Consider the following 48239-nt stretch of genomic DNA (forward strand, 5'->3'; position numbering starts at 1 on the left):
CCCCGACCGCGACGGCATGGCATGGCTCTCCCTCTACCTCCCCGGGGACACCGCATCAGCGATCTGGAACCGCACAACCGCCACCGCCCGCGGCCTCCAAAACCCCACCGAGCCCCGCACCCTCACCCAACTCCGCCCCGACATCGCCGCCAGCCTGCTCCTGGGCGAGGGAAGCACCGCTCAACCCGGGAAGGTCCCCACCCTGCGCGCGGACGTGCTGGTCACGGTTCCGGTGTTCGCCCTGCTCGGCCTCACCGACGAACCCGCCGAACTGGACGGCTACGGCCCCATCCCCGCATCCCTGGCCCGGAAACTCGTCGCGGACGGCGCGGACTCGTTCCACCGGGTGCTGGTCGACCCCCGCGACGGGGCACCTTTGGAGATCGGCCGCACCCGCTACCGGCTCACCGGGACCATCAAACAATGGCTCAGGATCCGCGACCGCAAATGCACCTTCCCCGGCTGCAGCAACCACACCCCGGACAACGACACCGACCACCTCACCGCCTGGCACCACGGCGGCACGACAGACGTCAGCAACCTGGCACAGCTCTGCCCCAAGCACCATCGGCTCAAACACCACAGCCACTGGACCCCGGATCCGGCAACTCCGGACGAGCCCCCGGGCTGGACCTCACCCACCGGCCGCCACTACACCCCCGAACACCCCACCCCCAAACCAACCCACTGGCCACCAAGCATCCTCCCGGCGAATAGTGCTGCGCCGCCCGCGTGCTTCCACGGCGAACAAGTCAGCCCCGAAGACCTCCCACCCTGGGAACCGGACGACGACACCCCCATCGACCCCGACCACCTCCCACCAGACGACCCCCTCTGGACAGAGTTCCTCACACACGCCCTATCACCCACGAAGCCCTTCGCCCTCTCACCATGACTGCCGCGGCCCCATAACCGGCTGTGGTCAGACGGGCCTGCCCAGGCAGCCCTTGTCAGATAGGGCGGGGCGCTCCGGCGAGGCGGCGGCGAAGCGACACGCGCTGCACCCGCTCCCGCCCAGCCAGGGCGCGCAGCCGTGGAACAACTCCAAGGGCGAGTGGTTGGCCATGGCCGGGCGCGATCAACCTGGGGCCCAGTTCGGCCAGCCGTGATACAGAGTCCATGGACTGCTTCCAGTTCCACGTGGTGTACCGGGGTGGCCCGGAGAGGTCGGGCGCTGCCATCAGGATTCCGCTGACCGAATTCAGGTTCACCGTGACCACTGCATCACCCGTGATCAGGACACCGTCCCGGGAACGCCAGTAGGCAACGTGTCCGGGAGTGTGGCCGGGGGTGGCGATGACCGCCCACCCCGGAAGACCGGGCACCTCTCCTGATTTGGGCAGGCTATGGACGACGTCCGTGATATCCCCGGCCACTTCAATCTTCCGGCGCGCCCGGCCCGGCAGGGACCACAGGAGCGGGGCGATGATCCAGCGGTCCAGCGGCATCGAAAAGCCGGGTACGTAGCGCCCGGCCGCCATAGGCATCTCGGCATGGTGAACGTATACGGGCACCTTCCACTCCCGCGCCAAGGCTCCGGCAGCGCCCGAGTGGTCCGGATGGATATGCGTCAGCAGGATGGCGTCAGGTGACTTTCCGGGCCCGAGGACTTCCGCGGCTGCCCGCCGGACGGGTTCCGCGCTGCCGGCCCAGCCGCAGTCAACCATCACCCACGCGGGGCCCGAGTGGACTAGGTAGAGGTTTGAGGCCATGGGTCCCCTGCCGGTGGTGATGAGCACCACGCCGTCGGCAATTTCCCGTGGTTCGGTGACATGCATGGTCATGCCCTCACACCACGGGGTGGCGAATCAACGTGCGCAGCTTTTCAGGCGCGCTCCGCCGGGGATCACCCAGGTATATCTCGTGATGCCTGCCGCGGACCTGCAGCCCTGCTGCCGTAATTGCCGAGTCAAGCAGGGCAATTGTTGGACCTTCGTCAGCGTAGGGCCCAACGTGGAGCGTCTGCGCGCACCGGCCCTCTTCCCACCCCTCGAACCGCAGGAGGTCCAATGATGGGAGTCCCTTCCCCCGGGATTGCTCCGTGGCCCGCTCGAGCACTCCTTCATCGATGGGGGCGGGCTGCACCATCATGGCCTGCCACTGCCAGGACTCCCTGTCGATTCCTGAAAGGCCGCTGAATCCAGCGGCCACGCCCTCCGAGCCCTGCGGCTGTCCGGGTGCATCGAACCACCATAGGGCTTCCAGCGGCATGACTTTGGTGATCTCGCCCGTCTGCTTCTTGAGCCCGAAATGCGCGGCATAGCTCACGGTAAAAAGAGCCTGGAGCGCCGCGGCGAAGTCCGGCCCCTCCGGGTCGCCTTGGCCGCGGACCACTGCAAAGAGCAAGGACGGAACGTCGACGAAATCCACCGACCCCTTCCGCCCCTGGTAGAAAACCGAAATGTCCTCGCGAAGATCGCTCACCTGGAATGCACTCCCCTGGACCCCTCCACGGACCCAGTCTTCCGCTGCCCAACCTCACCCAGTAGGGGCTAACGGCCCCTCTACCCGTCGGCCCCTGGCAGGCACACTTCCACAACTTCCCCGGTCACGCGCGTCTGGAAGACCGGCTGCCTGGACGTAGCGGGCCCGGCCTTCACTTCGCCGGTGCGGAGGGAGAAAGTGCTTCGATGCCAGGGGCAGACGACACATGCCTCCCCGCCTTTGTCCTTGATCTTGCCCTCGTTCAGCGGGCCGGAAAGGTGGCTGCAGACATTGGACAGCACATTGACGGTGTTGCCCTGGCGGTGAACCAGCAGGGGGATCCCGGCGACCTCGCGTTTGTGCAGCCCGCCCTCCGGCAGCTCAACCAGCGGCGCAAGACGGTGCCAGCCGGACGGGAAGCGGTGTGGGATTTCCTCGCTGTGATTGACGCCTGCGGCCTGCCGGTACGACAGGTGGCCGCCCAGGAACCCGCCGGCACTGACTGTCGCGAGACCCAGGTAGGCCAGGACCTTGCCGCTGCCCTGGCTGCCCCGGGCCCGCTGCACCAGCGACGCGAGGTAAAGGCCGGTGGCGGTGATGTTGGCCGCCGCGTGTACCAGGCCCACCCTCTGCTGCTGCGGGTGGAGTTGGGACCAGTCCGTGAATCCCGCGAGCGCGGGCGGCAGCACGCTGGTTGTACCCACCCCGATCAGCAGCCGCGCAGCCTTCTCGGCTCCTGGAACGGCATCGAGGACACCGGCCGAAAGCCAGGCCCCGATCGGAACCTGGACCGCGAGGGGGTGCACGGGGTGGCCAATCGGTACGCCGTGCAGGACGTCGCGGGCCCACTGAGGTTTGATGACCTTCTTAACGGCTTTGCGGACGCTCTTGGCCAGCGGGTCAAGCCATTCGGCATCCTCGAGACGGGTTACAAGCTCAAGTGCGGGCAAGGGTTTCATGTGTCCTCCCTTACCCCGATCGCCGCAATCCACGCACGGCAAGGGCTTCTTAAAGGACCGGCCCTGCCTGCGGGCAATCCGCGCCTCTGGCGTCAGCGCAGCGGTGACCCCACCACCGCGAACCGGTGCCCGCCCATGTCCCCGGAAAGCAGCGGCATGGCCTCGGCGATCGCCGCACGGGTGCTTTCCAGCTGCAGCGAGGCCCGGTGCGCCTCGGCAGATTCCCATAGTTCGGAAACGAACACCGTGTCCGGCATGTCATCGTTGATCCCGACTTCATAGAGGAGGCAACCGGCTTCCTTCATCCCGGGCTTGGGCCGGACGAGTATGGCCACCAGGGCGTCCCGCTGGCCGGGCTTGGTTCCGAGCAGTCCAACATTGGCAAACGTCATAGGGACAGTGTGCAGCACACCCGGACAACAGCGCTGAACGTACCAGGTACGGCCTGCTCAGCGCGCGGCGTCAACAACTGCCGTTCCCTGCTGGGACAGGGCGGCCGCACCCGGGGCCGGGCCGCCGTCGGGCTCGACGGCCGCCACGGGCTGCGGCGCCGGAGTCGTGGCGGCCCCCTCCGCAGCAAAGGCGTCGAGCATCGCCTGGCGATCAAACTGGCCTTCCCATTTGGCCACCACAAAGGTGGCAACGCAGTTCCCCAGCAGATTGACCACAACCCGCATGGAGTCCATCAGCCGGTCGGCCCCGAGAAGCAGTGCAACACCGGCGACCGGGAAGATCCCCAAGGCGCCTGCCGTGGCAGACAGGGCGAGGAAGGCCGATCCCGGAACGCCGGCCATGCCCTTGGACGTCAGCATCAGGATTCCAAGGGCGGCGAGCTGCTGGCCCAGGTCCAGGCTGTAGCCGAATGCCTGCGCCAGGAAGAGCAGCGAAATGGACAGGTAGATTGCGGCGCCGTCGAGATTGAACGAGTAGCCAGTGGGAACCACCAGGCCGGTGGTGGCGCGGGAGCAGCCGGCGTTAGTCAGCTTTGTCATGATCCGCGGCAGGACAGACTCGGTGGATGCAGTGCCCAGGGCCAGGAGGAACTCCTCCCTGGTGTACTTCAGGAACTGCCACAGCGGGACGCGGGGGTACGCCCATGCAACGACAAACAGGAGCCCGATGAACACCACGGCGGCCCCGTAGCAGGCGGCGATCAGCACGGCGTACGTGCTGAGGGAATCAAGCCCATACTGGCCGATGATGAAGGCCATGGCCCCGAACGCCCCGACCGGCGCCAAGCGCATCACCCAGCCCATGATCCTGAAGAACAGTTCCAGCACGGTTTCCATCAAGGTGATGACCGGCAGGCACCTTTCACGTCCGACGACAACGATCGCTGCTCCAAAGAACACGGAGAAACACAGAACCTGCAGGAGGTTGTTGCCGGCAAATGCCCCTACAACACTGGTGGGGATGATGCCCAGCAGGAAAGCGCCGGCGTCCTTGGGCGGGGCCGCACTGGTCTTGGCGTTGAGAGCGTCCTGGGACAGCGATGCGGGGTCGATGTTCAGGCCCGCCCCGGGCTGCACCAGGTTGGCCACCACCAGCCCAAAGACCAAGGCAAAGAGCGTGGCGACGGTGAAATAGGCCAAGGCCTTAACACCAACCCGGCCAACCGCCTTGACGTCGCTGACTGCAGCGATGCCGGTGACGATCACCAGGAATATCAGTGGAGCAATGATCATCTTGATGAGCTGGATGAATCCGTCGCCGAGCGGGCGCAGCCCTGCCCCGAGGTCCGGCCACGAATGGCCGACCAGGATGCCTGCCACCACCGCGACCAGGATCTGGACGAACAGTGATTTGTAGACGGGCTTCCTGCGTCCGTGGGTTGCCGCTGGCTGTGGCGCCGCAGTTGCGGTGGTCTTCATGCTCAGGCCTGTTCCTTTGGAGGGATGCCGCTTGAATGCGGGTCCCTGTGGGCAGGGCGGCACCATGGGCGCCGCCGGATCACCACAAAGGTACGAAACGCATGTTTCCGGAAAGATAAATCCATAATGCGGAACTATTAAGCTTCCAGCCGGCGGCGCTTCATTCGGCGGCACCCAGGCTTCCAGCGTGAACGACGGCGCCACTCGCCGTCGTGTCTTCGTTCAGCATCCAGCCCACCCGCTTGACCGTCCGCAGCATCACCGCGCTTTCCACGATCTCGATGCCGGGCACCTTCTGCTGCAGCGCGAGCTCGGCGGACATGACGTCGGCCAGCGTGTGGAGCCACATGATGATCACGAAGTTGGTTGGCCCGGTGGTGGAGGCACTGAGCCGCACATTGCTGATGGTGCGGATCTCGGCGGCTGCAGCTTCGTGCTGTCCGGCCGGAACGTTGACGAACCATTGGCAGGTGACGGGGAAGGACGAGTACCGCTGGGCGATTTCGCAGCGGAACGACAGGATGCCGCTGGCCAGCACCCGGTTCAGCTGGCGCTGGACGGTGGCCGGGTGCCGGCCCAGGGAACGGGCAATGCCTGCCGCCGTGGCCCGGCCGTCCCGGGCGAGGAAGGGCAGCAGGTCCAGGTGGCTCTGCGGCAGTTGGGCTGCCTGCAGGGATTCCGGAACCGCCGGGGAGGCGAGGGTCCGGAGCAGTGCCAGCTGGGAACGGCTCAGGACGTTGAGGCGCCAGTCGTCGCCGCTGCTGTGCAGCCGGGTGCAGAGGGCCACCTGGTACTTCGTCAGCCCCTCTACGGATTTGAGCCGGGAGATGATCTTCTCGCTGAACTCCTCCAGGGAGCGCGTAATGACCGTCAGCATCAGGTCACGGTTGCTGGCCGCCTCCTCCACGGTGACGATCTCGGGGACAGCGGCCAGCTCCGCCGTCACACTGTCCCGGCGGTTCATCTCGCAGTCCACCGCCACGTAGGCCAGCAGCATCTGCTTGGGGTCGCCGGCCAGGTGCGCCGTGGCCCATGCCGAGCCGCTTGACGTGAGGCGTTCCCACCGCGCCGCCAGCGTAGTGGCATGCATGCCCAGCACCTTGGCTGCGTCCGCCCAGCCAATCCGGGGAGCGGCCTGCAGGACCTGGATCAGGGCCAGGTCTTCCTCGCTGAGCTCCACTGAGGCGTCTTCCTGCATGAATCCTGCTCCAATTGCCACTTTTCAGAATAATTCCTGCGGTTTTGCAGCATGTGAACTGCGCCACTTCAGAATAGTCCACAAGCCCCGCCGCCGACTTACAAGGAGTAGCACGTGCCCATCACCGACGACGCCAAAGACCTGCAGGACGACCTGGCCCGGCTTCGCCACGACCTCCACCGGCAACCGGAAATCGGACTCCACCTTCCCCGCACCCAGGAGAAGGTCCTCCAGGCCCTGGACGGACTTCCGTACGAGATCACGCTGGGCAAGGACACGACGTCGGTCACCGCGGTCCTGCGCGGAGGAGGGGCCGCCGCCGGGAACGGCGCAGGCGACACCAGCGCGCAGCCTTCCGCCGCACGCCCCGCCGTCCTGCTCCGCGCCGATATGGACGGACTCCCCGTCCAGGAAAAGACCGGCGTGGATTACACGTCCCGTGCCGACGGCGCCATGCACGCCTGCGGCCACGACCTGCACACGTCCATGCTCGCCGGCGCCGCCACCCTGCTGGCCGGGAAGAGGCACCTGCTCCAGGGCGACGTCGTCCTCATGTTCCAGCCCGGCGAGGAAGGCTTCGACGGTGCCAGCTACATGCTCCGCGAAGGCGTCCTGGACGCCGCCGGTCCCCGCGTCCAGGCAGCCTACGGCATGCACGTCTTCTCCTCCCTGGAGCCGCACGGCACCTTCTGCACCAAGCCCGGCGTCATGCTCAGCGCCTCGGACGGGCTGGAAGTCACGGTCCTCGGCGCCGGCGGCCATGGATCGGCCCCGCACTCGGCAAAGGACCCCGTCACGGTGGCCGCGGAAATGGTCACCGCACTGCAGGTGATGGTCACCCGGCAGTTCAACATGTTCGATCCCGTTGTCCTCTCCGTCGGGGTGCTCCATGCCGGCACCAAGCGGAACGTCATCCCCGAAACGGCCCGCATCGAGGCCACCATCCGGACGTTCTCCGAGGCGTCGCGCCTGAAGATGATGGACGCCGTTCCACGCCTGCTCAAGGGCATCGCGGCCGCACACGGGGTGGAGGTCGCCGTCGACTACCTCCAGGAGTACCCCCTCACCATCACCAGCGAGGACGAAACCCACACCGCCGAAAAGGTCATCACCGAACTCTTCGGCGAGCGCCGCCTCTCGCGCTGGGCCACTCCGCTGAGCGGGTCCGAGGACTTCTCCAGGGTGCTCGCCGAGGTGCCCGGGACCTTCGTGGGACTCAGTGCCGTGGCCCCCGGCGGCGATCCCGCCACCTCGCCGTTCAACCACTCACCGTACGCAACGTTCGACGACGGCGTGCTGGCTGACGGGGCAGCCCTCTACGCGGAACTCGCCATATCGCGCCTGGCCGCGCTGTCCCGGGCCGCCTAAGCCCCCCTTCCGTCACCGGCAGCAGCGCCGCTGCCACCCCCTCCACCCACCCAGCAGGAAGAAGACCATGCCCGTTGCAGTTAGCAAGCCCCACACTGGACGCATGTCCACCGCGAAAACCATTGTCGGCACCGGCATCGGTAACGCCGTTGAATGGTACGACTGGGCAATCTACGCCACCTTCACGCCGTTCATCGCCAGCCAGCTCTTCAGCAAGGCGGACCCGGCGTCGGCGGTGCTGTCCACCCTGGCGATCTTCGCCGTCGGCTTCGTGGCACGGCCTTTCGGCGGCTTCCTGTTCGGCTGGATCGGTGACAGGGTGGGCCGGAAAGCCTCCATGACCATGGCCGTCGGCCTCGCGTCACTGGGCAGCCTGCTGATCGGCATCGCCCCCACCTTTGCCACCGTCGGCGCCTTCGCCTCCTTGCTGCTCCTGGTGGCCCGGCTGGTGCAGGGCCTGGCGCACGGCGGCGAGCTGCCGTCGTCGCAAACGTATCTCTCAGAGATGGCACCCAGGGAGCACCGCGGCTTCTGGGCCACCCTGATCTACACGTCCGGCACCGTAGGCATCCTGTTCGGCACCCTGCTGGGCGCGGTCCTCAACATGGCCCTCAGCACCGAGGCCATGAACGCGTGGGGCTGGCGGATCCCGTTCCTGATCGGCGCCGCGATGGGCCTCTACGCACTGATCATGCGCTCGCGCCTGCATGAGACCGAAGCCTTCGAAGGCGAAGCCACTTCCCAGCGGCGCGCCCCGATCTGGCCCCAGATCGTCCGGTACCGCAAGCAGGCGCTGCAGGTCATCGGCCTGACCGTTGGCTTGACGGTGATCTACTACATCTGGGGCGTCGTGGCGCCCAGCTACGCCACCACTGCCCTGAAGATCGACCGCGGCGAGGCACTGTGGGCCGGCGTCATCGCCAACATCGTCTTCATCGCCGCGCTGCCGGTGTGGGGCAAGCTCTCGGACCGGATCGGCCGCAAGAAGGTCCTGTGGGCCGGTGCGATCGGCTCCGCGGCGTTCCACTTCCCCATGACCTGGCTGCTGAAGGACTCCGCCTGGCAGCTGGCGGTCAGCATGTCCGTGATGCTCGTGTTCATCGCCGCGAGCGCCGCCATCGTCCCCGCCGTGTACGCCGAGCTGTTCCCGACGTCCATCCGCACCGTCGGGGTCGGCGTGCCCTACTCCATCTGCGTGGCCCTCTTCGGCGGCACCGCGCCTTACCTGCAGCAGTGGCTGGGATCCTCGCTGGGCGCGCCGCAGGTGTTCAACATCTACGCCGTACTGCTGCTGGTCATCAGTGCCGCGTTCGTGTTCACCATTCCCGAAACCAAGGGCAAGGACCTGACGCACTAGCTTGCCCCTCCGCAGGAGGTCCCCGGCGCCATCGAGCGCGCAGGGGACCTTTTGCGTTTCCTGCTGCATCCGGCGCCAACAATATTCTTCCAATCAGGCGGCGACCGGCAGCACCAGGAGATACCCGGCAGGCAGGCTGCTGCTCCAGCGGCGCGGCTCCCGCACCACGAACTGGGTTGCCAGTTCCTCCGGAGTCAGCAGGCTGTTGGGAACCGGCGATGGCCCCCACTGCCCGCTGCCGTACGGGTACAGGGGATCCAGGACATGGATGCCGGTTACCGAGAAGTCGGCGGACTGCCGCGGGTCGCCAAGGGATTCGAAGCCGCTCATCACCCAGGCATGGCGCCCGCTCCACATCACCAGGCCCACCGGCCTGCCCGTCTCCGCGATGGCACGCGCCGCCGTCCGGACTGCCTCGCCATAGTCGGCAATGCTCACCATCCGGTACGGCCCCATCCCGGATTCCGTCAGGACCTGGGCCCAGCCGAACGGATTGGCCCCATTGAAGGAGTCTGAGGAGCGGGCGCGGGCCATCTCCCACAATTGGCCCTGCTGCGCCGAGTCCGCCCACGTGCCGCCGCCCGTGTCATCGATGAGGTTGTGGGCCATCTGGATGCTTGCCGCCACGCACCAGTCGAAGGTGTACTGCGGAACAAAGTCACCCTCCCGGTACAGGTTGAGGGCAAACGGCTGCGGCACCGGAGCGGGGGCCGGTGTTTGGGCTGGTGCGGGCGCTGGAACCGGAACAGCTGCCGGTGCGGGCACCTCCGTCTGAATGGCAGCCTCCGGCCGGGCGGGGGCGGCGCCGGGCGCTCCCTGCTGCGGGCCGACCCCGCCGTCCGCGGTGGCCATGGCGGTGGCCGCCGCGGACGGCGGAGCGCCGGCGGACTGGTCCGCTGGCGTTCCCTGCGTGCAGGCGGAAAGGAATCCGGCCAGGGCCAGGAGCCAGGCCACAAGGCGCAGACGGCTGCCGGTCACAATCACTCCCAACTGTTCCTGCCACGCGGGTTGTTCCCTACCAGTCTCCTGCCCGCGCCTCCCCTTGACTACCCCACCCCACCTTCCCTACACTTTTCATAAAGCAGAATCTAAATTCCACAAAGCGGAAACCGGTGACGAAGCCGGCAGCAAGGGAAGATAGATCAAAGCCCTCCCCGGAAGGACCTACGATGACGTACACAGTGAACTGCTCCATCCTCCTCACGGAGCTTCCCCTGCTCGAACGCCCCGCCGCCGCCAAGGCAGCAGGCTTCGACGCCGTCGAGTTCTGGTGGCCCTTCGAAAGCTCGGTCCCGGCGGACAGCGAGATCACCACGTTCGAGAACGCCATCACGGACGCCGGGGTCCAGCTCACCGGCCTGAACTTCAACGCCGGCAACATGCCTGGCGGCGACCGCGGCCTGGTTTCCTGGAAGGGACGCTGCTCCGAGTTCAAGGACAACATCGACGTCGTGGCCGGCATCGGCGAGCGCCTGGGCTGCAAGGCCTTCAACGCCCTCTACGGCAACCGGCAGGACAACTTCACCCCCGAAGAGCAGGACGAGCTCGCCGTCAAGAACCTGGCCGCGGCAGCTGAAGGCGTCGCCCGGATCGGCGGCACCGTCCTCCTCGAACCGGTCAGCGGCGCGCCCAGGTACCCGCTCCTCACCGCCAACGACGCACTCAAGGTCATCGCCCGCGTTAAGGACGAAACCGGCGCCGCCAACATCAAGCTCCTCGCCGACTTCTACCACCTGGCAGTCAATGGCGACGACGTCCCGGCCGTGATCGAGAACCACGCCAAGGACTTCGGCCACATCCAGATCGCCGACAACCCCGGCCGCGGCGCCCCCGGCACCGGAACCCTGCCCCTCGGCGAATGGATCGCCCGCAGCCGCGAACTCGGGTACGGGGGCTACATCGGCCTCGAGTACAAGGAACCGCAGGAGACGGCCTTCAGCTGGGCCATCCGCGAGCGCGTCGCAGGCTGACTCCAGCAGCACACCGGCACCACCAACAGACTTTCAGAAAGAGAACCAACATGAGCAACGTTGCAGTCATCGGCCTCGGAATCATGGGCCTGCCCATGGCCATCAACCTGGTGAAGGCCGGCCACACCGTCACGGGTTTCAACCGCAGCCAGGACAAGATCGACAAGCTGGTCTCCGAGGGCGGCAAGGGCGCCTCGAGCATCGCTGACGCGGTCAAGGACGCCGACGTCGTCATCACCATGGTGCCGGACTCCCCCGACGTCGAGGGTGTGGTGAGCGGCAAGGACGGCGTGTTCGCCAACGCCAAGCATGGTGCCCTGTGGATCGACGCTTCCAGCATCCGCCCGGACGTGGCAGTCCGCCTCGCGGCAGACGCCAAGGAGGCCGGCATCCGCCCCCTCGACGCACCGGTCTCCGGCGGCGAACAGGGCGCCATCGACGCCGTCCTCTCCATCATGGTCGGCGGCGACAAAGCCGACTTCGATGACGCCCAGGACGTCCTGAACGCCGTCGGCAAGACCATCGTCCACGTCGGCCCCTCCGGCTCCGGTCAGACCGTCAAGGCAGCCAACCAGCTCATTGTCGCCGTCAACATCGAGGTCCTCGGCGAAGCCATCGCCTTCCTCGAGGCCTACGGCGTGGACACCGACGCCGCCCTCAAGGTCCTCGGCGGCGGCCTGGCCGGCTCCAAGGTCCTGGACCAGAAGGGCCAGAAGATGCTGGACCGCAACTTCGACCCCGGCTTCCGCCTGGCCCTGCACCACAAGGACCTTGGCATCGTCACCTCCGCCGCCCGCGAGGCCAACGTGGCCATCCCGCTCGGCGCCGTCGTCGCCCAGCTCGTCGCCGCCACCGTCAACCAGGGCGACGGCGCACTGGACCACTCCGGACTCTTCAAGCAGGTCCTCCAGCTCAGCGGCAGGAAATAACCAAGGCCCCGAAGGGCACCAGGCAACACAAGCAGGGAACCCGCCGTCGTACACGAAACGACGGCGGTCCCTCCAGCACACCCAAAAACAGACTTTCAAGCTTTCAAGGAGCACCCCATGAGCAAGATGCGTACCGTTGATGCAGCGGTGGCCATCCTGGAAAAGGAAGGCGCCATCGAGGCGTTCGGCCTGCCAGGCGCCGCCATCAACCCTTTCTATTCCGCAATGCGCGCCCACGGCGGCATCCGGCACACGCTGGCCCGCCACGTTGAAGGCGCCAGCCACATGGCCGACGGCTTCAGCCGCGCCAAGGACGGCAACATCGGCATCTGCATCGGCACCTCCGGCCCCGCCGGCACCGACATGGTCACCGGCCTCTACGCCGCCTGGGCCGATTCGATCCCGATGCTCTGCATCACCGGCCAGGCCCCGGTAGCCAAGCTGCACAAGGAAGACTTCCAGGCTGTGGACATCGAGTCCATCGCCAAGCCGGTCACCAAGATGGCCATGACCATCCTGGAGCCCGGCCAGGTTCCCGGCGCCTTCCAGAAGGCCTTCCAGCTGATGCGCTCCGGCCGCCCCGGCCCGGTGCTGCTGGACCTGCCCATCGACGTGCAGATGGCGGAAATCGAATTCGACATCGACACCTACGAGCCCCTCCCCGTTGAGAAGCCCAAGGCCTCCCGCAAGCAGCTGGAAAAAGCCCTGGACATGCTGCTCGCCGCCAAGCACCCGCTGATCGTGGCCGGCGGCGGCATCATCAACGCCGGCGCCTCCGCGCTGCTGGTGGAACTGGCCGAGACCCTCAACGTTCCGGTCATCCCCACCTTGATGGGCTGGGGCACCATCCCGGACGACCACCAGCTGATGGCCGGCATGGTGGGCCTGCAGACCTCGCACCGCTACGGCAACGAGAACTACCTGCAGAGCGACTTCGTGATCGGCATCGGCAACCGCTGGGCCAACCGCCACACCGGCGGCCTGGAAACCTACACCGCCGGCCGGAAGTTCGTGCACATCGACATCGAGCCCACGCAGATCGGCCGGGTGTTCTCGCCGGACCTGGGCATCGCGTCCGACGCAGGCGCGGCGCTGGCAGGGCTGGTTGAGCTCGCCAAGGAACGGGCTGCGGCAGGTTCCCTGCCGGACTACAGCGCCTGGGTTGCCGAATGCCAGGACCGCAAGGCCTCCCTGCACCGCAAGACGCACTTCGAGAACATCCCCATCAAGCCGCAGCGCGTGTACGAGGAGATGAACAAGTCCTTCGGCCGCGACACCACCTATGTGTCCACCATCGGCCTGTCCCAGATCGCCGGCGCCCAGATGCTGCACGTCTTCGGTCCGCGCAAGTGGATCAACGCCGGCCAGGCAGGCCCGCTGGGCTGGACCGCCCCGGCCGCCCTCGGCGTCGCCCGTTCCAACCCGGACCAGACCGTGGTGGCCCTCTCCGGCGACTACGACTTCCAGTTCATGATCGAGGAACTGGCCGTGGGCGCGCAGTTCAACCTCCCCTACATCCACGTGGTGGTGAACAACTCCTACCTGGGCCTGATCCGGCAGTCGCAGCGCGGCTTCAACATGGAACAGAATGTGTCCCTGGCGTTCGAGAACATCAACAGCGCACACCTGTCCGAGGACACCCGCGGCTACGGCGTGGACCACCTGAAGGTGGCCGAAGGCCTGGGCTGCAAGGCCGTCCGTGTGGAGGACCCCAGCGACCTGGCTGCCGCGTTCGACAAGGCCAAGGCCCTGGTGGGCGAGTTCCGGGTACCCGTGGTGGTGGAAGTGATCCTGGAAAAGGTCACCAACATCTCCATGGGCGTGGAGATCAACGCCGTGAACGAGTTCGAGGAACTGGCCGAAACCGCCGCGGACGCCCCCACCGCCATCCTGGCACTGCAGGCGTAACCCATGCGCGTGGTCATTGCCCCGGACAAATTCAAGGGTTCGCTGTCCGCCCCGGAGGTGTGCAGCCACCTGGAAAAGGGCCTGCAGCGCGGGGCGGGCGGCAACCTTGACGTAGTCCGGATTCCGGTGGCCGACGGCGGCGAGGGCACCCTCGACGCCGCCGTCGGCTCCGGCTTCACCCGCCGGACGGCAACGGTCACCGGTCCCGCCGGGCAGCCGGTGGAGGCCGACTTCGCGGTCCGCGGGCACGAGGCCGTGATCGAAATGGCCACCGCTTCCGGGCTCGCCCTGATGCCCCGGACTGGCAAGGGACGCCCGGATTCGGCGGCCGCCGCCACGGCCACCAGCCTGGGCACAGGCCAGCTGATCCGCGCCGCCCTGGATGCAGGCTGCCGGCGGATTGTCCTGGGCGTCGGCGGCAGCGCCAACACCGACGGCGGCGCCGGGGTCCTGCAGGGGCTCGGCGCCCGGTTCCTGGACAACAGGAACAACGAACTTCCCCCGGGCGGGGCGGCACTGGCCAACCTGCACAGTATCGACTTCACCGATTTCGAACCCCGCCTGGTGGACACACGGTTTGTGCTGGCATCCGACGTCGACAACCCGCTGCTGGGCGCCCAGGGCGCCGCAGCGGTTTTCGGCCCGCAAAAAGGTGCCACACCACAAGACGTCGGCATGCTCGACGCCGCCCTGGCCAGGTTTGTCGAAGTCCTGGCCAGGGAAATCGGATTCCGCGCGGTGAAGGCCGCCGAGGCTCCCGGAGCCGGAGCAGCCGGCGGCGTGGGCTACGCCGCCATCGCCGTCCTGGCCGCGACGCGGCGGCCGGGCATCGACGTCGTCCTGGAATTCACCGGGCTGGCGGACCGGCTGGCCGGCGCCGACCTGGTGATCACGGGCGAAGGCAGCCTGGACGAGCAAAGCCTGCTGGGCAAGACGCCCATGGGCGTTGCCCGTGCCGCCGCCGCCCAGGGGGTTCCCGCCGTCGCCGTCTGCGGCCGGACCACCCTGGACCACGCGCAGGCCGCTGCCGCCGGGTTCGCGGAAATCCACGCTTTGACGGCGCTCGAAACCGATGTAGACAGGTGCATAGCAGAGGCAGGGCAGCTGCTGGAGCAGCTGGGCACCCAGATCAGTGCGGGGCTGGCGGCCAACAGGCCCGTCACCGCCGATACCAAGGAGGACCTCCGTGTCTGAAGAACGTTTTGACCTCGTCATCCGGGGCCGGCGCATCCTGACCACCGCCGGCATCGCCCCGCGTGAAGTCGGCGTGCGCAACGGCAAGATCGTGGCAATCGAGCCGCTGGGCAACGGCCTGGCCGGCGCCGAAGTGATCGAGCTCGCCGACGACGAAACCCTGCTGCCCGGCCTGGTGGACACCCACGTCCACGTCAACGAGCCCGGCCGCACCGAGTGGGAAGGCTTTGCCTCCGCCACCCGCGCCGCCGCAGCCGGCGGCGTGACCACCATTATCGACATGCCGCTGAACTCCGTCCCGCCCACCACCACCGTGGAAAACCTCAAGCTCAAGCGCGAGGTGGCCGAGGACCAGGCATTCATCGACGTCGGATTCTGGGGCGGCGCCATCCCCGGCAACAAGGCGGACCTTCGCCCCCTGCACGACGAGGGCGTCTTCGGCTTCAAGTGCTTCCTCCTGCACTCCGGCGTGGACGAGTTCCCGCACCTGGACGCGGACGAGATGGAAGAGGACATGGCGGAGCTGAAGTCCTTCGACTCGCTCATGATCGTCCACGCCGAGGACTCGCACGCCATCGACCGTGCCCCGCACCCCGGCGGCGACCACTACTCCACCTTCCTGGCCTCCCGCCCGCGCGGCGCCGAGAACAAGGCCATCGCCGAGGTCATCGAACGGGCCCGCTGGACCGGGGCCCGGGCGCACATCCTGCACCTGTCGTCGTCGGACGCGCTGCCCATGATCGCCAGCGCCAAGCGCGACGGCGTCAAGCTCACCGTGGAGACGTGCCCCCACTACCTGACGCTGATGGCGGAGGAAATCCCGGACGGCGCCACCGCCTACAAGTGCTGCCCGCCCATCCGGGAAGCGTCCAACCGTGAACTGCTCTGGCAGGGCCTGATGGACGGCACCATCGACTGCATCGTCTCGGACCACTCCCCCTCCACCCTGGACCTCAAGGACCTGGAAAACGGCGACTTCGCCGTGGCCTGGGGCGGCGTCTCATCCCTGCAGCTGGGCCTGTCCCTGATCTGGACCGAGGCACGGCACCGGGGCATCCCGCTGGAACAGGTGGTGTCCTGGATGGCGGAGAAGCCCGCCAACCTGGCGCGCCTGACCAACAAGGGCCAGCTGGCGCTGGGCTACGACGCCGACTTCGCTGTCTTCGCCCCTGACGAGGCGTTCGTGGTGGACGTGTCCAAGCTCAAGCACAAGAACCCCATCACGCCCTACGACGGCAAGGCCCTGTCCGGCGTGGTGCGCAGGACCTACCTCCGCGGCGCCGCAGTGGACGGCCAGACCCCCACGGGCAGGCTGATCCGCCGCGGCGGCGTCTAGGGAGACGCCATGGCAGTGGAAGCGCACTATCCGGGGGCGGGGGCCCGGCCGGGATTTGTTTCCCGCAAAGCCGCCGCCCGCGGCCTGGCCGTGTGGGTGGTCCCGGCGGACGGAACCAGCCCCGAGCTCCTGCGCCACGCCGCCCACATGGTCCTTGCCAGGGCCCTCGAAACTGCTCCGGAGGCGGAAGTCCACTGGCCTGCCGCCGGAGCCCCCACGTCCGCCGCGGAAGGAGCCGCAGCTGACTCCTCTCCGTCCCCTTCCGCGGCGGAGGCACCCGGCCCGGCACGGGCGAAGTACGACGGCGGCACCCGCCTGCCGCCGTCGGCCGGCCCCGTCAGCCGGGTCGCCGTGGACCTCGCCGCCGACACCGTCCTGCTGGACGGCAGGCCCGTGGCCCTGACCGGCGTCGAATACAAAGTGCTGCGCTACCTGGTGACCCACCTGTCACGGACGGTGGGCCGCGAGGAACTGCAGGAGTTCCTGGAGTCCCTCGATTTCCCCGGCGCCACGGCCCGCTCCATCGATGTGTACGTGGGCAGGATCCGCAAAAAACTGGGCAATGCGCGCCATGCCGTGGCCACTGTCCGCGGCGGCGGCTACCAGTTTGTTCCGGGTCCGCACGCCGCTGTCCGGGGACCCGCGGAATACTGCATATGACGCGCTGGTTTGTATCACTAAGCGCCAACCCGCTTCACTTGATGTTTGGCCATCACTGACCGAGTCTTACAAAGGAACGCCATGAGCCCCACCCTGACCACCAAGCTTCAGCCCGGCACCCCGGCTCCTGAATTCACCCTCCGGGACGCCCAGGGCCGGGAGACCTCCTTGGCCGACTACCGCGGCAAGAACGTCATCGTGTACTTCTACCCGAAGGCCGCCACCCCCGGCTGCACCACCGAGGCCTGCGACTTCCGCGACAGCCTGGCCTCCCTGCAGGGCAAAGGCTACGAAGTTGTCGGCGTCTCCCCCGACGCCCAGGAAGCCCTGGCCGGATTCAGCGGCGACTTCTCCCTGACCTTCCCCCTGCTCTCCGACCCCGACCACGCGGTTGCCCTGGCCTACGGCGCCTGGGGCGAGAAACTGGTCAACGGCGAAATCCACGAAGGCATCGTCCGCTCCACCGTGGTGGTGGACCCCGAAGGGAACGTCGCCCTGGCCCAGTACCAGGTGCAGGCAGACGGCCACGTTGCGCAGCTGAAGGAAGCCCTGGGACTCTGATTCCCCACTGCTCCATGACTGGACGCCTCCGCATCCTTTGCGGGGGCGTCCTGGCCTTTAACCGGCCGGCGCCTCCTCCTCCGCAGCCGCCTGTGCATAGGAGGCCGAGACCCTGCGGTAGACCGGCGTGAGGAACGCCAGCAGCGCTGCGGCAATCATCGCGATTCCGGCAACGAGGAACACCAGCGCAATGCCGCGGGAGGTGCCTTCGCCCAGCAGCGGCGCGAGGAAAGCGGCCCCGTCCGCGGACCGTGCGTAAGGAATGATCCAGAATTGCGCGGCCGGGGCGATAAGGAACGCCGTGACGGGTGCCGCCGCGGACTCAAACGCCATGGCGAAGCCAAAAACCCGGCCTTGCCGCTCCAGCGGCACCACCCGCTGGATGACTGTCTGCTCCGCCGCCTCGGCGAAGGGGACCAGCAGCAGGTACAGCCAGATCCCCAGGATGTAGAGCCACGCCCACTCGCGCAGCGTGAACACCGCGCCGAGCACGCCCATGGCCGCCACGGTGGCCAGCAGGGTGCGCAACGGGTTGGCGCCGAGCCCGAATTTTCCGATCAGGGCACCTCCGATGATGAAGCCGGTGGATCCGATGGCAAAGACGGCGCCCCACATCTCCACGGAGAACATTTCCAGCCCGTACGGATCCATCAGGGCCATATAGACCCCGCCGATGAAGTTGTTGAACGTGGAAAAGACAATCAGGGCGAACAGCCCCGAAATGGCGAGCACCGCGGCCAGGGAACCGCGAAGGTCAAAACCGCCGCTGGCATCGCTTGCCGCAACCCGCACCTCCTCGGGCATCCGGAGGGTCAGCAGGTGCGCTGCCGCGAGCGCCGTGAGCAGCAGGGCGACGGCGATGGTCCAGCCCATGCCCAGCAACCCGACGGACAGTCCGGACAGCAGGGACGTGACGATGAACATCAGCCCCTGCACCATTCCCACCAGCCCGTTCGCATTTGCCCGGCGCTCCGGCTCGATGAGGATGGTCACCGTGGTGGACAGCGCAATGTTCCGCAGGTTTTCCACCACGGCGCCGACCAGGATGACCAGGGTGAAAATCCAGAACCAGGGCCGCGCCAGGTTTAGCAGGGCCTCTTCGGGGGTGAGGAGGAACATCACGCCGGCCAGTGTGAACATCACCAGGGTAAAGCCGGCCGCGAAGCGCATCACCGCCAGCTTCCGGCAGCGGTCCACAAACGTGCCGAAGCTGATGCTGGAGAGGGCGATCAACAGCATGTACGCGCCGCCCACCACGCCGGTGGCGATCACGTTGCGGGTTTCCAGGTACAGCCAGAACGTCAGCGCAAACCAGAGGTAACTGGTGGTGATGTTGGCCAGTGCGGTGTTGACCAGGATCCCGGTGAAGGTCCGGGAACGTTCTGCCGGGCCGCGAAGGGAGGTGCCGACAGCATCGGGAGCCGCAGCGGCCTTGCCCGCTTCCTGCCCGGTCATGGTTTTCAGTGTAGTTCTGGGCACCCGGGGCGAACAGGGGGAAACTGGGCTGACAGGAATCCGGCGTGTCACAGGAATCCGGCGTGTCACGGGACAGGAAGGGACGGACATGGCCAAGGACGTGGAGAGGGAAGATCCGGACGACGGGACGGATCCGCGCCTGGCGCTGCTGCTGTCCTCCGTCTTCGGGACCGGCCCCGACGCAACCATGGAACTCACGGTGGTGATTGACGGGACGGTGGTTTCCGGATCGGTGGTGTCCGAACAGGCGTGGACGCAGCGGCAGAACGACCAGGTCCGGATCGGCAGCTGGGCCATCGCCGGGGTCCTGGAATCCGGGGCACCCGGGGACGCGGCTGACCGGGACCGTGCACCGACTGCGGGGGATGGCCGGTACATCCATTTCCTGGCTCCCGTGCTGCTGTCAGGGGACATCAGGGTGCCGCTGCAGGCCACCCGCGTTGATGCCCGCAGGATCGCGGCATGGAGCATCGGCCGGATCCCCGAAAACTAGGAACACGCCATGGTGATTGAGGTGCGGCCGGCAACGGTCTTCGCCGACGTGAAGGCACTGGTCGGGCCCCGGCGCCCGGATGCCACCGTCTGCTGGTGCCTGAGCTACCGGATCCCGGCCAAGCAGAACGTGGCGTTGCGGGGCCTCGAACGCGGGGAATTGGCCCGGCAGCTGGTGGGCGAGGATCCCCCGCCCGGCGTGTTGGCGTACGACGGCGGTGAACCGGTTGGGTGGGCAGCGGTCCACCCGCGCGCGGACACGAGCTTCGCCCGTAACCGCAGGATCCCGCACGTGGACACCCAGGACGTGTGGTCGGTGTGGTGCTTCCGGGTCCGCCCGGGCCACCGCGGCACCGGGATTGCGCATCATCTCCTGGCCGGTGCTGTCGACATGGCCCGCTCCTGTGGGGCGCCCGCCGTCGAGGGCTATCCGGTGGACAACGGCGGCAGCAAGGTGGATCTCACCATGGCTTATGTGGGAACCCGCAAGCTCTTCGAAGACGCGGGTTTCGCCAAGGCGGCAGACACAACGTCGGTGCTCAACGGCTTTCCCCGGGTGCTGATGCGCCTGCAGCTGCGGTAGGACCGGAACCAGTGCCTGCCAGCGCAGCGGGCTACTTCCGGCGCCAGTACTTGCCCCAGTCGACTTCCATGGCCCACAGCGCCAACAGCAGCGCGTCCATGGTCATCAGTCCGGCCAAAAGGTATGCCCATCCTGCCAACAAGCCCACCGCAATCTCCTGACTATCCCCAGCCAATCGATTGCTGCTAAGTGTGGCACTTAAAGGGCCGGTACGGAACGCCTTCCGCCCGCAGCCCTGAAGAGGGCTGCCAGCCGGTGGTGGGCCTCGGTTTCGAGTTTCAGCCGGTGGGTCAGCTTTTCCACGTGGCGTGACATGTCGGCGCCCACCTGGAGCCGGTCGCCCGGCCAGCTGGACACCTCCCGGGATTCCGCCAGTGCCTGTTCCAGCTCCCTGGCGGCGGCACGCACCTTTCGTGAGTGGAAGTAGAGGCGAAGCAGCGCCCTGGCCTTGTCCGCTCCCCTCTTCGTGACCTGTTCCATGTTGCTTCCCCGCTTTCCGCAAACCTTGCAGCGCGCGGGCCGGCCCGTCGTCGGGCCTTTCCGCCTGCACGCTCCTGCGTTGCTTCGAGTGTGGTCCGCGTTCCTCAACGTCCCGGCAAGTGCACGCCAAGATTTCCGCAAGATCTGCCGCGTGGAGTGGCCGTCCGCACTCCGGAATGGGGAGGCGACAGTCCTGTCAGCGACGTCACCGAAAACTGTGAAGCCCACGACATGCCCTGTGCGGGTTAATACGGTTAAGTAGAGTCATGGTCTCTCCCCCCGAAACCCGCCGCGCCGTGGTCATCGAAGATGATCCGGATATCCGCGGCCTGCTGGTCCGCGTCCTGGCGAAGCAGGGCTTCGACGTCACCCACGCAGGCGCCGGCCTTCCGGGCGTGGAGGAGGTCCGCCGCCGCAAGCCTGACCTGGTGACCCTTGACCTGAACCTGCCGGACCTTGACGGGCTGGAGGTGTGCAAGCTCCTGCGGGAGTTCTCGGATGCCTTCATCGTGATGCTCACAGCCCGCGCCGACGAACTCGACAAGCTGACCGGCCTGGACAACGGCGCCGATGAGTACATCAGCAAGCCATTCAGCCCCCGCGAACTGCAGTCCCGCATCAATGCCCTGTTCCGGCGCAGGCCTTCAGCCGCTGCGGAATCCGCTGCACGGGGCGAGCTGGAACGCGCCACGGAAGTCCAGCAAAGCCTCCTTCCCAAGGAGGACATCCGGGTGGACGGCTACGACGTGGCCGGCCTCTTCCGCCCGTCCCGCAGCGTAGGCGGCGACTTCTACGACTGGTACCAGACGCCCGACGGGCTCCACCTGACCTTCGCCGACGCCATGGGGAAAGGCATGGGCGCGGCGCTGATCGCGGCAACGGTCCGCGCCGTGATGCGCTCCACCGGACTCCGCCAGGACCTCGATGCCGGGTTCGCGTCCGCCAGCAAGGCCATCGCCGCAGACCTCGACTCCTCCAATTCCTTCGTGACGCTGTTCCACGCCCGGCTGGACGCGGCGTCCGGCAAGGTCAGCTATGTCGACGCCGGACATGGCCTGGCGCTGCACGTCCAGCCCGTGGGCCCGGCGGACCGCCTTCCGTCCGGAGGACCGCCCGTGGGCGCCTGGCCCGGCACGCAGTGGCCACAGGCCGGCCTGGAACTGGCTCCGGGCGATTCCCTGGTGGTGGTCAGCGACGGCGTCCTGGACGTGTTCGGATCCGTGGAGGACTTCACGGACGCGGTACAGCACGCAACCCAGGCGGCCGGCTCGGCACATGAAGCCAGCACGTCCATCATGGCCCTGGCCCCTGCCGAAACCGCCGACGACGACGTCACGGTGGTCGTGGTGCGCCGCCTGCCCCTGGAGCAGGCGGCATGACCCGCTTCTGGACCCGGCTGGTGGTGGTACTCACCGTCCTCACCGGACTGAACTACATCGCGTGGCGCTGGGCGGCTTCCCTCAACTGGGACGCCTGGTGGATCGCCCTGCCGCTGGTGGCGGCCGAAACCTACAGCCTCATCGACGTCATGCTCTTCGGCATGACCGTGTGGAAACTGAAGATCCGCAAGGGCGCCCCGCCGCCGCCCCATGACGCCACCGTTGACGTCTTCATCACCACGTACAACGAGGACCTGGACATGGTGCTCACCACGGCGCTGGCTGCCCAGAAGATCCGGCACCCCCACAGCACCTGGATCCTCGACGACGGCGCGCGGCCCGAGCTCAAGGCGCTCGCCGAACAACACGGCCTGGGGTATGTGACCCGCAGCGACGACTGGACCAAGGACCTTCCCCGACACGCCAAAGCGGGCAACCTCAACAACGCCCTCATGGTCACCCACGGCGAGTTCCTGCTGATCCTGGACGCGGACCAGCTCCCCGAGCCGGACATCCTGGAAAAGACTCTTGGCTACTTCAACAACCGCCGGGTGGCCCTGGTCCAGACCCCGCAGTACTTCAGCAACGTCCCTGACAGCGATCCCCTGGGCAGCCAGGCACCCCTGTTCTACGGACCCATCCAGCAGGGCAAGGACGGCTGGAACGCCGCCTTCTTCTGCGGCTCCAACGCCATCCTCCGCCGCGAGGCCCTGATGCAGCTGGGCCTGGTGGGATACGTGAAGGAGACCGAAAAGAGCATCCGCCGCGCCCTGGCCGCCTCCCGGGCAGCCATCAAGCAGGCCCGTAAGTCGGCGGATGTGGAGTCACCCCTGGTGGCGGAGGTCCTCGACGAGGTGGAGGCAGCCACCCGCGAGGCGCAGCAGGAAGTGGATGCCGGCCGGCCCCTCAGCGAGGTGACTTACCGGGTCCGCCGCCGGGTGGATGCCGCCGTCCAGACCCTGGTCCAGGCGGACGTCGCAGCACTGCAGGCGGACCTTGAGGAAATCGCCGCCATGGAACTGGCCCACGTGGGCGAGTCCGGCGTGCCGGTGGTGGCGGACGACGCCGTCCAGCGGATGTCCGCGCGCGACTGGTCGCCGCTGGGCGCGCTGGAATCCGTGCAGGCAGTCCTGGATGCGCTCACCGTGGAAAGAACCAACGAGGCACAGCCCGTGATGCCGCTGGCCACCATCTCCGTCACCGAGGACATGGCCACGGCCATGCGCATGCACGCCATGGGCTGGGAGAGCGTCTACCATCACGAGATCCTGGCCTACGGCCTGGCGCCGGAGGACCTGAAGACCATGCTCACCCAGCGCCTCCGCTGGGCGCAGGGCACCATCCAGGTGCTGCTGCGCGAAAACCCGCTGGTGCAGAAGGGACTCAAGCTGGGCCAGCGCCTGATGTACTTCGCCACCATGTGGACCTACCTGAGCGGGTTCGCCGCGGTTATCTACTTCGCGGCCCCCATCATCTACCTGCTGCTGGGCATCCTGCCGGTCAGCAGCCTGAGCTGGGACTTCTTCATCCGCTTCATTCCATTCATGGTGGTCAACCAGCTGCTGTTCGCGGTGGCCGGCCGCGGCATCCCCACCTGGCGCGGCCAGCAGTACAGCCTGGCGCTGTTCCCCACCTGGATCAAAGCGTGCACGACGGCGGCCCGCAACGTCTGGTTCGGCCGTCCCCTCGGGTTTGCCGTCACCCCCAAGGCCCGCCAGAGCGGCGGACCCAGCTGGAGCCTCATCCGGCCCCAGATCGTGGTGTCCGTGCTGCTGGCGCTGGCCGCCGTCGTCGGCATCATCCGCCTGGCGACGGGCCTGGCGGAGCCGCTGGGCACCCTGGTCAACGTCGTGTGGGTGGTCTTTGACCTGGTGGTCATGAGCATCCTGGTCCGTGCCGTGCTCTACAAGGGGTACGAACCGTCCGCAGAACCTGCAAACAGAGAGGAATCCTGATGGAGTTCAGTTACGAGGTCAAAGACTCGTACGCCGAGGTCAAGGCGGACGGGAGGCTCAACATGGTGTCCGCGCCCAAGCTGCGTGAATTCGTCACCGACGTGATCGCGGGCGGTTCCAGCCGGATCGTGGTGAACCTGGAGAAGACAGCCTTCATGGACTCCTCGGGCCTCGGCGCCCTGATCGGCTGCCTCAAGGCCGCGCGCCAGGCCGGGGGCGACCTTCGGATCGCGGCCGTGCAGCCGCAGGTGAACATGGTGCTGAAACTGACGAGCATGGACAAGGTGCTGACCGCCTACCCCACGGCCGAGGCAGCGTTCAGCAATGACTGAGGTCCTGGCCTCGCGCAGCTTCCGGGGACCGGCTGCCGAGGACGCCATTGAAGCCGTCCACAACGATCTCGACAGCCTCTGGCTTGATGTCCCGTTCGTGGACGTCATGGACCAGATGACGTTCACGACTGCGGTCATCGAATCGGCGTCGAACATCGTCCAGCACGCTGAGCCGGCCGGTGAGCAGGAGGTGGAGCTCGGGGTGGAAACCACCGTGCAGCCGGCGCTGCTGCAGGCCCGGGTCAGCGCCTACTACGCCAAGCCGCCGTTCGGGCCCATGGACGCCTCCATCCCGGAGGACGACGCGGAATCGGGACGCGGCCTGGCCCTGATCGAGGCTTTGGTGACCACCGTGACCTTCGAGCGGCAGGACGGGACCAACACCTGGGTGTTGTCCAGGACGTCCTCGCAGGGGTAGGCGCCGCCAGTCACATCGCAGCCCCTGCATCCTTGCTTGACAGCACGCCGGAGCTGCTCTTGAATATTACGTATGCTGAAATAACAGTTCCATGATGCGGAAGCCTGTTGGGTGATCCCTGCAGGCGCCGGACTGTCCGGCAACCGCATAGCCGTCACCGTGGATGCCAGCATGACCTTCAAGGATTACGACCAGCATGAAGCTTGCCGAATTCAACAGCGCGGACCCGGCCGCCGCCCACGCCACCCTCCGGCCCTGCATCGACGTGGCCCGCTGGGTCGAGGAAGTGGCGGCGGCCAGGCCGTTCGCCGGTCGCGGGGAACTCCTGGAGTTCGCCGCCCAGGCCGCCAACCCGTTCACGCCCGCCGAGGTGGAGGCGGCCATGGCCCACCACCCAAGGATCGGCGAACGCCCGACGGCGGCCAGCACCGAGGCGTCCATGTCCCGTTCCGAGCAGGCCGGGGTGGACCCGGCCGATGCGGAGGCCGCCTGGGCCCTCGCCCGTGGAAACCGGGAATACGAGGAGAAGTTCGGCCGTGTCTTCCTCATCCGGGCAGCCGGACGCACGGCACCGGAAATACTGCAGGCCCTGAACCAGCGGCTGGCCAACTCCCCCGAAGAAGAAGACAGCATCGTGGCCCAGCAGCTGCGTGAAATTGCCCTCCTGCGGCTCGAAGGACTGATCAGCGAATGAGCGTCTCCCACGTCACCACCCACATCCTCGACACCGGCGCCGGACGCCCGGCGGCCGGGGTCGCCGTCGTCCTCCTGAAGAACGACCGCGGCACCTGGCGTGAGCTGGCAACGTCCAGCACCGACGCCGACGGCCGGGCGAAGGACCTGGGGCCGGAGCAGCTGGAACCCGGGCACTACAAGCTGAACTTCGCCACCGGCACGTACTACGCCGGTCTGCAGACGGCCACCTTCTTCCCGGAAGTGGACCTGGTCTTCGAAGTCACCGGACCCGAGCATTACCACGTGCCCCTGCTCCTGAGCCCGTTCGCATACTCCACGTACCGCGGCAGCTAGCGCGGCCCGGGGGCCCGTGGATGTCAAGCGCGTTACCCGAATGTCACTGCCGTCACAGTTTCCGGCATAGGATCAGGAAGTATGGCTTCGAATAGAGACCCTGAATCCGATACCGATGCCGAAGGCGGCCAGTCCGGCGGCGTGCAGTCCGTGGAGCGCGCCCTGACAGTCCTGGAGATCCTCGCCCGGGAAGGACATGCGGGCGTGAGCGAAATAGCCGAGGAAATGGGGATCCACAAATCCACCGTCTCCCGGCTGATGGGATCGCTGGTGACCCGCGAGATGGTCCACCAGAACAGCGAACGGGGCAAGTACCAGCTCGGCTTCGGGATCCTGCGCCTGGCCAGCTCCATTCCCGGCCGGCTGAGCCTGGTCCATGAGGCACGGCCGGTCCTGGAAAGCCTGGCCGACGAGTTCAAGGAAACCGTCAACCTCGCCGTCATGCGCTCCAACTACGCCGTCAACGTGGACCAGGCCATGGGCCCGTCCACCCTGGCCACCTACGACTGGGTGGGCAGCCTGACCCCGCTGCATGCAACCTCAAGCGGAAAAGTCCTCCTGGCTGCCCTCGAGGCCGACGAGCGGGACCGCATCCTGAAGGAAACGGGCCTTGCCGCCCGCACTGCCCGCACCATCACCAGCCGCAAGGAGCTGGACGCACAGCTGCTCGACGTCGCCGCCAAGGGGTACGCCGTGGTGCGCGAGGAGTTCGAGATCGGCCTGAATGCCGTGGCAGTGCCGGTCTACAACCACCAAGGCACGGTGATCGGTGCCGTCAGCATCTCAGGCCCGGCCTTCCGGTTCGACCCTGAAAAGATTCCGGGGCTGCTGGAAACCCTCAAGGAAGCCGGCCTCAAGGTCAGCGCCAACATGGGATACACCCAGCGCTAAGCGCCGGTGACCCCCGGGCCCGGCCCGGGGGTCATCTGCGTCAATCGGCAGCAGACCGCCGCCGCTGGCCCAGGGCGTCGAGGCCATCCCGGGCCGGAACCGTTGGCAGGCGCCGAAATCCTGCCTGTTCACCCGATGGAACAGCCCTTGGTCCGCCGGTCCGCCCTGGACACCCACTTGTCGACATCAGTTGAGCAGGTGAGCGCAGGGATCATATTCTGGCCGACCACTTCAACGGACAAGAGTCCTCCTCAAAAAATCCCTGTGCCAGCGACTGATACGGCTGGCCTGCCCTTTCCCAGCTATGCGCAACAACAGGCGCAATATGCAACAGGTTGACGGATGCTATCAGCAGTGTCAAGGAGCACCCAGGGACGTGGCTGCCAACTCCGTAACTTCCCGATTTCAAGAAAGAACTCTTGACAATGGGAGTGGCGTAAATCACTCTGTTGCGTAGGACGAAGTGCGTTGCTGCTAACACAACTCGCTTCGTCAGCCCAAACGCAAAAGTCGATCGCAGCCTGGCTGCCCTACCCCCCGCTTTGACTACGTGCTGCAAGCACAATTCGAAACGTTTCCCGACATTGGGCCCTTGAGCCACAGCGATTCCCTCTGTGCCGGCGCCCGGCAAAGTTTCCACCCCACCCAGGCATGCGGTTCCAGCCTCCCCCCAAGCAGGAGTACAGCCATGAATAACCCCGCCATATCAGTTCGCGACCTTTGGAAGGTCTTCGGACCAGGGGGAGAGAAGATCCCAGGAAACCGCGAATTATCTGCCCTTAGCTCTGCAGAATTGCTTGAGCGCACCAGTTGCGTTGCCGCGGTCCGCAACCTGAGCTTTGACGTCGCAAAAGGTGAAGTCTTTGTGGTCATGGGATTGTCCGGGTCCGGTAAGTCCACCCTGATCCGCTGCCTGACCAGGCTCATCGAGCCGACGTCCGGACAGGTCCTGGTGGACGGCAACGATGTCCTGCAGGCAGGCGTGGCTGAACTTCGGGAGCTCCGCCGGCGGAAAGTGTCGATGGTCTTCCAGCACTTCGGGCTGCTGCCGCACCGTACTGTCCTGGACAACGTTTCCTATGGCCTGCAGATTCGCGGAACAGCGAAGAACGAACGGCACACCAAGGCCCGGGAAATCATCGAACTGGTTGGGCTCAAAGGCTATGAACAGCACTACCCGGACCAACTGTCCGGCGGCATGCAGCAGCGGGTTGGCTTGGGCCGGGCATTGGCCGGAGACCCGGACACCATCCTCTTCGATGAGCCCTTTTCAGCTTTGGATCCGCTCATCCGGCGTGACATGCAGGCAGAAGTCATCCGGCTCCACAAGGAGATGGGCAAGACCATGGTGTTCGTGACCCACGACCTCGCGGAGGCGCTGAAACTCGGAGACCGCATCCTGATCATGCGCAACGGAGAGCCAGTCCAGTGCGGCACCGGCGACGACCTTGTAGGATCTCCGGCGGACAAATACATCGAGGACTTCGTCTCTGAAGTCCCCCGCGCCGACGTCTTGACCCTCAAGTGGATCACTCGACCGCTTGCCGACACCACGCCCCGGGATGCAGCAGTGCTCAACTGGAGGATGATTATCCGCGACGCCATCCCGGCTGTCATGCACTCCTCCTGCCCGGTCCTTGTCGAAGAGGGCGGCAGGATTACTGGCCAGATCGATCGCGACAGCATTCTTTCGGTGCTGCAACCGGCAGAAGCGGCGGCCTGATGTCTGCTCTCCTCGAACAACAGCAAACGGTCCAGCCTGCCCCCGTTCTCCCTGAAGCGCGCCGCAGGCCCAGCCAAAGGACAGTCCTCCTGCTTGCCGCCGCTGCACTCTGGATCCTGGGATTCCTGCTGCTCAACGGCACGGCAACCCTGGCGTTGCCAGCCTCAGAACTGACGGACCTGCACCGCTCGCTGAACCAATTCAATGCCTGGGTCGCGGCAAACCGGGCCGACAACCCGGTTTTCCTCTACTTCTTCACACCACTTCGGACCGCCGTCGATGCGGTGGCGAACATGTTCACCACCACTTTCGCAGCAACCCCCACAGGCCTTCGTCTTCCGGAAATCGGCTGGCTGGGAACGGTGGGCCTGCTCACCTCGATCGCGTTGGCGGTCGGCAATGTACGGGTAGCCCTGTTGACGGCTGCGGTCTTTGTCTTCTTCGGTTTTCAAGGCCTGTTCGTAGAAGCGACGTATACGTTCGCCCTGGTTCTGACTTCCGTGCTGCTGACGCTGCTGGTGGGCATCCCGCTCGGCGTCCTGTCCGGGATCTACGGGAGGGTAGCCGGGGTCATCACCCCCGTGCTGGACTTCATGCAGACCCTGCCCACTTTCGTCTACCTTGCCCCGCTTGCCCTGGTCTTCCTGATCGGGCCGGCGTCGGCAGTGATCGCCACGGTGATCTACGCTGCCCCACCGGTTATCCGCCTGACCGCGCATGGTATTCGCCGCATTCCGGAGAACACCCGTGAAGCATCCGATTCGCTCGGCACCACAGGCCTGCAACGGCTGCTGACATTGCAGCTCCCGATGGCGCGCCGGACGATCGTGATGGGTATCAACCAGGGGACCATGGCCGCCCTGTCCATGGTGACCATCGCCGCCCTGATCGCTGCTCCCGGCCTCGGCCAGACGGTGGTCCGGGCACTGCAGTCCCTGGACGTCGGTACCGCAGTCAATGCCGGCCTCTCCATCGTCCTGCTGGCCATCGTGCTGGACCGGGTGACCACAGCGGCCAGCCGCCGGGCGGAGCCAGGCGCAGCCCGCAAACGCCGTTTGGGCCGCAAGACCCGCGCCGGACTCCTCGGGGTCGCGCTGGCCGTGGTCCTGGTCATGGTGCAGTTGTCCAGGACCATGCTGTGGGCAGCAGCTTTTCCCCAGGACCTTAACGTTGGACCGGTAATCGTTCAGGCCGTGAACACCGCCAGCCACTGGCTGCAATCGAATGTCTCGCTCTTCACGGTTTCCCTGCGTGAAGGTGTTACCGGTACCATCCTCAACCCCTTCCAGTCGTTGCTTACCGACACGCCCTTCTTCATCCTCGTCGCAGTGGTCGCCATCGTGGCCTACGCACTGGGCGGCTGGAAGCTCGCTGCCGTAACCACCGCCTGCATGGGGGTCATCATCTACCTCGGGCTCTGGAGTGACGCCATGGTCACCCTCGCCGGAACCCTCGTTGCCACCGCCGTAGTGATGGTTTTGGGCATTGTCTTTGGCGTGGCCATGGGCCGGTCCAGCCGCGTCGACCAGCTCATGCGGCCCCTGCTCGACGCGGGCCAGACCATGCCCTCCTTCGTTTACCTGGTGCCTTTCCTCGGCCTCTTCGGAGCCACACGGTTCACTGCGATCATCGCGGGCATCATCTACGCCGCCCCGGTCGCCATCAAGATCACCGCCGATGGAATCGCGGCGATCTCCCCGACTGTCGTCGAGTCCGCGATCGCCAGCGGTTCGACACCGTGGCAGGTGATCACCAAGGTGCAGCTGCCCATGGCCAGGCAATCCCTGGCGCTCGCTGCCAACCAAGGGCTGATCTATGTCCTGGCCATGGTGGTAGTGGGAGCCCTCGTCGGGGCAGGCGGCCTCGGATACGACGTCGTCGCTGGATTCGTCCAGAGTTCTATTTTCGGTAAGGGCCTCGCCGCCGGCCTGGCCATCGTGTTCCTCGGAATCATGATGGACAGGATGACCCAAGCTGCCGCCGCCGCTCCGGCCCGCAGAATCCCAGTGTCCAAGTCCACTGCGTGAGCCTTCCAGTCCTTTTTACGCCCAGAAATACTCCCCCTGAAAGCTTGCCTGCGCCCAGGCGAGAAGTCGTGTATGCCCCAACAAGGAGACCCACCATGAAAAAAGCTGAAAGGCTGATAAAACGCACCTTGCCGGCAATGGCCGGAGCCGCTGCCGCCGCCCTGCTCCTCGCAGGCTGCGGCGGTGCATCGGTAAACCAGGCCGCCGCGGCAGGAGGCGGTGCCACGGGAACGCCCTGCGGCACCGTGAACGTAGCAATGAACGCCTGGGTCGGTTACACCGCTGACGCCGCCGTCTACAGCTACGTGGCGAAAAACAAGCTCGGCTGCAGCGTCGTCCAGAAGGACCTTAATGAGCAGGTCTCCTGGCAGGGCTTCGCCTCAGGCGAAGTGGACCTCATCATCGAAAACTGGGGCCACGCCGACCTGACCAAGCAGTACATCACCGACCAAAAGGTGGCCGTTGATGCCGGCCCAACAGGAAACGAAGGGCACATCGGCTGGTACGTCCCGCCATGGATGGCAGAGAAGTACCCGGACATCACCGACGGCCAGAACCTCAACAAATACGCGTCGATGTTTACCACGTCGGAGTCCGGCGGAAAGGGGCAGGTCCTCGATGGCGACCCCGCCTTCGTCACCAATGACGAGGCACTGGTGAAGAACCTGAACCTGGACTACAAGGTGGTCTTCGCAGGCTCGGAAGCGGCCCTCATCCAGTCATTCCGGACAGCGGAGCAGAACAAGACACCCCTGCTCGGCTACTTCTACGAGCCGCAGTGGTTCCTTTCCGAGGTTCCGTTGAAGAAGGTGAACCTGCCGGCGTGGACCGAGGGCTGCGACTCCAACCCCGAAAAGGTTGCCTGCGATTACCCGACCTACAAGCTCAACAAGATCATGTCCAAGAAGCTGGAGGACAGCGGTTCGCCTGCCGCCAAGCTGGCCAAGGCATTTAGCTGGACCAACGAGGACCAGAACTCGGTTGCCACCGATATCCAAGGCGGCATGACGCCTGAAGCGGCCGCAAAGAAATGGGTGGATTCCCACCAGAGCGTCGTGGATGGTTGGCTTAGCTGACACGCATTCCCAATGCCACATCAAGGGAAGCAGCCCGGAGGATCTCAATCCCCGGGCTGCTTCCCTTTGTTTTACCGTTCCGCACCGGTACGCCGCCTTGACTTTTGAAGGTGATCTACCGCACTCTTGTTGCCTAGCGCGAACTCTGTTGATCTTTGCGGAACACCTCCCCCGAGGGGCTCACGGCCCTGCCCTCGCTGGCGTACGGCTTCCGGCAATTCTTCCCTGGATTGCACAAGCCGAAACCAGCACCAAACGCAAGCCCATGGACTAGCCAAAGGACCCGCTTTCATGGCCATCAACAGTGAACTGACTTCTCCTAATCCGAAGGTGCCGCCGTCGGAGCCCTTTCTCCCCGAACCGTTGGACACCGCTCCAGGGGATGGGGCAGCTTCCCCGCATGCCAATAATGAACACGAGCAGATCCTTAAGGAACTGCGGCTCAGCAAGAAAGAGCATGCCCTCTCCCAGCGCCGCAACCGCAAACTGACGCTGGACAAAGCAACGTTCGGAATAACGGGTGCCATAGCCGTGGCCTTTATTGCATGGGGCTTCCTCGACAAGGACAGCCTCGCTGCTACGTCAAAAGACGCCCTCGACTGGGTGATGGAGTACACGGGCTGGCTGTTCATGGTCCTCGCCTCACTCTTCGTCGTCTTCGTGCTGTGGCTGGCGCTGGGCAAGTTCGGCAACATTCCGCTGGGCAAGGACGGTGAGAAACCTGAATTCCGCACGGTCTCGTGGATCGCAATGATGTTCGCCGCCGGCATGGGCATCGGCCTGATGTTCTACGGGGTTGCCGAGCCGCTGTACCACTTCATCTCTCCGCCGCCGGGAACAGTCGACGGCCGCACTCCCGCCGCCATCCAGACGGCCATGGCCACCTCAATCTTCCACTGGACCCTCCACCCCTGGGCCATGTACGCCGTCGTTGGTATCGCCATGGCCTACGGCACCTACCGCCTGGGCCGCAAGCAGCTGATCTCCGCAGCCTTCACCTCCCTGTTCGGGATCAGGACTGTTGAGGGGCCGGTGGGCAAGATCATCAACATCCTGGCCATCTTTGCCACCCTTTTCGGCACCGCCGCCTCCCTGGGCCTGGGTGCCCTGCAGATCGGCAGCGGCTTCACCTCCAACGGCTGGGCTGGTGAAATCGGAACCCCCGTGCTCGTGGCAATCGTCGCCATCCTGACAGCATGCTTCGTTGCCTCCGCCGTCTCCGGCATCAGCCGCGGCATCCAGTGGCTGTCCAACATCAACATGGTCCTCGCCGTCGTGCTGGCCATCATTGTGTTCGTGGCAGGGCCAACGCTCTTCATCCTTAACCTCATTCCCTCCGCCATCGGTGACTACCTCCGCGATCTGGCGGAGATGTCTTCCCGCACGGAAGCCGTCGGCGATGAAGCATTGCGCACCTGGATGTCCGGCTGGACCATCTTCTATTGGGCATGGTGGATTTCCTGGACCCCCTTTGTGGGAATGTTCATCGCCCGCATCAGCCGCGGCCGCACCATTCGACAGTTCGTCACAGGCGTCCTGCTTGTTCCGAGCATCGTCAGCGTGATCTGGTTCGGCATCTTCGGCGGAACCGCATTCCGAATCCAGCAGGAAGCGGATAAAGCCGGTTCGCCTGGGCTCATGACTGTGGTTGACGGCAAGGCAACCATCGATTTCGACGGCGCCCTGTTCAATCTGGTGAAGAACCTTCCCTTGCCCGCGTGGCTGACGGCGGCCGTGATCGTCCTTGCCATGGTTCTGGTGGCGATCTTCTTCATCACCGGCGCCGATTCCGCATCGCTGATCATGGCGTCGCTGAGCTCCAACGGCAGCTCCGAGCCCAAGCGTGCGCTGGTCATCTTCTGGGGCGCCCTGACCGGCGCCGTGGCGGCGGTCATGCTCCTCGCCGGCGGAGACGAGCCTTCGGAAGCACTCTCCGGCCTGCAACGGATCACCATCGTGGCCGCCCTGCCCTTTATCGTCGTCATGCTATTGCTCTGCTTTGCCATCACCAAGGACCTGCGGCGGGACCCGTTGTCCCTGCGCCGTCGGCTGGCGGACTCAGTGGTGGAGCGGGCCATCCGTACCGGCGTCGAGCAGCACCGCGGCGGCCAGTTCGAACTCGTGACCAAGCACGAGTGTTCGGAGGCTTGCGCCGAAGGCAGCACGTGTTTGGGTGCCGGCCGGGACTCCGAAAAAGCAGTCAACCGGCAATAGAACACCCAGCAAAGCGGTGGCCCGGGCGCTTACACCCGGGCCACCGCCGTTTATTGCGATTTCAGGTCATTTAGGGGGCGCCGGGGCTGGTCACACCCAGATCTCGTACCCCGATGACTTGTCGAAGATCCGCCGGGTACTGATGCCCTCGGCGGCTATCCAGAGCACCGAGCCATCCTCCGCGGCCTGGTCCACCACCCCACTGGCCACGAGCTCCCCCAGCAGCCACACTTCGACACTGCGGCCGGGCAGCCGCGCCCAGTCAGCCCGGCGGCCGAGGCGCTTTTTCGCCGTGCCGCCGTCCTGGCCGCCTTGTTCGGGGTCGGTGCCGGCGGCACACAATGGGGCTTCAAGGGTTGCCTGGAAATTCACTGGTTGCTCCGTTCGCCGGCGCCATCGCCGTTCCTAAGAAACGCTGATATTTGATTGATATATCAATCTGGACCCACAGTATGGTGCAGGTCACACCCGAGTCAACAGGTGGCTCGCGCAGGAGGCTTAGGCGTTGAAGAGCGCCTCGCGTACGGCGTGCTCAAACCCGCTCACGTGGACTTTGGCGAGTTCCGAAGCCCGCTCCTCGTCGCCGTCGATGACAGCGCGGAGCAGATCGAGGTGTTCGCGTACGTGGTGCGACAGATCCGGCAGGCGGTCGATCACCATGCACCAGATCCGCGTTGCCAGGTTGTCATACCGGATCAGGATGTCCTCCAGATGCGGGTTGGCAGCGGCGGCGTAGATGCCCTGGTGCACCCGGGCATCCAGCTTCAGCGTCTCCGTCACTGTGGCGGCGGCGACGTCGAACGCCTCAACCTGCTCGAGCGTGGCACGCAGCCCCGCCCGGACCGCCGGGGAGGCCACCCGCGCTGCCCGCGCGGCCGCGAGGGGTTCGAGCTGGGCCCGGATTTCCGAGATGAAGGAAAGGTCTGTCACGTCCACTCTGGTGGCGAAGGTGCCCCGCCGCGGATAGGTCTTCACCAGCCGGTCAAGCTCCAGCCGTTTCAGGGCTTCGCGCACGGGAGTCCGCCCCATGCCCAGGCTCTTGGCAAGGAGCTCATCGTTCAGGAGTTCGCCGGGTTTGATTTCCAGGGTCAGCAGCCAGTCCCGGATGCCCTCGTAGGCGACGTCCGCCAGCGACTTCCTGCCGGCGTCGTCCGCCGCCGCCAAAGCTTCGATTGCCATGCTTGAGCCCCTTCTTCGGAAACCGGAAAGAAAACTATTGACCTCGCCTATGGACCAGTATACGCTGGCATCCAATCTAATATATCAGTCCGATGTTTTGGAATATATCTAGAAGGAGGAGGGACATGACCCTCATTGAAACAGCCTCAGCAACCGCCACCCTGCCGGCGCTCAAGGAAGAGCAGCCGCAGAAGTTCGTGCTGACCCTGTCCTGCAGGGAACAGGCAGGGATTATGCAGGCCGTGACCACGTTCCTCTTTGAACGGGGCTTCAACATCGACGAACACCAGCAGTTCGACGACAGCCTGCGTGAGACCCTGCACCTGCGGACCGCGTTCTCCGGCTCCCCCGACTTCACCCCGGCCATGCTTGAAGATGAGTTCGCCGCCATTGCCGGCCGGTTCGACATGAAGTTCAGCTTCCATGACGAGACCAAGCAGCGCGTCCTGGTGATGGTCTCCAAGTTCGGCCACTGCCTGAACGACCTCATCTTCCGCTGGCGCGGCGGCAGCCTGGGCGGGGAGCTGGTAGCGGTCGTTTCCAACCACGAGACCCACCGCGCGATGGCGGAAGCCGCGGGGCTGCCCTTCATCTACGTCCCCGTCACCCCTGACACCAAGGCCGACGCCGAGCGCAGGCTCCTCGAGCTGGTGGATGAGTACAACGCCGACCTGGTGGTCCTGGCCCGCTACATGCAGGTGCTCTCGGACGATCTCTGCCGGGCACTGGAAGGACGGGCCATCAACATCCACCACTCGTTCCTCCCCGGATTCAAGGGCGCACGCCCCTACCACCAGGCCTACGACCGCGGCGTCAAGCTGGTGGGTGCCACCGCCCACTACGTCACGGCGGACCTGGACGAGGGTCCGATCATCGAGCAGGAAGTCATCCGCGTGGACCACACCTATGGCCCGGCGCAACTGTCCACCGTGGGCCAGGATGCCGAGGCGCTGGCGCTCTCCCGCGCCGTCCGCTGGCACTGCCAGCACCGGGTGCTGCTGGACCAGACCAGCACCGTGGTGTTCCGGTGAGCACCGGCGCGTACACAGGCACAAACCGCACAGCAGCAGGAGAAACCCCCTTGGAATCGTCGCCACGCATTGTCATTATCGGAGCCGGCATCGTCGGCACCAACCTCGCGGATGAACTCGTCACGCGGGGCTGGAACAACATCACCGTCCTTGACCAGGGACCGCTCAACATGCCCGGAGGCTCCACCTCCCACGCCCCGGGACTGGTCTTCCAGACCAACCCGTCCAAGTCCATGGCCCTGTTCGCCAAGTACACCGTGGAAAAGCTGCTGTCCCTGACCGAGGACGGGACCAGCTGCTTCAACCAGGTTGGCGGGCTGGAAGTTGCCACCACCGAAACCCGCCTCGCCGACCTGAAGCGCAAGCTCGGTTACGCCGCTGCCTGGGGTATCGACGGCAGGATCCTCTCGCCGGCGGAGTGCAAGGAGCTGTATCCCCTGATTAACGAAGAGGACATCCTGGGCGGCCTGCACGTCCCCAGCGATGGCCTCGCCAGCGCGGCTCGGGCAGTGCAGCTGCTCATCAAGCGCACCGAAGCGGCCGGCGTGAAGTACGTGGGCAACACCACGGTGACCGGCATCGAACAGTCCGGCCGCCACGTCACCGGCGTCCAGACTTCCGACGGCGTGATCCCGGCAGACATCGTGGTCTCCTGCGCCGGGTTCTGGGGTGCGAAGATCGGCGAAATGATCGGCATGTCCGTTCCGCTGCTCCCGCTGGCCCACCAGTACGTCAAGACCACCCCCGTCCCTGCCCAGCAGGGACGGAACGAGCTGCCCAACGGCGCCTCGCTGCCCATCCTGCGCCACCAGGACCAGGACCTCTACTACCGCGAGCACGGCGACCGGTACGGCATCGGCTCCTACGCCCACAAGCCGATGCCCGTGGACCTGGACGAGCTCGGCACCTTCAAGCCGAACGAAATCAGCGAACACAACATGCCGTCCCGGCTGGATTTCACGGTGGAAGACTTCCTCCCCGCCTGGGAGGCCACCAAGCAGCTGCTCCCCGCCCTGCGCGAAAGCGAGATTGAGGACGGCTTCAACGGCATCTTCTCCTTCACCCCCGACGGCGGGTCCCTCGTTGGCGAGTCCAAGGAACTGGACGGCTTCTTCGTCGCCGAAGCCGTCTGGGTCACCCACTCCGCCGGCATCGCCCGTGCCGTCGCCGAACTCCTGGTGGACGGCAAGTCCTCCATCGACCTGGGCGACTGCGACATCCACCGCTTCGAGGACGTGCAGCTGACTCCCGAGTACGTCAGCGAAACCTCGCAGCAGAACTTCGTGGAGATCTACGACGTCCTGCACCCGCTGCAGCCCAAGCTGTCCCCGCGCAATCTGCGCGTATCCCCCTTCCACGCACGGCACCGGGAGCTTGGCGGCTACTTCCTCGAAGGCGCCGGCTGGGAACGCCCGTACTGGTTCGAAGCCAACGCCGACCTCCTCAAGGACATGCCGGCCGAGTGGCAGCCGCCGGCACGTGACGCCTGGTCCGGGATGTTCAGCTCCCCCATCGCCGCGGCCGAGGCATGGAAGACGCGCACCGCCGTCGCGATGTACGACATGACGCCCCTCAAGCGCCTCGAAATCTCCGGTCCCGGTGCCCTGAAGCTGCTGCAGGAACTCACCACCGCGGACCTGAACAAGAAGCCCGGCGCCGTTACCTACACACTGCTGCTTGACCACGCCGGCGGGGTCCGCAGCGACATCACGGTGGCCCGCCTGTCCGAGGACACCTTCCAGCTTGGCGCCAACGGCAACATCGACACCGCCTACTTCGAACGCGCCGCACGACACCAGACCGAAAGCGGAACCGCCGGCGACTGGGTGCAGGTCCGGGACACCACGGGCGGCACCTGCTGCATCGGCCTGTGGGGCCCGCTCGCCCGTGAGGTCGTCGGCGCGGTCAGCAGCGACGACTTCTCCAACGACGGCCTGAAGTACTTCCGCTCCAAGAACGTCGTCATCGGCGGCGTCCCCGTCACCGCCATGCGCCTGTCCTACGTCGGTGAGCTGGGTTGGGAACTGTACACCAGCGCCGACAACGGACAGCGCCTCTGGGATGCACTGTGGAAGGCCGGCCAGCCGTTCGGCATCATTGCGGCCGGGCGGGCCGCGTTCAGCTCGCTCCGCCTCGAAAAGGGCTACCGCTCCTGGGGCACGGACATGACCACCGAGCACGACCCCTTCGAGGCCGGCCTGGGCTTCGCGGTGAAGATGGCCAAGGACAACTTCGTCGGAAAGGCGGCCCTGGAAGGCCGCACCGAGGAGAACTCCGCACGGCGCCTGCGCTGCCTCACGGTCGACGACGGCCGCAGCCTGGTGCTCGGCAAGGAACCGGTGTTCTACAAGGACCAGGCAGTTGGCTACGTGACCAGCGCCGCCTACGGCTATACGGTCCGGAAACCGATCGCCTACTCATACCTGCCCGCCGAAGTATCGATCGGCGACTCCGTGGAGATTGAGTACTTCGGGCGCCGGATCGTCGCCACGGTCACCCAGGACCCGCTGTACGACCCCACCATGACCAGGCTTCGCGGGTAAGGCCATGATCAGCTCAGAGACAGTCAGCAGCTACCTCACCCGGCTGGCCGCCAAGCAGCCGACGCCGGGTGGCGGGGCCGCCGCCGCCCTGCACGCGGCCCAGGGTGCAGCCCTGGTGGCCATGGTGGCGCGGTACACCACCGGCGCCAAGTACGAAGAGCACGCACCCCTGGTACAGCGCATTACCCAGGCAGCAGACGGCCTCGTCACCGAGGCACTGCACCTGGCCGACGCGGACGAACAGGCGTTCCAGGCAGTTATCGACGCCTACAGGCTCCCGTCCGGCACGGATGAGTCCAAGGCCGCGCGCGCTGCCGGGATCCAATCCGCGCTCATCCAGGCTGCAGAGACCCCTGCCCAGCTCGTCAGGGTTGCGGGCGACATCGTGGACCTTGCCACCGAGCTGTTCGACGTTGCCAATGCAAACGTCATCAGCGACGTGGCAGCGGCCGCCGATGCCGCCCGCGCAGCGGCCACCACGGCGCGCGTCAACATCGACATCAATGTCGTGGCGGTCAAGGACCCGGACGCACGCGCGCTGCTTGCCCGGCAGACGGACGGCATCGAGGAAAAGGTGGTCCTGGCGGCTGATGCCCTCTCGGCCCGCGTGCGGGAGAGGATCCTGGCGTGAGCACCGCAGTACTTTCCGGAAAGCCTTTGGCCTCTTTGTTCCAAAAGGAGGTCCAGGAGGAGGTCCGCTCGCTTGAACTGGCGGGCGTCCGCCCGATGGTGGCCGTGGTCATGGCAACGGCCGATGAGTCCACGCACTGGTACGTCCGTTCCATTGAACGGGCAGCGGAGCGAGCCGGAGTGGGCTGCCGCATCATCGACCTGGGGCATGATGCAACGGAGCCGGTGCTGGCCAGCGTCCTGCGGGACCTGAGTGCCGAACCGTCCGTGAACGGCATCATCCTGCAAACCCCGCTGCCGCCCGGTGTCCGGACCGACAACCTGGTGGGCCTCATCGCCCCGGAAAAGGACATTGACGGCGCCAATCCGCTGAGCCTGGGACGCCTAGCCGTCGGGCAGCCGGCCTTTGCACCCGCGACCGCGCGTTCCGTCGTCGAAATCCTGGACCATTACCAGGTCCCCGTGGCGGGCAAGAACGTAGTGGTGGTTGGGCGTTCCGCCGTCGTTGGCAAACCGCTGTCCCTCCTGCTGCTGGCACGGGACGCGGCCGTGACGGTCTGCCACTCCAGGTCGGGCCCGCTGGAACGCTACACGAAAGAGGCCGACGTCGTGGTGGTCGCCGCCGGGCGCGCCGGGCTGCTGGCCGGCAGCGATGTCTCCCCGCAAACCGTGGTGGTCGACGTCGGCACGAATGTCCTTCCCGATGGCTCGCTGGTGGGTGACGTGGACGCAGCAAGTGTCACCGGGACGGCAGCGGCGCTCACTCCGGTACCCGGCGGCGTGGGCTCAGTGACCACTGCGCTGCTGCTCCTTCACACCGTGGAGGCTGCCCGCCGGCAAATGTCACCCCTGCCGCTGCCGGCCGGGGCCCGGGAAGCCCAGGTCCTGGAAGCCGCAGGCTAGGAAGGGCGCAGCGTTTCCAACGGGTGTCCCGTTTTCCGTGAAAGGTGCTTCGATGGGCCTAAGACCTGGGGAGGTATTCCTCATCGAAGCACCGTTTTCGGAAAACGGGGCCCCGCAACCGGCATGATGCCCGTGACCTAACCAAGCGGGTGACTTAACAAGGAGGGGGCCCGGATGCCTGCCAATGGACTGACAGCCACCATTTCCAGGAGCACGGCTGCGCCGGGTCGCGTCCCGGAACGGGGGTGCATACCGTGGCCAGATGCGCGCCATCTCGCCTTCGGCGCCGCCGGCCCGCTCCCGCCTGTGGCAGTCCCGCTCGTTGAAGCCATTGGCCACACACTGTGCCGTGACGTCACAGCACTCCAGGACATGCCCCACTATGCCTCGTCCGCAATGGACGGTTGGGCCGTTAGCGGGCCAGGTCCATGGCTTCTCGCCGGATCCGGCCAGCACGGCTCCCTGCCTGCAGGCAACAGATTCCTGCCTGTAAACAGCGCTGCCGTGATTGCCACCGGCGGCCTGGTACCGCACGGTGCCGACGCCGTCCTCCGCAAGGAAAGCGGCCTGGCTGTCCGGGACCCCAACGGGAGCCAGGTCCTGACTCTGCGTGCCGATGCGAAGGCCGGTGAGCCGCGCAGCGGCCAACACATTCGCCCCGCCGGGCAGGAAGCCCGGTTGGGGGATGTCCTCATTCCTGCCGGTACTGTCCTTAATCCAGCACATGTGGCCGTGGCCGCGGCGGCAGGGCACGATTCGGTGCAGGTCCGCGCCCGGCCCGCCGCCGCCGTCGTACTGACCGGCGCAGAAGTGGTCACGCAGGGCCTTCCGGGCCCCGGAGAGGTCCGGGACACCTTTGGCCCGCAGCTCGGAAGCGTGGTCTCCCTGCTCGGTGGTGTTGCAGGCGCCCCGCAAAGAATCAGCGATTCGTTCGGCGAGTGGCTGGACGCCCTGGAAAACCCGGGGATGCCCTCCGGCGGCCACGCTGATGTCATCATCACCACCGGCGGCACCGGGAAATCCGGCACAGACCATTTCCGCGCCGCCATCGACGCCCTGGGCGGACGGCTGCTGGTGGACGGCATCGCGATGCGCCCTGGTCATCCGGCAGTGCTCGCTGTGCTTCCGGGCGGCCGGTTCGTGATTGGCCTGCCGGGCAATCCCCTGGCGGCCATGATGGCACTCCTCACCCTGGGCGCACCCCTGATGGCCTCGCTGGGAGGCGCGCAGCTGCCTCCGATGCACCTCGTGATGTCCGGCTGCGACGTCGACGGGGACGCGGGGAGGACACGCCTGATCCCCTGCCGGTTCCTGTCCGGCCTTGCGTTCCCGGTCGAACACACCGGCCCCGGCATGATGCGCGGGCTTGCCTGGGCAGACGCGGTCATGGCCGTTCCTCCCCAGGGCGTTGACTCGGGGGAACCGGTTCCCGTCCTCCCGCTTCCCTGGGCAGCACAGCCAGAAACCGCAGGGACACCCGGCACGCAAGGACGGAACACCGCATGGCACGCATGACCCAGCGCCAGAAGATCCACCGCTTCCGTCTCGACGACACCGGCACTGAATATCCCGTCCGCTTCAAGGAGGACGTGCTCGCCGCGGAAGAGCCCCTTGAAATCCGCCTCAACGGCAACTCCTTCGCTGTGACAATGCGGACGCCAGGCGATGACTTCGACCTTGTTGCGGGGTTCCTCGTCTCTGAAGGGGTGGTCCGTCACGCATCGGAGTTGGTTTCCCTGCGCTTCTGCGCCGGTACCAGGGACGGCGAGCAGACGTTTAATGTCGTCGATGCCCAGCTCCGCCCCGACGTGGCACTGCCGGACACCAAACGGAACGTGTACACCTCAAGTTCCTGCGGCATCTGCGGCACCGAATCCATTGACGCCGTCCGGAAGACCCAGCACTTCGACCCATCCCGGGATCCCGTCCAGATACCCCTGGATGTGCTTGCCGCGCTCCCCGAACGGCTGCGGGAGGCCCAGGCGGTGTTCGACAGGACCGGGGGCGTGCACGCTGCCGGCCTGTTCCGGGTGGACACGGGCAGACCGGAGCTGCTGTGCCTGCGCGAGGATGTGGGGCGGCACAACGCGGTGGACAAGGTAGTGGGCTGGGCGCTGAGGGAGGGGCTGCTGCCGCTGCGCGGCACCGTCCTGCAGGTCTCGGGCAGGGCCTCGTTCGAGCTTGTCCAGAAGGCCGCCCTGGCCGGGATTCCGATCCTCTCCGCAGTCAGCGCTCCGTCAAGCCTGGCGGCCGACCTCGCAGCCGAAACTGGCGTGACACTGGTGGGTTTCAATCGCGGGACCAGCCTGAACGTCTACAGCGGCCGGGACCGGCTGGTCCGGCCAGGCCAGGGGGTCCCCATCCCGGCCTGACGCACAGCTTTGCCCTGTCCACCCCGTCGCCAAGCACTCGGGTCGACCCACCTGGCCGGTCTCCCTATCCCAACGGGTAGGGCCTTCGGCATGCCCGCAAGCACTGAGCAAGAACGCTACATACTTCGACTTTCACAGGACACACTCTTGACTTTGGATGTGAGCTGGAGCACTCTTTTGTTGCATAAGGCGAACGTTGTTGATCATCACGGAACGAGTTCCTCCGGACATTTGCACTCCCGTCCCCGGGCTCCGCGCAGTGATGGTTCCCAAAACAGACGAACGAATTCATGCTGGCCGATCCAGAGGGGAGCCCCCGCTCCCGCATTGGCCGCACAACGTTGCCACTGTCCACGTGGCGGCGTTAAATCACTAAAGGAAACTGTTTATGACAACCAAAGGTGGCAGCACCATCGATCAAAGCAGTGCGGAGCGCCGGAACTTGGGGACCGTGCCAAAAACATCCCTTGAGTCCGGCGCGGCCATACCGGCTGGCAATGAGACCAGCTCCAAGTTCAAACGCCGCTTCATGGTGCGGCTTGTCGCCGTCTTCATCGGCGGAATGTTCCTCGACGGCTACATCCTCGGAATCATCGGCCCCGTCACTGGACCCATGCGGTCAGATCTCCAGCTCGACGCCCTATCCCTGGGCATGATCGCTGCAGGCCCGTTGGCCGGCATCTTCGTCGGCTCCCCGCTGGCCGGCTGGGCTACTGACAAGTTTGGACGCAAGCCCATGTTCCTCGTGGACATGGGCCTGTTCCTGATCGCCTCAGCAGCCCAGTTCTTCGTAACCACCGGAGACGGAGCCATCATCCAGCTGGCCATCATCCGTTTCATGATGGGCGTCGCGATCGGCGGCGAGTACTCCATCGGCGGCCCGCTGCTGTCCGAGTTCTCCCCGCCAAAACTGCGCGGGCGACTGCTCGGCCTGACCCTGATCGCCTGGTACGTCGGTTTCATGATGGCCTTCATCATTGGCACGCTCCTGCACGACGCCGGAACCCCATGGCGCGTCGTCATCGGCACGAGCACGATACTCGCATTCATTCTGTTCGTCGCCCGCATCGGGCTCCCCGAATCACCGAGCTGGCTCATTACGAAGGGACGGCGCGAGGAAGCACTCGCCATCGCGCACAAGTACGTCGAATCGCCACAGATGCACAAGAGCATCACCGAGGAGATCGATCTGAGGATGGTCCAGGAGGCCGAGGCCGCGAAGAGCCGGACCAAAATCAAGAACGCCTCCTTCGGAATGCTGTTCTCGAAGCAGCACTGGCGCACCACCCTCTTCACCGCGGGTTTTTGGTTCTGCGCGGTCACCCCGTACTTCGCAATTGCGACCTTCGCCGATGACGTACTCAGCCAGTTCGGCTTCGGCGGCGGCTGGGCCGGTGGAGTCGGCCTGTCCGCCCTGGCAGCCGCGGGCGTGGTCACCACCGTGCTTCTGATCGACAAGCTGGGCCGCCGAATCCTCACGGTGCCCGGACAGTGGCTCTGCGCAGGCATCCTGCTGGTCATCGGAGTCTGGGCAGACGCACCGGCGATCCTCGTGCTCGCACTGTTCCTCGCCTTCTCCTTCTTCAATGCCGGCTACACCACGTTGACCCAGGTCTATCCGGCTGAGGTATTCCCCGGACACCTGCGCGGCATCGGCATGGGCTTTGCCGCGGCCTTCAGCCGCATCGGCGCCGCACTCGGCACCTTCGCCCTGCCGTGGGCGATCAGCAACATCGGCATGGGCCCAAGCATGGTCGTAGCCGCCGTCGTCGCATTGCTCGGCGCCGTCCTCTCGCAATGGCTCGCGCCTGAGACGAAGGGGCGCACCCTGGCCGAGATCTCAACAAATATTTCCCACTGACGCCGGGACTGGACGGTCACTTCGAGCCAGAGAGCCAAGGCCCTCGGACGAATCATTTCCGGTTGGCAAATTCATGGTGTGGCTGCCGCCCTTGGCACCACCCGGCCACACGGCACAGGTGACCGGACCCGACCTAAAAGAGGCCTTCGCCGCTACAGCGGCGGAGGCCTCTTTTCTGTATTCCGACACAGGGCTGCAGCGCCTTGCAACAAACGGAGCGAAGCCTTGACATCTCATGTGAGCTGCGACACCCTGTTGCATATAGTGATGCGCGTTGCTGATAGCGAAGCGTCGCTGTCAATGTAACGCAAACCCGGAAAACCTGAGGTACTCCGAATGCACCAGGCCTGCCCGCTCAGCGAACCGGCACCAACTGGAGCCCTGCGGCTCAACATCTCCCAGGGTCATGCCGGTGTCCGGTACCAAGGTCGGGGAACTTTGGTCAACGAATCCACCGACGCATCCCGCCTCCCGCCGGGCCTGACCGTGGACGGACACGCCTAGCCCAGAACCTTCCGGACCGCCGGAGCCCAGCACCAAACCAGGAGAACCACGAATTATGAGCGCATCACCCCGCGTCGTCATCATCGGAGCCGGCATCGTCGGCACCAACCTCGCCGACGAACTGGCAAGCCGCGGCTGGACCGACATCACCGTCGTCGAGCAGGGCCCGCTGGAGCTCGCAGGCGGCTCCACGTCGCACGCCCCGGGCCTGGTGTTCCAAAACAACCCGTCCAGGACCATGACGGAATTCGCAACCTATACCGTCAACAAACTGCTGGCCCTGAGCAAGGACGGCCAGTCCTGCTTCAACCAGGTGGGCGGCCTGGAACTGGCAACCACTCCGGAGCGCCTGGCGGACCTCAAGCGCAAAATGGGCGTGATGACCTCCTGGGGCGTCGAGAGCCGGATCGTTGACGCCGACGAATGCGAAAAGATCTATCCGTTGCTGAACACGGGCAAACTCAGCGGTGGCCGGGAGGTCCTGGGCGGCCTGCTGATCCCCACCGACGGCCTCGCCCTCGCCGCCCGCGCCGTTCAGCTGCTGATCGAGCGCACGCGCGAACGGGGCGTGACCTACCGCGGCTCCACCACCGTCACCGGAATCGCCCAGGAGGGCGGCAAGGTCACCGGCGTCGAGACCTCCTCAGGACTGATCCCCGCAGACATCGTGGTGTCCTGCGCAGGATTCTGGGGCCGTGAGCTGGGCAAGATGGTGGGCCTGGAGGTACCGCTGCTGCCGCTCGCCCACCAGTACGTGGTCACCACCCCCCTCGCCGAACTCGAGGGCGTCAACGAACTGCCAAAGGGCGCCAGCAAGCCCATCCTGCGCTACCAGGACAAGGACCTGTACTACCGCGAGTGGGGCGACCGCATCGGCATCGGCAGCTACGCGCACCGGCCGATGCCCGTGGACATGTCGGTGCTGCCGAAGGTCCCGGCCGGGGAGATGTCCGACCACCGCATGCCCTCCCGCCTGGACTTCACCCTTGAAGACTTCGTGCCTGCCTGGGAGGACAGCCAGGACCTGCTGCCGGCACTGCGCCGCACCGGAATTCAGGATGGCTTCAACGGCATCTTCTCCTTCACCCCCGACGGCGGCCCGCTGATGGGCGAGGCGCCGGACCTCGACGGCTTCTTCGTGGCCGAGGCCGTCTGGGTCACGCACTCGGCAGGCGTTGCCAAGGCAATGGCAGAGTTGATCATTGATGGCCAGCCGCAGACCGACCTGCACGGCTGCGAGCTGACCCGTTTCGAGAAGGTGCAGACCTCCGACGCCTACGTCAGCGAAACGTCGCAGCAGAACTTCGTGGAGATCTACGACGTCATGCACCCGCTGCAGCCACGGGAATCCCCGCGTGACCTGCGCGTCAGCCCGTTCAACGTCCGCCAGAAGGAACTCGGTGCCTTCTTCCTGGAGTCTGCCGCCTGGGAACGCCCGCACTGGTTCGAGGCCAACCGCGGACTCCTCGAGGAACTTCCCGCCGAATGGCGGACCCCGGAACGCGACGACTGGTCCGCCATGTTCCACTCCCCCATTTCCGCCGCCGAAGCGTGGAAGACGCGCACCGCCGTCGGACTTTTCGACATGACGCCGCTGAAGCGCCTCTCCGTCGCCGGCCCCGGCGCCCAGGCGCTCCTGCACCGGCTCAGCACGGGTAACATCGCCAAAAAGCCGGGCGCGGTGACCTACTGCCTGCTGCTCGCGGACGACGGCGGCATCCGCAGCGATGTGACGGTGGCCAGGCTTGCCGACGAGGAGTTCCAGCTCGGCGTCAACAGCAACGTCGACTTCGACTACCTCCGGGTGGAAGCCCGCAAGCAGTCGGCCGCCGACCCTGCCCAATGGGTCCACGTCACCGACATCACGGGCAGCACCTGCTGCATCGGGCTCTGGGGTCCGCTGGCCCGCGAGGTCATCGGAAAGGTCAGCCAGGACGACCTCAGCAACGACGGCCTGAAGTACTTCCGCACGAAGCAGATTTCCGTTGGGGGCATCCCCGTCACGGCCATGCGGCTCTCCTACGTGGGCGAGCTCGGCTGGGAGCTCTACACCACGGCCGAATACGGGCTCAAGCTCTGGGACCTGCTGTTCGAGGCAGGCCAGGAGCACGGCATTATTGCCGCCGGCCGTGGCGCCTTCAACAGCATGCGCCTTGAGAAGGGCTACCGGCTCTGGGGCACGGACATGACGTCCGAGCACCACCCGTACCAGGCCGGTCTGGGCTTCTCGGTGGCCAAGGACAAGACCGGTTTTGTGGGTGCCGAGGCGCTGGCGGTCCGCAGGGAACAGCCGGCGGCGAAGATCCTGCGCTGCCTGACGGTCGACGACGGCACGTCCGTGGTGCTGGGCAAGGAACCGGTGTACGTGGCCGGGCAAGCCGCTGGTTACGTCACGAGCGCGGCGTACGGATTCACCATCGGCAAGCCCATCGCCTACGCCTGGCTGCCATCGTCGGTATCCGAAGGGGACGCCGTGGAGATCGAGTACTTCGGCCGGCGCGTTGCCGCCACCGTCACCGCCGAGCCTCTCTTCGATCCGGGGATGGAACGCCTCCGCGGCTGACCGGCCCCGGCGGTTGAGCCGTCGATATCTGGTGGTTGGGCCTGCTTGAGACCGGCAGGCCCAACCACCTTTTTCGTGCCCGCTCCTGCAGTCCACTCTGAATGTCGTACCCCCTTGTCATGATGGGTTTATGGGGACAGCGGCGGTGGTGAAGGCGTTTGGGGAGATCCGGGCGGCCCTTGCGGTGCTGAATGCTGAGCTGGATGGGGCCGGTGCGGCGCCGTTTTCTGCGGCCGATCCGCTGGCTGGGTTGGCGGATGGGTGCCTGGAGATTCTGGCTGGTGCGCGGGAGGTGGAGGCCGGGTTCGCGGGGTTGAAGGCTAAGGCTGCGGTGAAGTATTCGGAGGCTGCTTGTGCTGTTGCGGGTCCGGATGTGCCGGTGGTGGCGCAGGAGATGGCGGTCGCGGCCGAGATCGGGTGTGTGCTGGCGCTGGGGCCGCGGGCGGCGTCCTCGTTCCTGGCGACCTCGCACGCCCTGACCACTGGTTTGCCGCTGACCTTGGAGGCTTTGCAGGCCGGGTCCCTGTCGTGGCAGCACGCGGTGGTGATGGCCGATGAAACCGCTGGCCTGGATGCTGCCGGGGCGGCGGCGTTGGAAGCGCATTTCCTGGACCCCGGAGCACCGGATGGTGCGCGGGGGTGCCCGGTCGGGGAGTTGCCGGCGCACCGGTTCCGGGTCAAGGCGCGGACGTGGCGGGAACGCCACCATGCGGAGTCGATTGAGAAGCGGCACGCCAAAGGGGTGGTGGAGCGGCGGGTGGAGTTCCGGCCGGACCGGGACGGAATGCCCTGGCTTAGCGCGTGCCTGCCCGCGGACCAGGCGCTTGCCGGGTGGAACCGGCT

General features: G+C 66.1%; 42 protein-coding genes and 1 pseudogene. 32 read left to right on the forward strand and 11 right to left on the reverse strand.

Annotated features, from left to right (window positions below; translation table 11 throughout):
* On the forward strand, positions 1-895 hold an 895-nt coding region (locus RM50_RS18055; RefSeq protein ID WP_156133913.1), incomplete at its 5' end, for an HNH endonuclease signature motif containing protein.
* Positions 896-950: 55 nt separating this feature from the next.
* Here the strand turns inward: RM50_RS18055 and RM50_RS18060 are convergent.
* From RM50_RS18060 to RM50_RS18085, 6 genes are all read right to left on the reverse strand, one after another.
* Positions 951-1784, reverse strand: coding sequence for an MBL fold metallo-hydrolase (locus tag RM50_RS18060; protein ID WP_043455564.1), 834 nt, complete (start codon positions 1782-1784; stop codon positions 951-953).
* 4 nt (positions 1785-1788) lie between these two features.
* Complete coding sequence (locus RM50_RS18065) at positions 1789-2424, reverse strand: GyrI-like domain-containing protein (protein ID WP_043455565.1); 636 nt, start codon at positions 2422-2424, stop codon at positions 1789-1791.
* Positions 2425-2504: 80 nt separating this feature from the next.
* Positions 2505-3383, reverse strand: a complete 879-nt coding sequence (locus RM50_RS18070; protein WP_043455567.1) for a Rieske 2Fe-2S domain-containing protein — start codon at positions 3381-3383, stop codon at positions 2505-2507.
* A gap of 92 nt (positions 3384-3475) precedes the next feature.
* Positions 3476-3775, reverse strand: a complete 300-nt coding sequence (locus RM50_RS18075; protein WP_043455569.1) for a putative quinol monooxygenase — start codon at positions 3773-3775, stop codon at positions 3476-3478.
* Between the two features lie 57 nt (positions 3776-3832).
* A complete protein-coding gene (locus RM50_RS18080) occupies positions 3833-5254 on the reverse strand; it encodes a cation:dicarboxylate symporter family transporter (RefSeq protein WP_052260344.1) in 1422 nt (473 codons plus the stop codon).
* A 160-nt stretch (positions 5255-5414) separates the two neighbouring features.
* Positions 5415-6452, reverse strand: coding sequence for an Lrp/AsnC family transcriptional regulator (locus RM50_RS18085; RefSeq protein WP_052260346.1), 1038 nt, complete (start codon positions 6450-6452; stop codon positions 5415-5417).
* A gap of 114 nt (positions 6453-6566) precedes the next feature.
* Between RM50_RS18085 and RM50_RS18090 the strand changes: the two genes are divergently transcribed.
* Together RM50_RS18090 and RM50_RS18095 are read left to right on the forward strand one after the other, a co-directional pair.
* Entirely contained in the window at positions 6567-7820 is a 1254-nt protein-coding gene (locus RM50_RS18090; RefSeq protein WP_043455572.1) for a M20 metallopeptidase family protein, read from the forward strand.
* Positions 7821-7923: 103 nt separating this feature from the next.
* Positions 7924-9177, forward strand: coding sequence for an MFS transporter (locus tag RM50_RS18095; RefSeq protein WP_240472006.1), 1254 nt, complete (start codon positions 7924-7926; stop codon positions 9175-9177).
* Between the two features lie 93 nt (positions 9178-9270).
* Here the strand turns inward: RM50_RS18095 and RM50_RS20985 are convergent, their stop codons facing one another.
* Positions 9271-10155, reverse strand: a complete 885-nt coding sequence (locus RM50_RS20985; protein WP_043455658.1) for a hypothetical protein — start codon at positions 10153-10155, stop codon at positions 9271-9273.
* Between the two features lie 191 nt (positions 10156-10346).
* Here RM50_RS20985 and RM50_RS18105 point away from each other — a divergent pair, with 191 nt between their 5' ends.
* From RM50_RS18105 to bcp, 7 genes are all read left to right on the forward strand, one after another.
* Positions 10347-11147, forward strand: a complete 801-nt coding sequence (locus RM50_RS18105) for a hydroxypyruvate isomerase family protein (protein WP_043455577.1) — start codon at positions 10347-10349, stop codon at positions 11145-11147.
* Positions 11036-12076, forward strand: coding sequence for a 2-hydroxy-3-oxopropionate reductase (locus RM50_RS18110; protein WP_276202743.1), 1041 nt, complete (start codon positions 11036-11038; stop codon positions 12074-12076). Before RM50_RS18105 ends, RM50_RS18110 begins: the two co-directional genes overlap by 112 nt.
* A gap of 117 nt (positions 12077-12193) precedes the next feature.
* Entirely contained in the window at positions 12194-13984 is a 1791-nt protein-coding gene (gcl, locus tag RM50_RS18115; protein WP_043455582.1) for a glyoxylate carboligase, read from the forward strand.
* A gap of 3 nt (positions 13985-13987) precedes the next feature.
* Positions 13988-15178: a glycerate kinase gene (locus RM50_RS18120; protein ID WP_043455585.1), complete on the forward strand. Its 1191-nt coding sequence runs from the start codon at positions 13988-13990 to the stop codon at positions 15176-15178.
* Positions 15171-16514, forward strand: coding sequence for an allantoinase AllB (gene allB / locus RM50_RS18125; RefSeq protein ID WP_043455588.1), 1344 nt, complete (start codon positions 15171-15173; stop codon positions 16512-16514). The genes RM50_RS18120 and allB overlap by 8 nt, the downstream gene beginning before the upstream one ends.
* Positions 16515-16523: 9 nt before the next feature.
* Positions 16524-17174, forward strand: coding sequence for a winged helix-turn-helix domain-containing protein (locus tag RM50_RS18130; RefSeq protein WP_043455591.1), 651 nt, complete (start codon positions 16524-16526; stop codon positions 17172-17174).
* 81 nt (positions 17175-17255) lie between these two features.
* Complete coding sequence (bcp, locus tag RM50_RS18135) at positions 17256-17735, forward strand: thioredoxin-dependent thiol peroxidase (protein ID WP_043455593.1); 480 nt, start codon at positions 17256-17258, stop codon at positions 17733-17735.
* A 57-nt stretch (positions 17736-17792) separates the two neighbouring features.
* Here the strand turns inward: bcp and RM50_RS18140 are convergent, their stop codons facing one another.
* Complete coding sequence (locus RM50_RS18140; RefSeq protein WP_043455596.1) at positions 17793-19190, reverse strand: MFS transporter; 1398 nt, start codon at positions 19188-19190, stop codon at positions 17793-17795.
* A gap of 109 nt (positions 19191-19299) precedes the next feature.
* Between RM50_RS18140 and RM50_RS18145 the strand changes: the two genes are divergently transcribed.
* Positions 19300-19704: a hypothetical protein gene (locus tag RM50_RS18145; RefSeq protein WP_043455598.1), complete on the forward strand. Its 405-nt coding sequence runs from the start codon at positions 19300-19302 to the stop codon at positions 19702-19704.
* 9 nt (positions 19705-19713) lie between these two features.
* Positions 19714-20286 (forward strand): GNAT family N-acetyltransferase, encoded by a 573-nt coding sequence (locus tag RM50_RS18150; RefSeq protein ID WP_043455601.1) that lies wholly within the window; start codon positions 19714-19716, stop codon positions 20284-20286.
* 198 nt (positions 20287-20484) lie between these two features.
* On the opposite strand, the gene RM50_RS18155 is transcribed toward RM50_RS18150, so the two are convergent.
* Positions 20485-20766: a hypothetical protein gene (locus RM50_RS18155; protein ID WP_043455603.1), complete on the reverse strand. Its 282-nt coding sequence runs from the start codon at positions 20764-20766 to the stop codon at positions 20485-20487.
* A 266-nt stretch (positions 20767-21032) separates the two neighbouring features.
* Here RM50_RS18155 and RM50_RS18160 point away from each other — a divergent pair, with 266 nt between their 5' ends.
* From RM50_RS18160 to RM50_RS18210, 11 genes are all read left to right on the forward strand, one after another.
* Positions 21033-22145, forward strand: coding sequence for a PP2C family protein-serine/threonine phosphatase (locus RM50_RS18160; RefSeq protein ID WP_043455606.1), 1113 nt, complete (start codon positions 21033-21035; stop codon positions 22143-22145).
* Positions 22142-24100, forward strand: a complete 1959-nt coding sequence (locus RM50_RS18165; RefSeq protein WP_043455610.1) for a glycosyltransferase family 2 protein — start codon at positions 22142-22144, stop codon at positions 24098-24100. The genes RM50_RS18160 and RM50_RS18165 overlap by 4 nt, the downstream gene beginning before the upstream one ends.
* Positions 24100-24432: an STAS domain-containing protein gene (locus tag RM50_RS18170; RefSeq protein WP_043455612.1), complete on the forward strand. Its 333-nt coding sequence runs from the start codon at positions 24100-24102 to the stop codon at positions 24430-24432. The genes RM50_RS18165 and RM50_RS18170 overlap by 1 nt, the downstream gene beginning before the upstream one ends.
* Positions 24425-24850 carry an ATP-binding protein gene (locus tag RM50_RS18175; RefSeq protein WP_043455615.1) on the forward strand — a complete coding sequence of 142 codons (426 nt, stop codon included), beginning with the start codon at positions 24425-24427 and terminating at the stop codon, positions 24848-24850. The genes RM50_RS18170 and RM50_RS18175 overlap by 8 nt, the downstream gene beginning before the upstream one ends.
* A 196-nt stretch (positions 24851-25046) precedes the next feature.
* Positions 25047-25544: a 2-oxo-4-hydroxy-4-carboxy-5-ureidoimidazoline decarboxylase gene (gene uraD / locus RM50_RS18180; protein WP_043455617.1), complete on the forward strand. Its 498-nt coding sequence runs from the start codon at positions 25047-25049 to the stop codon at positions 25542-25544.
* On the forward strand, positions 25541-25879 hold the full coding sequence (gene uraH, locus RM50_RS18185) for a hydroxyisourate hydrolase (protein ID WP_043455619.1): 339 nt from the start codon (positions 25541-25543) through the stop codon (positions 25877-25879). The genes uraD and uraH overlap by 4 nt, the downstream gene beginning before the upstream one ends.
* Positions 25880-25960: 81 nt before the next feature.
* Positions 25961-26770, forward strand: a complete 810-nt coding sequence (locus RM50_RS18190) for an IclR family transcriptional regulator (RefSeq protein WP_043455622.1) — start codon at positions 25961-25963, stop codon at positions 26768-26770.
* 793 nt (positions 26771-27563) lie between these two features.
* Positions 27564-28493 carry a quaternary amine ABC transporter ATP-binding protein gene (locus tag RM50_RS18195; protein WP_240472010.1) on the forward strand — a complete coding sequence of 310 codons (930 nt, stop codon included), beginning with the start codon at positions 27564-27566 and terminating at the stop codon, positions 28491-28493.
* Positions 28493-30520 (forward strand): ABC transporter permease, encoded by a 2028-nt coding sequence (locus RM50_RS18200; RefSeq protein ID WP_052260347.1) that lies wholly within the window; start codon positions 28493-28495, stop codon positions 30518-30520. The genes RM50_RS18195 and RM50_RS18200 overlap by 1 nt, the downstream gene beginning before the upstream one ends.
* A gap of 95 nt (positions 30521-30615) precedes the next feature.
* Positions 30616-31596 carry an ABC transporter substrate-binding protein gene (locus RM50_RS18205; protein ID WP_082007133.1) on the forward strand — a complete coding sequence of 327 codons (981 nt, stop codon included), beginning with the start codon at positions 30616-30618 and terminating at the stop codon, positions 31594-31596.
* A 291-nt stretch (positions 31597-31887) separates the two neighbouring features.
* Positions 31888-33810: a BCCT family transporter gene (locus RM50_RS18210; RefSeq protein WP_043455628.1), complete on the forward strand. Its 1923-nt coding sequence runs from the start codon at positions 31888-31890 to the stop codon at positions 33808-33810.
* 90 nt (positions 33811-33900) lie between these two features.
* Here the strand turns inward: RM50_RS18210 and RM50_RS18215 are convergent, their stop codons facing one another.
* Together RM50_RS18215 and RM50_RS18220 are read right to left on the reverse strand one after the other, a co-directional pair.
* Positions 33901-34182, reverse strand: coding sequence for a hypothetical protein (locus RM50_RS18215; protein WP_043455631.1), 282 nt, complete (start codon positions 34180-34182; stop codon positions 33901-33903).
* 126 nt (positions 34183-34308) lie between these two features.
* Complete coding sequence (locus RM50_RS18220) at positions 34309-34989, reverse strand: GntR family transcriptional regulator (RefSeq protein WP_043455634.1); 681 nt, start codon at positions 34987-34989, stop codon at positions 34309-34311.
* 125 nt (positions 34990-35114) lie between these two features.
* Between RM50_RS18220 and purU the strand changes: the two genes are divergently transcribed.
* From purU to RM50_RS18265, 9 genes and pseudogenes are all read left to right on the forward strand, one after another.
* Positions 35115-36020: a formyltetrahydrofolate deformylase gene (gene purU / locus RM50_RS18225; protein WP_043455637.1), complete on the forward strand. Its 906-nt coding sequence runs from the start codon at positions 35115-35117 to the stop codon at positions 36018-36020.
* Between the two features lie 50 nt (positions 36021-36070).
* A complete protein-coding gene (locus tag RM50_RS18230; RefSeq protein WP_043455639.1) occupies positions 36071-38563 on the forward strand; it encodes a GcvT family protein in 2493 nt (830 codons plus the stop codon).
* A 4-nt stretch (positions 38564-38567) separates the two neighbouring features.
* A complete protein-coding gene (locus RM50_RS18235; RefSeq protein ID WP_043455642.1) occupies positions 38568-39194 on the forward strand; it encodes a cyclodeaminase/cyclohydrolase family protein in 627 nt (208 codons plus the stop codon).
* The gene (locus tag RM50_RS18240) at positions 39191-40096 is read left to right on the forward strand and encodes a bifunctional 5,10-methylenetetrahydrofolate dehydrogenase/5,10-methenyltetrahydrofolate cyclohydrolase (RefSeq protein ID WP_043455644.1); all 906 of its coding nucleotides are present in this window, start codon (positions 39191-39193) and stop codon (positions 40094-40096) included. Before RM50_RS18235 ends, RM50_RS18240 begins: the two co-directional genes overlap by 4 nt.
* A 174-nt stretch (positions 40097-40270) precedes the next feature.
* On the forward strand, positions 40271-41611 hold the full coding sequence (locus tag RM50_RS18245) for a molybdopterin molybdotransferase MoeA (RefSeq protein WP_043455646.1): 1341 nt from the start codon (positions 40271-40273) through the stop codon (positions 41609-41611).
* Positions 41599-42468 (forward strand): formate dehydrogenase accessory sulfurtransferase FdhD, encoded by an 870-nt coding sequence (gene fdhD, locus RM50_RS18250; protein ID WP_043455647.1) that lies wholly within the window; start codon positions 41599-41601, stop codon positions 42466-42468. Before RM50_RS18245 ends, fdhD begins: the two co-directional genes overlap by 13 nt.
* 388 nt (positions 42469-42856) lie before the next feature.
* Entirely contained in the window at positions 42857-44329 is a 1473-nt protein-coding gene (locus tag RM50_RS18255; protein WP_240472012.1) for an MFS transporter, read from the forward strand.
* A 559-nt stretch (positions 44330-44888) separates the two neighbouring features.
* Positions 44889-47396: a GcvT family protein gene (locus tag RM50_RS18260; protein WP_043455649.1), complete on the forward strand. Its 2508-nt coding sequence runs from the start codon at positions 44889-44891 to the stop codon at positions 47394-47396.
* Between the two features lie 130 nt (positions 47397-47526).
* Positions 47527-48239: pseudogene (locus RM50_RS18265) on the forward strand (HNH endonuclease signature motif containing protein); the annotation flags it as partial.

The sequence above is a fragment of the Pseudarthrobacter phenanthrenivorans genome (assembly GCF_000813845.1).
Lineage (GTDB): Bacteria > Actinomycetota > Actinomycetes > Actinomycetales > Micrococcaceae > Arthrobacter > Arthrobacter phenanthrenivorans_B.

Excerpts from the sequence above, each read along its gene's own strand:
- RM50_RS18060 (WP_043455564.1), bottom strand. The coding sequence starts at position 1,784 with ATGACCATGCATGTCACCGAACCACGGGAAATTGCCGACGGCGTGGTG.
- RM50_RS18070 (WP_043455567.1), bottom strand. The coding sequence starts at position 3,383 with ATGAAACCCTTGCCCGCACTTGAGCTTGTAACCCGTCTCGAGGATGCC.
- RM50_RS18075 (WP_043455569.1), bottom strand. The coding sequence starts at position 3,775 with ATGACGTTTGCCAATGTTGGACTGCTCGGAACCAAGCCCGGCCAGCGG.
- RM50_RS18080 (WP_052260344.1), bottom strand. The coding sequence starts at position 5,254 with ATGAAGACCACCGCAACTGCGGCGCCACAGCCAGCGGCAACCCACGGA.
- RM50_RS18085 (WP_052260346.1), bottom strand. The coding sequence starts at position 6,452 with ATGCAGGAAGACGCCTCAGTGGAGCTCAGCGAGGAAGACCTGGCCCTG.
- RM50_RS18095 (WP_240472006.1), top strand. The coding sequence starts at position 7,924 with ATGTCCACCGCGAAAACCATTGTCGGCACCGGCATCGGTAACGCCGTT.
- RM50_RS18105 (WP_043455577.1), top strand. The coding sequence starts at position 10,347 with ATGACGTACACAGTGAACTGCTCCATCCTCCTCACGGAGCTTCCCCTG.
- RM50_RS18110 (WP_276202743.1), top strand. The coding sequence starts at position 11,036 with ATGGATCGCCCGCAGCCGCGAACTCGGGTACGGGGGCTACATCGGCCT.
- gcl (WP_043455582.1), top strand. The coding sequence starts at position 12,194 with ATGAGCAAGATGCGTACCGTTGATGCAGCGGTGGCCATCCTGGAAAAG.
- RM50_RS18120 (WP_043455585.1), top strand. The coding sequence starts at position 13,988 with ATGCGCGTGGTCATTGCCCCGGACAAATTCAAGGGTTCGCTGTCCGCC.
- RM50_RS18130 (WP_043455591.1), top strand. The coding sequence starts at position 16,524 with ATGGCAGTGGAAGCGCACTATCCGGGGGCGGGGGCCCGGCCGGGATTT.
- bcp (WP_043455593.1), top strand. The coding sequence starts at position 17,256 with ATGAGCCCCACCCTGACCACCAAGCTTCAGCCCGGCACCCCGGCTCCT.
- RM50_RS18140 (WP_043455596.1), bottom strand. The coding sequence starts at position 19,190 with ATGACCGGGCAGGAAGCGGGCAAGGCCGCTGCGGCTCCCGATGCTGTC.
- RM50_RS18145 (WP_043455598.1), top strand. The coding sequence starts at position 19,300 with ATGGCCAAGGACGTGGAGAGGGAAGATCCGGACGACGGGACGGATCCG.
- RM50_RS18150 (WP_043455601.1), top strand. The coding sequence starts at position 19,714 with ATGGTGATTGAGGTGCGGCCGGCAACGGTCTTCGCCGACGTGAAGGCA.
- RM50_RS18155 (WP_043455603.1), bottom strand. The coding sequence starts at position 20,766 with ATGGAACAGGTCACGAAGAGGGGAGCGGACAAGGCCAGGGCGCTGCTT.
- RM50_RS18160 (WP_043455606.1), top strand. The coding sequence starts at position 21,033 with ATGGTCTCTCCCCCCGAAACCCGCCGCGCCGTGGTCATCGAAGATGAT.
- RM50_RS18165 (WP_043455610.1), top strand. The coding sequence starts at position 22,142 with ATGACCCGCTTCTGGACCCGGCTGGTGGTGGTACTCACCGTCCTCACC.
- RM50_RS18170 (WP_043455612.1), top strand. The coding sequence starts at position 24,100 with ATGGAGTTCAGTTACGAGGTCAAAGACTCGTACGCCGAGGTCAAGGCG.
- RM50_RS18175 (WP_043455615.1), top strand. The coding sequence starts at position 24,425 with ATGACTGAGGTCCTGGCCTCGCGCAGCTTCCGGGGACCGGCTGCCGAG.
- uraD (WP_043455617.1), top strand. The coding sequence starts at position 25,047 with ATGAAGCTTGCCGAATTCAACAGCGCGGACCCGGCCGCCGCCCACGCC.
- uraH (WP_043455619.1), top strand. The coding sequence starts at position 25,541 with ATGAGCGTCTCCCACGTCACCACCCACATCCTCGACACCGGCGCCGGA.
- RM50_RS18190 (WP_043455622.1), top strand. The coding sequence starts at position 25,961 with ATGGCTTCGAATAGAGACCCTGAATCCGATACCGATGCCGAAGGCGGC.
- RM50_RS18200 (WP_052260347.1), top strand. The coding sequence starts at position 28,493 with ATGTCTGCTCTCCTCGAACAACAGCAAACGGTCCAGCCTGCCCCCGTT.
- RM50_RS18205 (WP_082007133.1), top strand. The coding sequence starts at position 30,616 with ATGAAAAAAGCTGAAAGGCTGATAAAACGCACCTTGCCGGCAATGGCC.
- RM50_RS18210 (WP_043455628.1), top strand. The coding sequence starts at position 31,888 with ATGGCCATCAACAGTGAACTGACTTCTCCTAATCCGAAGGTGCCGCCG.
- RM50_RS18220 (WP_043455634.1), bottom strand. The coding sequence starts at position 34,989 with ATGGCAATCGAAGCTTTGGCGGCGGCGGACGACGCCGGCAGGAAGTCG.
- purU (WP_043455637.1), top strand. The coding sequence starts at position 35,115 with ATGACCCTCATTGAAACAGCCTCAGCAACCGCCACCCTGCCGGCGCTC.
- RM50_RS18235 (WP_043455642.1), top strand. The coding sequence starts at position 38,568 with ATGATCAGCTCAGAGACAGTCAGCAGCTACCTCACCCGGCTGGCCGCC.
- RM50_RS18245 (WP_043455646.1), top strand. The coding sequence starts at position 40,271 with ATGCCTGCCAATGGACTGACAGCCACCATTTCCAGGAGCACGGCTGCG.
- fdhD (WP_043455647.1), top strand. The coding sequence starts at position 41,599 with ATGGCACGCATGACCCAGCGCCAGAAGATCCACCGCTTCCGTCTCGAC.
- RM50_RS18255 (WP_240472012.1), top strand. The coding sequence starts at position 42,857 with ATGACAACCAAAGGTGGCAGCACCATCGATCAAAGCAGTGCGGAGCGC.
- RM50_RS18260 (WP_043455649.1), top strand. The coding sequence starts at position 44,889 with ATGAGCGCATCACCCCGCGTCGTCATCATCGGAGCCGGCATCGTCGGC.